The organism is Acinetobacter sp. NRRL B-65365, from assembly GCF_001605865.1.
GTDB classification, from domain to species: domain Bacteria; phylum Pseudomonadota; class Gammaproteobacteria; order Pseudomonadales; family Moraxellaceae; genus Acinetobacter; species Acinetobacter vivianii.
The window spans coordinates 1-57,671 of the sequence record NZ_LRPD01000024.1 but is presented as its reverse complement, the minus strand read 5'-3'; the positions used below and the strand labels follow the sequence as shown (position 1 = coordinate 57,671).

Sequence of the window (57,671 nt, the reverse complement as noted above, 5' to 3'; positions counted from 1 at the left end):
GCGCTTGAAGGTATTGCAGCAATTCAGTGTGGTGCATTCCATATCAGCACGGGTGGTGTTCCTTATTTCAATACCACACCTTTAGGTCGTGCAGTGACAGGTACCATGCTTGTTACCGCAATGAAAGAAGATGACGTCAACATTTGGGGTGACGGCTCGACTTATAAAGGTAACGATATTGAACGTTTCTATCGTTATGGTTTATTGACCAACCCTGCTCTCAAAATCTATAAGCCTTGGTTAGACCAACAGTTTATTGATGAGTTAGGCGGTCGTGCCGAAATGTCGCAATTCCTGATCGACAACGGCTTTGACTATAAAATGTCAAAAGAAAAAGCGTATTCAACTGACTCAAATATGTTGGGTGCGACGCACGAAGCAAAAGATTTAGAATACTTAAATGCTGGTATTAAAATCGTAGATCCGATCATGGGTGTTGCGTTCTGGAAAGAAGAAGTTGAAATTCAACCAGAAGAAGTGAGCATTACTTTTGAAGAAGGTATGCCAGTTGCATTAAATGGTCAACGTATCGAAGATCCAGTTGAATTCATTTTAGAAGCAAACCGTATCGGTGGTCGTCATGGTTTAGGTATGTCTGACCAAATCGAAAACCGTATCATCGAAGCGAAATCTCGCGGTATTTATGAAGCACCGGGTATGGCTTTGTTACATATCGCTTATGAGCGTTTAGTTACGGGTATTCATAACGAAGATACGATTGAACAATACCGCATTAACGGTTTACGTTTAGGTCGTTTACTTTACCAAGGTCGCTGGTTCGATTCACAGGCGCTCATGCTTCGTGAAACTTCACAACGTTGGGTTGCTAAGGCAATTACAGGTACTGTGACACTCGAATTACGTCGTGGTAATGATTACACCATCATGAACACTGAATCTCCTAACCTCACTTATGAAGCTGAGCGTTTAACGATGGAGAAAGGCGATTCGATGTTTACACCGATGGATCGTATCGGTCAGTTAACTATGCGTAACCTTGATATCACAGATACACGTGCAAAATTGGGTATCTACACAGAAACTGGTCTACTTTCTGTAGGACAAGGCTCTGCGATTCCACAGTTGGAAAACAAATCAAAATAAGCGTTTGATACACTGATATCAAATTCTGAAAAGGCTGAATATTTGATTCAGCCTTTTTTTATGGACATCAAAAAAATACACGTTTGCAATCATTCCATTTATAGAACAACACGTCGCATTAAAAGACTATTTATCCCTATTATGAATCGATAATATAAACATCAAGCAGAACATAATAATTTGGGAGATGAAAGATGAATGCTTATCTACATCGCAGTGAAAATCGTGGTCATGTCAAAGCTGGCTGGTTAGACACCTATCATAGCTTTTCATTTGGTAGCTGGTACAACCCGAAATACATGGGTGTCAGTGCCCTTCGCGTAATTAACGACGATACGGTTGCTGCACATAACGGTTTTGGTACTCACCCCCATGACAACATGGAAATCCTGACTTGTGTACTGGATGGTACCATTTCCCATAAAGACAGCATGGGCAATGAAGGCCAGATCAATGCCGGTGAATGGCAATTGATGAGTGCGGGTACAGGCGTGACCCACAGTGAAATGAACAAGCACGATAAAGCGGTGCATCTGTTACAGATCTGGATTCAACCGAATGTACAAGATGCTGAACCAACCTATCAGCAAATTCAGCTCAATCCAAAAGATCATCCAAACCAATGGCACTTGATTGCAGGTGATGAATCTGCACCGATGTCGATTCGTCAAAATGCTGAAGTAAAAACTGCAGTGATTGAAAAGAATCAACATCTAGAGATTACAGCAAAGAAAAAACTGAACTATGTGCACGTGATTTCAGGTGAAGTGATGATTGCAGATCATTTAGTAAAAGCTGGTGATGCCTTGATATTTGATGAAACAGCAATCATTACCGCACTACAAGACAGTCAGATGATTTGGTTTGATCTACCTTAAGCCCCAGTTTAACTCGTACTCCTCCCTCGGGGGTACGAGCTTTTTAATCACTACTTCCTCCACTGTCACAACTACCCGAATCTGAGCTACTACTGTCGCTTATACTACAGTGATCTATATGTCTGGAATCATTAGGTTGAGATGAATCATTGATATAAGGTGTTGGCGAATATGAATGGCTCGAGTCAGAAGAAGCTTGCCTAGCACACGTTTTCTTTACCAAGAAAATGAATAAAATCAAGCCAATGACAATAAATACAATAATAAATAGCAGCATTAGAAATCTTGAGTACCCTGCCAATCTTTAGAAACGGCTATATCTTGAGTCTATGTTTTAAAAAAGATAGACATTAAAAAAGCCCGATTAACGGGCTTTTCTACAACCTTGAACATTTTTAAAAACAATCTAAATTGTTTCGTTCGTTGTTAGCTGTGTATTCAGGTCATCATATCTTTTTGCATTTAGGCAAGATTTCTCTTAAATCCCAAATAGTATATGACTTCCTTATTGATTAAATTAGCACCAATCACGAACGGGGTCAAGCATTGTTCGCATGTTTAAAAAACTAGAGTCAGCAAACCTTGACCATGTTAAATAAAACTTTCTGGTGGCTGACTGCAAATCAAAATAATGTCGTCGAGAAAACGTAAAAATTATTTCTTTTTGCGTTCTTTATCTACCAGATATTCAACGACCTGAACCACTTTTTCATCACCGCCCTGCACAATATATTTGCCATTTACCACAACCGCTGGCACACCTGTGAGTTGGTATTTACGGGCCAATTGATTAGATTCGGCAATTTTTGCAGTGATTGCAAAAGAATCAAACATAGTATTAAATTTTTTCTCAGGCACACCATATTTTGTAAAGAACTTAGCAAAAGCATCCTTCTGCAAAACTTTTTGGTTGCCTGAAAAATTAGCATGGAATAACGGTAAATGTGTACGCTTACGTACCCCTAAGGCCTCACTCACATAATATGCACGTGCACCTTGTTCCCACATGGGAGTCATTGCTGCTGGCGTACGAAGAAAATACACATCATTTGGAATTTTCTTTAACCAGCTTTGCATATGTGGTTCTAATTTAAAACAATAGGTACACCCATACCAAAAGAATTCACGTACCTCGATTTTATCGGGCACGGACGTTTTTTCTGGATTTTGTACAACCGTATAATCTTTACCCGCAACAAAATCAGCAGCCATCGTATGTGTAGAAAAGACTGCAAAAATTACAGCTACACTCTTTAAAATAAAATTTTTCATTAATTTCGCTATCCTCACAGCGCTTTTTAGTGCGCTTGAGTCTTTATAAAAAAACACAATTCCAAGACGTTATCGTAGAATCTGTTCACATCCTTATAACAGGAGAATTAAGCTACGACATTAATATTTTACAGGGGAAATAGTTCACAACAGGCAAAATTTATAATTTTTTCATTAAAATCAAAAATTAAACTACAAAAACACAACAGCTTCACGGGGCTCTTATTAATGTCGCTATCCCTATTGACTCTTTTGTCGGTGTACCCAAGCTTGTTTTATAAACTATTCCCATTGTATTTCACCATTTTCAAAAATCTGTTTAGATTTTTTATCAATTTTATATTTGTATAATCCATAATCATATTTATCCAAAATATTAATTGTAATAGTATGGATTGGTTTTAAAAACGCCTCTGCTATATTCACATCCAATGCTATATTTATAGCACCATCTGAAGCGACTCCATCATACATAAAGCCATTAATATCAGAATGTTTTCTCTGAAAAATTCTTAATAAAGACTGAGTATGTATATAATTAGTCTCACTTGCATCAGGATCATTTAATAAATCAGACAGAAAACTATCTAGATATAGATAGCTTTGAAAAGCGACTTGATCTATTTCAAAAAGTGAGTGCAATGTTTTCTTTATATATGTACCAATTTCCTCACTATACTTTGACTTCCCTCTCCTAAAAACATTCTTCTTTTCACCAATTATGGCAAATCTCGGTGAAATCTGTTCGTTGGATTCATAAGCTATAATTTGAACTCTATCACCAACAACAGTACGGATTTCATCAAGAGCGCATAACATGTTCTGTGTCAAATAGTATACTGGATCTAAAGCAGCATTTAACCTATTGGCGCATGTTAATGAAGTTGGCGGTGCTCCCAATTCTCTCACATGGTCATAACTATTACTGGATTCTAGTTTTCTAGCTCTAAAAAATAATCCATCTCTCTTAATGCTTTGAAAATTAATAATACTATAATAGTTCACCAAAAATGTAAGCTTCTCTTCAACGGCTGCTTTATCAACTTTTTCTTGCCTAATTCCATCACACATTTTCTTTAGAAAATCTATATTTAGAAGATCATGGTTCATTTAAATTTTTCTCAATTACATATATCAGTTTTACAAATCAAAAATCTACATAAGCAATTTTATTTATGAGAGTTCAATGCCTACCTCACTCAAATTAAGCTTAACTGAATTTTAAGGCATCCGATATTTTATAATAGTTATATTCTATTAATAGCTAACTTATCAATTACAACGGTAATTACACATGAATTAAATTACTTGTAATTATAGATGGAACTTCCTACCATCCATTTACCCTATTGCTAATAAGGATTCCTTTAGTATTTTTTAGAATTTTCTTATCAGTGTAATAAATATATCCTTCCTCATCTTTATCTGAGGTAATAACGGGTTGACCGTATGCTGAGGTCTTCTTTTCAAGAGAGTTCTACTCTTTACTGGATAGCCTTCTTGCTGCTCTTAGAATATATCCAGATCATCTGTAACCTTTTAATTATTGAGATAGTTCAGCCTACGTATAACTAACTTATTACCACACTTATTCAAATCCTAAACTCAAGTAATTTTCGCGCTTATCCACATTAGAGCGTGAATTAGTTCCCCGAAAATACCCCAAAAACGCCCCCCAAACAAAAAACCGCCAATTAAGGCGGTTTTTTAAGTTGCTGATTTATCAGCTAATCTTGGTAGGTATATCCAGACTCGAACTGGAGACCTCTACGATGTCAACGTAGCGCTCTAACCAACTGAGCTATACACCTAGAATGAGAAGCATCATATTCATTTTTTTGACGCTTCACAAGTTTTTTTGCGACTGTTTTATTACAATCGCACAGTCTTTAAGCAACTGCTTAAACTCTTGGGTATTTACCTTATCCTTTTGCTCTAAAAATACGATTTTTTGATATAACACAGTCACTTGTTTAAATGAATCTTTCTCCTCAACCAACATAGAGAGTCGCAGCATCCAGCTTTGAAAGGTTTCAGCTGGATATTTATGCAAATGCTTGGGCAATTGTTTTTCAAATTGAATAATCATGCGTTGATACTGATCTTGTTGCCCTCTTTGTCTCCACCAGTACCATCCTGCATAGATGATTAAAATACTTCCAATCCCAACAACTAAAACAATCACATAGCCATAGCTTGAATCCAAACCTAATCGGGATAACCAATTTTTCTGTTTTTCTGCATCATAGCCAACCACTTTGCTTTGCCATTGGTAACTTAAATAATCACTCCAGATGCGTACATTTTTCAAAAATTTAAATTGCTGCACACGCCAAGCCTGCGTTTGCCCATCTCCCCATACAGCCTGATCTTGCGCCAGATAATCTTGCATCCCCGTATCAATTCGTTGCGGTGCAATCATTGCAGTTGGATCGATCCTTTGCCATTTTCCATTCAGATAAACCTCGCTCCATGCATGCGCATCCAGCTGGCGTACTTCCCAACTTTGTCCGTCTGGCGCCAATTGTCCACCTTGATAGCCAGTCACCACCCGTGCAGGAATTCCGGCATAACGCATTAGCATGACAAAGCTAGATGCATAATGTTCACAAAACCCTTTGCGACTAGAAAACAGGAATTGATCAATCCGATCTCCACTCAAAGTGCCTGGCGTCAACGTATAGGTAAAGCCATTTTTCCTATACCACGACAGCACTGATTGTAAGTATTTTTCAGGCTGTCTCTGGTTCTGCTCAAATAATTGCTGCGCCAGTTGCTGTGCTTTTTTGTCTTTACCCGCATCAAATCGAGTATTCAGTTCAAGTTGACGCGGTGACAGAAAAACGGGCTCTGCTACTGTTCGCCCCAACCAAAGCATCTGTATAGGTTGATTGCGTTTAATTAGTTTAGAAGGACGAATACTATCATCTTGATACAGCTGTAAATAACGCTCTTGCGGAATCGAATATTCCAGTCCCATGATCCAGTTGGCTTGCTCATCCGCAGGTAAATATTGATAGCTGACACGGCGCGATGAGACCGGGATACGCTTTAAGTGCTGATTGTAAAAACTACTACTCCATGTGGTTCCATCATATTCGTCTAAAACCAACGCTCGCCAGTACAATTCTGATCGACTAGGCAAATCATACATCGGTGCGATGATACGAAAAGCCAAGGCAGACGATTGAGATAATTGAGCAATATCCCCCGGTGACATCCGATCACTGATGCCTGTGGTCGCGTGGTTCTGTTGAATAGGAATCGCCCAAAGCGGCGGTAAACGTGGGAAGAAAATAAACAGCAGAATAAAAAATGGCGTGGCAATCCCGACAAATTTTAGGATTTGCCTCATATCTTGTTTTAACTGATTGCTGGTCTGATTCTTCTGTTTAAATAAATCAGTTTGAATCCGATACAAGCCCATCAGGCACATCACAAATGCCACAAAGACAATCACGGCCATCCAGAATGCTTGACTATATAACAGTAAACTTGCACTGACAAATAAGGCAAAGTTAAAGACAATCAGCAGATCACGAGTGTTTTTAGATTCAAGACTTTTGGCAAATAAACAAGTTGTTAAAAATGCAACCCCAGCCTCTACGCCTAGCAAGCTTTGATACTGAATATAAATCAGCCCAATCGATAATAAGGTAAATGCTACTAAAAGCAGTTTAGGTAATGGTGTGATTTTTTGCTTGTGATAGCGCCATACCAAAGTCAACCAAACGATGCCCCACAATCCACTTAATGAAGCAGGAATAAAACTGACTTGACCCATCAGGATCAATCCTAAAGCAGCTAAAATACAAAAATAGATGGCTTTGGTCATGTTTAAGCCTGCGCAAGTAAAAGTCTGGCTTTCATCAATTGGATTTGGCCTTGCCCACTTTCCAGTCTGGCATGCGGCAAAATCACAGCATAGTCATCCCCTAATTGTTCACACTGTTCAATCAGCCCCATCATAAAACTTAATTTTTCCTCATGGCCTAATGCAGGTATTTGTTGATAGTCAATTTCTACATGTTGATGGTTGGCCTGCGCTTCAAACATTTTGATAAAGAAACTCTGCCCACGTGCAACCTGCTTCCATGCCACATTCTGATAAGAGTCTCCATGCTGGAAAGTTCTTAATTCTTTAAATTCATCCAGACTATCCTGCGCCGAAGTCGGCTGACTTTTATGTTCTTTTTGCCAATCATAGGCTTTCGGTGCAATCCAAACTTTTTGTTTTGGATATAAATACGTCCATGCACGGACTAATCCCAAAGGATAGGTCGCATAAATTTTCAACGCATCCAGTTCATATCTGCCTCGTTGTTCAGGCAGAACAGCAAGTTCTAGGCTATGCTGAGTTTGGTCCAGATACAGAAAATGTTCTTGTCCTTGCCAATCTAAACGCAAATATCGAACCGTCTGGACAGATTGTTTGAATAAAACTTTTAGGATTAGCGGCTGACCCACTTGCCCAACCTCTGCGGCGACCAGTTCAATCTCCAAGCCATGCAGTTGCTTAAAAGTCAGATAAAAGCTGATACAGAGAATGGCGCTGATTAAAAAGCAAAACCCGAGAATCAGGTTATTTGCATAATTAATCCCAGCAATAAATGTAATGACAATTAGAACCAGATATAAGAAACCTTGCTTATAAATAAACACCAGCACATCTTTCTGCAATAAGACCTTACTGCCTTCAACCTGAAAGCGCTTCGCAATCCATTGTTGTAGCTGCTGCTTTACTCCTTTTTGCATATGCCGATCTCAACTATAAGACATCGACTGATTGTAAAATCTGTCCAACTTCAACGTCACTCAGACTTAAACGATGTGCCACCACAGCGACAAATACAGTTTGTATATCATCTGTCATTACAAAGCTACGACCCTCAACCAATGCATAAGCTTGTGCCGCAACCTTCAACGCCAATACTCCACGTGTTGACAGCCCATGACGTAGCTTCCGTGTTTCAGCAGCCAAGTCCAAAATATAATTGAGTACGGCCTCGCTCAGAAAAACCTGCTTTGCCAGCTCACGTAAATGCAAAATATCAGCTTGATTAAATACAGCCTCCAGTTGATGGATCAAAACCTGACGTGAACGCTGTTGTAATAACAACTTTTCCGCTTGTCGAGAAGGATATCCCAACGACAAACGCATCAAAAAACGGTCGAGTTGAGATTCTGGTAAAGCATAAGTACCACTTTGAAACAATGGGTTTTGCGTGGCTAAGACCCAGAATGGTTGTGGCAATTCATAATGCACACCATCTACGGTAACAGCCCCTTCCTCCATTGCTTCTAATAAGGCACTTTGAGTTTTGGGACTACAGCGGTTAATTTCATCCGCCAACAAAATCTGGGTAAAAATCGGCCCTTGCTTAAACTCAAATAGATGTTCTTTTTGATTAAAAATATTGATCCCAATCACATCACTCGCCAACATATCGTTGGTGAATTGAATCCGCTGGAAATGCAACCCAGCCAGACGCGCCAAAGCACTGGCTAAAGTGGTTTTACCTAAGCCAGGTAAATCTTCAAACAACACATGACCACCCGCCAACAAGCAAGTCAGCGCCAATTTGGTTTGTTGTGGTTTGTCTAAAATCAGTTGGTTTACTTCAAATAAGAATTGCTCAATCTTCTGGGCAAAGCTTTGAATATCTTGTTCTAATGCCTGATTCTGTTTTGTTTTCTCTTGAGCCGATGACTTTTCCATGCCCCACATTATTCTATCCCCAAAAATAAAACAGTGTATGTTCAACATACACTGTTTTGGTTTTTTTTCAAAGAAATCAAATAATTTCTAGCAAGGACACTTCTTCATATTGCCACCCGCAGAAGGATAACGTGCATCGATACAATGACGATAAAAAGTCTTTGCATCCATTGGCGTTAAATCTGGATGATGCGCCTTCATATGCTGCACATAGGTTTCATAATCAGGCACACCGACCATCAGACGGAAACTCTGCTGCAAACGTTGCCATAAAACAGCAATACGCGACCAATTCTTCGGTGACAAAAGTAAGTGTTTTTGCGACATGATGGTGAATTTAATAATCTTCACAATCACCGCGCTACCTTGCCGAGCAATTTTAAAATCCATCACTACTCTCCTTTGATGCTATTCGCAGTCATCGGGGTTTCTGAATAAACGGCTGGTGCTTCATTCGCGGTTGGTGTTGGGCTTGCCAAAGCACGGCGTATAATGCCAATTGATGCAATCACCATTACAATCGCAACAATCATAAAGAAACCGCAAAGTGCTGCATTGATTTGATTCGACATCACAATGGTCTGCATTTCCGCAACTGTTTTAGCTGGTGCAAGGATTTCACCACGTGCAATTGCATCAGAAAAACGATTCGCTTGTGCAAGGAAACCAATTTTCGGATTTTCGTGGAAAATCTTTTGCCAGCCCGCTGTCATCGAGGTAATGAACAAGAAAATCGTTGGGACAATCGTCACCCAAACATATTTCTCTTTCTTCATTTTGAATAAAATGACGGTTCCCAAAATCAGTGCCATCGAAGCAAGAATCTGGTTACCAATACCAAAGAGCGGCCACAACGAGTTAATCCCGCCGAGTGGATCAACCACACCTTGATAAACGAAGAAACCCCAACCTGCGACCGCGACAAAGGTCCCGACCATATTTCCAAAGAATGAACTTGATTGCTTGATCGCTGGAACCACGATACCCACTGTATCTTGCACCATGAAACGACATGCACGTGTTCCTGCATCGACAGCAGTCAAAATGAATAAGGCTTCAAACAGAATCGCAAAGTGATACCAGAACGCCATCATAGAGCGGTTATTGAAAATCTCGGAAATGATATGCGCCATACCAATTGCAAATGTAGGTGCGCCACCTGTACGAGACAGAATTGAACTCTCACCCACTTCCTGAGCCAGTAAGGTCAACATTTCTGGACTAACCACAAAGCCAAGATTACGCACCGCTTCCGCTGCAGTCTCGACTGAAGTGCCTAAAACTGCTGCAGGTGCATTAATTGCGAAATAAATACCCGGATCAAGTACCGTTGCACAGATCATTGCCATGATACCGACAAATGATTCCATCAACATACCGCCATAGCCGATCATACGAATATTGACTTCATTATCGACCAGTTTAGGGGTTGTGCCTGATGCAACCAGCGCATGGAAGCCTGAAATCGCACCACAAGCAATGGTAATAAATAGAAATGGAAATAAACTACCTGCAAATACAGGGCCTGTACCATCCACAAAATGCGTGACTGCTGGCATTTTCAGATCAGGCATCGCAAAGATAATCCCAATCGCCAAGCCTGCAATCACACCAATTTTCAAGAAAGTTGATAAATAATCACGCGGTGCTAACAACAACCAAACAGGTAAAACTGAAGCAATAAAACCATAAATAATCAGTGCCCATGTCAATTGCGTTCCACTGAGGGTAAATAACTGTCCCCAATATGGATCTTTCGCCACGTCACCACCGTAGACAATTGCCGCCATCATCAGCACAAAGCCAATAATTGATACCTCGGCAATTTTCCCCGGGCGGAGATAGCGCATGTAGATACCCATGAATAAAGCAATTGGAATCGTCGCTGCAATACTGAACACACCCCATGGGCTATGTGCCAAGGCTTTAACCACCACCAGTGCCAGTACTGCAAGGATAATGATCATTACGCCAAGCGTACCCAGCATCACAATGACACCAGCAAAAGTACCAAGCTCTTGTTTTGCCATCTCACCTAAAGAGCGGCCATCGCGTCGTGTGGAGATAAATAAAACCAGAAAATCTTGTACCGCACCGGCAATCACTACACCGACCAAGAGCCAGATGGTACCGGGTAAATAACCCATTTGTGCTGCAAGAATTGGCCCGACTAAAGGCCCCGCTCCAGCAATCGCAGCAAAATGATGACCGAATAAAACGAATTTATTGGTCGGTACATAGTCCAGACCATCGGCAAGGCGATGAGCTGGCGTTAACCGTTTAGGATTTAATTCAAAAACTTTGTTTGCAATAAATAAACTGTAGAACCGATATGCAATGCTATATACACAGACCGCAGCAAGAACCAACCAGACTGCATTGACATGCTCACCACGACTAACCGCCAATATCCCAAATGAAATTGCCCCAACAATGGCAACCAAACTCCATAGGAGTTTTGAGGAAAGTGTTGACTTCGCTTGTGTTGTCTCCATTCAAAACCTCTCAAATACATAACGCGTGGTTATTTAGATTTCCCTTTCTATATTTTCTGTAGAAGAAATATCTTTGTAAGTTTACCTTCTAGCTTCAATTATTTATCTAATACTTTGGCATAAAAAAAGGGATGATTGTTCATCATCCCCTTCGATAATTGTATATCTTGCGTAGCTCAGCTACGCCTTCACAATTATGCACGCTCTAGGTAGTCACCAGTACGGGTATCTACACGAACGCTTTCTTCTTGCTGTACGAATAATGGAACACGTACCACAGCACCTGTTTCAAGTTTCGCAGGCTTACCGCCACCGCCAGAAGTATCACCACGTACACCTGGATCAGTTTCAACGATTTTAAGTACAACGAAGTTCGGTGGGCTTACGGTTAAAGGTACGCCATTGAACAACATAATTGTACATTTTTCATTTGAATCGTCTTTTAACCATTTCGCAGCATCACCCATTGCTGTTTTATCAGCAGCGATTTGCTCAAAAGATACAGGATCCATGAAGTTCCACATTTCACCATCGTTGTAGAGGTAGTCCATTTCCACTTCTACAATATCAGCTGCTTCTAAAGAGTCACCTGATTTGAATGTTTTTTCTAATACTTTACCAGAGCGAAGGTTACGTAATTTCACACGGTTAAATGCTTGACCCTTACCTGGTTTTACATATTCATTTTCCATGATTGAACATGGGTTGCCATCAAGCATAACCTTAAGGCCTGCTTTAAAATCATTTGTAGAATAATAGGCCATGAAAGGCGCACTCCAAACTTAAAACTCAAATCTATTAATGCTAGACTACACGCACAGGTGTGACACTAACACTATTTTTAACGTATGGCATGATAAACTATTTACATCAAGAGCAAAACTGGCAATCGCAACTCAGTGACCTAATTACTGATCCTTTAGAGCTGTTAAATCTGCTTGAGTTATCTACCGATCAGCTATTATCAGGGGCAATCCTCGCCTCTGAAAAGTTTAAATTGCGCGTCCCGCGTGCATTCGTCGGAAAAATGAGCATTGGCGATCCACTCGATCCCCTGTTACTTCAAGTCTTGCCCCATCATCTGGAACTGGAAGAACATCCCGAGTTCGTGACCGATCCTCTGGGTGAAGAAGCTGCCAATCAAATGGCGGGAGTTCTGCATAAATACCAGTCGCGTTTTTTACTCACCTTGACTGGTGCCTGTGCAATTCACTGTCGTTATTGTTTCCGTCGACATTTTCCTTATCAGGAAAACCTGCCTAAAAATGACGACTGGATCAATATCAAAGCCTATATTGAACAAAATCCACAGATCAATGAAGTCATTTTAAGTGGTGGCGATCCACTGACTTTAAGTAACCGAAAACTTGCTTTGTGGCTAGAACGTCTAGCATCTCTCCCTCAGATCAAGATATTGAGAATTCATTCACGCGTTCCGATTGTGATCCCGAACCGTATTGATGAAGAGCTGATTTCTATATTAAAAAACAGTAGGCTACGCATTGTAGTAGTGGTACACTCAAATCACGCAGCTGAACTCGATGATTTCACCTGCTCAAAGTTATTACAGTTATCACTCCACCATATTACCGCGCTAAATCAGGCGGTTTTACTGAAAGGTGTGAATGATTCTGCAGAAACTTTAAATGCATTGAGTTTCCGTTTATTTGAAGCACGAGTAATGCCCTATTACCTTCATGTTTTGGATAAAGTCAAAGGTGCTCAGCATTTTGATTTAAGATCTTCAGAGATAGATCATATATACACTGATGTATTAGCAAGTTTACCAGGCTATCTGGTACCAAAACTTGTCAGGGAAATTGCGGGCGAAAAAAATAAAACACCGCTTTTTGGGGTTCAAACGTTCTGAGATTGATAACACAATGATGAATAATGCTTTTTCGGATATTTTTCAAATTCCAACTGTCTTGAGACGAGACAAACTCAGCTTTTGCGATACCAATTCGAAAAGTCTAAATGAATGGATTTCCAATTTATCCATCATGCAGTTGGGTGATACCTCTAAAGCATTATTTGCAGCCTTACTTGAACTGAGCGAACTTGAATGTCCTGAAACCTTACGTTTTGATTTGGTTCAGGTACTGCACCCAACCATTGAAAATGTTTTGGGAAGTCTGGAAAAGAACTTTTTCAATCAGGGCGTGATCAGTTCAGATCGTAATGAACATATTATTGAACTAGCCATGTTACTACGCTGTTATTTTGCAGCGATTTATATCAATATTGTCCGCCGTAGTAACGATCAGCTCGATCAACAGAAATTCTCTATCTTTGCGCTAAATCAAAAGAAAAATCTGCAAACGGCACGTACCCTCGCAACTTTTCAGTCCTTGCAACAACTGACGCAACTGCTCTATCAACAACATATGTTGTATAGCGAACCTGTGGCTGGACAATGGCTGATTGCGCATCAACTCTATGATGCAGCAGTGACACATAAATATCAGCATACCAATCTGGATCAGGTACAAGGCAAACCGAATGCATTGAGCAACATCTCACAAGCCTATGCACAATTGATTTTGATGGATATTTTTAATACCAATCAAATTCGCCAATCCGAAATTCAAGCGTTATTCCAGTGTAGTTTTGACTGGGCAAAAATGGTTCAGATCCTGACCAAAGAAACAGACCTGACCAAATATGTAGTCGACACCACCAAAGACCACCCACCTATTTATAATAAAAAACAAAGCTCTGGCTTTAATCCCAATATTTTTATTAGTACGCATAGCTTACTGGATCACGTCACGGCAACCCTGCATAAAAATGCAGAGTATGTTTCCAAGAATGAGAAGATCTATTTAACCCCTGCATTAAAATTCCATGTGCAAACCATTCTGGGCACGACAGCAGAACGTCGACATGAGCGTTATGAATATTCGGCTCAATTGCATATCTGTTTTGGCTTACTTACTGCTCACTTTTACCTGTCTAAAGCCAAGAATTTTTCAGAAACACTGCTGTTAGATCACAGTTACGGTCTGCAAAATGAATCAAAATTTATGTCTGCTTGGGATAAAAAAGGCTCAACGGACAATCAGGAATCGGCAATTCAACGTTTAAGCCGTGAAAGTAAAGCCGTTTACCAAGCCGATATCCTAGATATCAGTGTAAACGGTTATCGTATTAAATGGTCTGGGGAGGCGCCAAAGAACTTAAGAACAGGTGAATATATTTTAGTTAAAGAAACATCGCATGGGCATTGGCGTGGCGGTGTCATTCGTTGGCTCAAACAATCGACCGAGAAAAGCCTGGAACTCGGCTTAGAAGTGCTGGCACAGGAGATCTTCCCTTGTGCGGTACGTGTTCAGGCAGATCGCCACATCAGCAATTATCATCCTACACTTTTATTAAAAAACCAGAATTTGGATGAAACCAAAACAACTTTAATTTTACCAGGTTCACAAATTTTTCGAGAACACCAAGCTGTTCATTTAAGATTGGGGAAAGAGGAAGTAAAAGTGTACTTATTAAACGCACAATTAATAACCCAAAGTTTTGTTCAATTTGATTTTGAACTGCTGAATGATGAGGAACAACCGATTCTTCAGCGATATATGGCACAAAAGAATATGGACACCATTGATCAAGATTTATGGGAAGCTTTAAAGTGAGAAATTCTTTACTCTCTAAAAAATTAAAACGCACTGAAACACGTTTATTGATTATTGATGACAACCAGCTTCGTTATAATCAGATTTCAGCTTTATTTACGGCTCAAGATCATCAAATCAAAGCGACCTTGCTCGATGATCTCAAAACCTTCGAGAAACAACTTAATTTGCCTTGGGATATCGTTATTTTTGGTCGGGCCTACGACTTAAAAATCGAACAGACCCTCTCCCTGATTCAAGCCTCATCGCAACCAAGTTTGCCAGTTCTGTTACTCGAACCTGAGGACTATAAAGCCGATCAATATCAGGCTTATATCCATAAAGGCATTTATGATATCTTGAATCTAAAATCCCCAGAAAAATTCTATATCAGTATTATTCGTGCGCTTTCTTACAGCCGCTTAGTACAAGCAGAACATCGCTTGCTCAATGAGCTAGAAGCTGCACAAACGCAAGCGCAATCACTGGTTGCAGAAAGTCATAAAGCGGTTGCCATTTTGCAGGAAGGTATTCACATGAATGTGAATGCTGAATATGCAAATCTATTTGGTTTTGCCAATGCAGAAGAATTAGTTGGCTTACCAATTCTGGATGTATTGCAGCCAGAAGATTTAAGCCAGTTTAAACTGCGCTTTAAAAAGATTTCTCAAGGACAGTTTGAACAAGGCCGTTTTGAACTTCGCACACAAAATTCAACGGTGAAGCAAAATCCCCTTCATCTGGAATTCTTACCTTCAGGCAATGAAGATGAAATCCAGCTCAATATTGAATGTGGCACTTCATCTCAAGCGGCAGCAACGCCTTCAACAGCCGCACCAGTCGAGAAAGCATCAAGTCTAACCAGCGCCTTACAACATATTAACCGTCAGTTGACCAATCATCCTGCAAATGCCAATGCGCTGGTTTTATTCAGCTTAAGCAATTGCCCGAGTGAGGTTTTCCAAACCGATTGGCGTGGGACGCGTGCGTATTTTGCCAACATCCCTCACTTCATTAAAGAACAAGTAAACGTCCCTGTATGTCAGGTTGAACACGGTTTGTATGTCTCATTATTTCAAGCAGAATCAAAGAGCGTGCTCAATTCGCTTCTGATTGGTTTGAATAGCTTACAAAAACCACAACTTGTGGTGACCGATCATTACACCTTCCCACTACATTTAAAATTAGGCTATTGTGAAATTACCCAGCCAATTGCAGATGAAGTTCGTTTTGAACAGGTTTTAACCAAGGCTTTCCTGGTTCCTCTACCTGTGTTTAATAGCCCGAAAATTGATGCAGATATTGGCCTGACCACAGAACATATTCCTGTTGCTGTACAATTAACTCTGCTACAAGAGCTGAAAAAGAAACTTGATGCTGGCGATATCCATCTGAAATATCAGCAGCTCTATGACAAGCAGGATCAGCACACACATACTTATGAAGTATCTGGCGGGTTTATCTATAATAATCAGTGGCAGGATTTAAGTGATCTTGGCGACTTGAAAGATGATCCTGAGCTCTCTATTCAACTCGATCGCTGGATTCTTGTGGAGGCGTGCAAGCAGTTACACAACTTTATTACCCAATATCCAAAAGCGAAATTGATTGTAAATCTCAATCATCATGTCTTGCTGAATGATAAAAAGCTACCAGAACTCGTGGCGAAGCTGTTAACCATTATTGGCAGTAAACAAGCTCATCCTTTAATTTTGCAGTTCTCTGAACAATCACTGCAACAAAACCTGTCACAGGCACAACCGCAGATCGCTTTATTACGTCAGCACGGTGCCGAGATTTCAATCCGCGGTTTTGGTGATTCTCTCTACAGCGATTCTATGTTGCAGCAAATCGATGTTCAGTATCTGAGCTTGCATAGCAAACTCACCCAAATGCTAAGCGCTGAAAAAGAGATGGCGACACTACAAGAGAAGATTTTGCACTTTATTGGGCAAAAACCTGTCGAAATCTTTTTAACTGAACTCAATGATATGAACCTGTTTGCCAATGCATGGAATGTTGAAGCACGCTTTTTGCAAGGTAACTATTTCCAGAAAAAACTGGATCGTCTTACTGACGTACAGGATCAATAACGCCTTCTTAGGATTGAGGAACTGCTGCGAGTGTTCCTCAATCCAATAATCCACAGGCATAAAAAAACGGGCATATAGCCCGTTTTTTCTTTCTTGATATTAACGTTTGATAGAACGTGACATACCAGAGAAACGTTGTTTGAATTTGTCGATACGGCCGCCTGTATCCACATTCTTTTGTTTACCAGTATAGAATGGGTGGCAAGCTGAACATACGTCAAGGTAAATTGTTTCTTTACCAAGCGCAGATTTAGTTTCGATAACGTTACCACATGAACAAGTAGCAACTAATGTTTCGTATTTAGGGTGAATATCGGCGCGCATGGTCGATGCTCCTATTTAGTAAGAAAGGCTTAAGCTGTTATCGCAATTGATCACTCTCAACATGAGGAAAGCAAAGTGTTCTCACACTTGCAGATCAACACCACAACAGACCATTTCTTTTGACTCACCGAGACTCTAACGGTCAGAGCAAAGCCAACAAGTGGCGAGCATTATACGCCAATAAATTAAATTTTGCGAACTATTCTTGATTCGATTTTGACCAATGATTCGCAATAATGCCACAGACCATGAGCTGGATTTGATGAAAAATCATAATCGGCAGCACAATCATTCCCAAAGGCTGTCCAATAAACAGGATCTGCGCCATCGGGACACCACTCGCCAAGGTTTTCTTGGAGCCACAAAAGAAAATCGTAACCTGATCCGCTCGTGTAAAGCCTAACCATTTTGGCACATATAAAGCCAGCAACATCACGATGGTTAACAGTACCGAACATGCCAAGATTAAATAGAACAATGTCAGGCCATTCACCTGTTGCCATAGACCTGCAATCACGGCGCTACTAAACGCACCATAGACTACCATCAGAATCGATCCCTGATCGAAAGCCTTGACCAGACTTGGCATTTTAACCATATAAGGAAAAATATAAGGACGTAGCAACTGACCTAATACAAAAGGTACCAGTAGCAACAAAGTAATTTGCAGAATCGATTCGGTCGGATCAAAACCATGCTGACTTTGGCCTAAAATAAAATAGCTGACCAAAATCGGGGTAATCATCATGCCGACAATATTAGAGAAAGACGCACTACACACTGCCCCAGCCACATTGCCTTTGGCCATAGAGGTAAATGCAATTGACGACTGCACTGTTGATGGCAAGAAGCACATGAACAGGAAGCCCCAATAGAGTTGCTGGCCTAATAATGGCTCTAACACAGGCTTTGCCAATAACCCAATTGCTGGAAAAACCAAGAAAGTAAAAGCAAACACTAAAGCATGCATTTTCCAGTGCAGCATGCCTTCAACCACAGCTTCACGTGAAAGTTTTGCCCCGTGCAAGAAAAAAAGTACGGCAATTGCAACAGTCGTAAGAATATTAAAATAATGTGCAACCTGACCTGAAACTGGAAAAAAAGTTGCCAGTATCACCATCACAACCAATAAAATTGTAAAGCGGTCCAATGCCAATAATTTCAACATAACTATCCCTATCCACGCTAATAATGAAAAAGCCCAATATGGCGAATAATTCAACCATTTGATCAAATTACTCATCATACTGGGCTATTTAAATAAAGCTAGCGTTTTAGGCCAAAAATCTTGAACTTTAAAGCCAAGATTAGTTGTTATAGGCATCCTGATCTTGTTGAATCAATTCGACTTTATAGCCGTCTGGATCTTCTACAAAAGCAATAACCGTCACACCACCTTTCATTGGACCAGCCTCACGTACGACTTTACCGCCACGAGCCTTGATTTCTTCACATGCTTTATAAGCATCGTCTACACCAATCGCAATGTGACCATAAGCATTGCCCAAGTCATAGCTAGAAGTATCCCAGTTATGCGTGAGCTCAAGTACGGTATTGTCTTTTTCATCACCGTAACCCACAAATGCTAACGTAAAACGCCCTTCTTCATAGTCACGTTGGCGTAGCAATTTCATACCAAGTACCTCAGTGTAGAACTTTAAAGACTGTTCTAAATTACCTACTCGTAGCATCGTATGTAACATGCGCATAGTTATTCACCTTTCTGCTGTGTTGTCTGGTTTTCATGATCACGTAAAAGTTTCGCGACCCAAACCACAAGAACTAAAATTGGGATACCAATTAAAGTCGTCATTAAAAAGAAATTCGGATAGCCGATATTGCTGACAATTGTTCCCGAATACCCACCCAACAATTTAGGCGTGAGCGTCATGAGAGAACTGAAAATCGCATATTGAACAGCTGTAAATGATACGCTGGTTAAACTAGATAAGAAGGCGATAAATGCCGCACCTGCCAAACCAGAGGCTAAATTATCGATAATAATCGCTAAATACAACCATAAAGAACTATAGCTCTTAATCACCTTACCTGAGAGTTCAACAGTTCCAGCCTGACCCGGATCAATCACCGCCACAGGCTGAATATCAATATCTAGCGCCTCGGTATGTGAAGCAGTATCGATACGATATTGTCGTGTTGCCAGTAATTCATGACCAGTATTATTTTTCAGATTTGCCAAAGCAGTAATAGTTTTGCTGCTAGATGCTTGCAACAACTTGCCGTCCACCGCACCCGTAAATAAACCATTGGAATCAACTTTCGCGACAAATTCCTGACCATCGAGTTTTAAAACAACAGGACGTTCAATATTTAAATCTTCAGCTTTGATTCCTGCCAACTGCCCTTTAATCACCAGACTTTGTTTTAACTCTTTTGGCGTTAACTGGTCGTCATTACTAATCGGCAACAACTGGATTTGTGGCTGTTGCGAAGTAATTAAATAAGGCACTGCAAGTTGAATGTTTGAATCAGCTTGATTCTGATACTGGGTACTCACTTGAACTGAATTCGCTTTCGCCAAGACCTCATTCGGTACTTGCAACTTCCAATAGCCCACCTCATCGGTGTGTACCTGATAGCGTTGCTCACCCACCTGCACTTGTACCTGATCCAGTGGTTGACCAGATTTCACCAGACCAATGAAAATCAAATTGGTTGAACTTGCCAGCACCGCACCCACAAACATCAGTTTCATAATGTTCATACGTTGCGCCAGCAAACCACCAAGGAAACCACCAATCAGGCTAAATAAAACGCCATAGATCTTCACGGCTTCCGCAATCTGTTCTTTACTAAAGTTTAGATCCTGATAGAACACATTGGAAATAACCCCTGCAATGATGTCCGAGATACGGAAAAAACCGATAAGCAATAACAGCACCAATGCAAGCTTGACACCATAACGCTTAAAGAAGTCCAGAATAGGCGCAACCCAGGTTTCTTTCGCCATTTGCTGATTCACAATACCGATTTTGACCAGTCCAAAACCAATCAATAGCGCTGCTGCTGTAGCGGTTAAAAAGCGCAGGGCTTCCAGACCAAATAATGCGGCTGTGTCTTTAATGTCTGCTGATTTAGAAATTGCCTCTGTTACATTACCTGAATAGATATAACTCACCACGAATGTAGCGACTGCAATAAAAAACACAAAGACTAGGCGATAGTAATCAGTGGTTTTGTAGTGCTTGTGGATACGATTGACCTGAGGCTCACGTACACAAAGCGTGGTAATAATACCGATGACCATGACTGCGGCCATGGTTAAATAAGTATATTTCCAAGCCTCATAAATATAATTCCCTTTCGCAGTTCCGAGATAAGCCGCCAAGAACAAAGCACCTGCACCCGCAACAATCATCCCGATACGGTAACCAGCATTGTAAGTTGAGGCTAATACCGTCTGCATTTCAGTTTCAGCGAGCTCAATACGATAAGCATCAATCACAATATCTTGCGTTGCCGCCGAGAAGCCCAGTAACACAGCGCCCACAGCCATCTGGATCAAATAACTTTGTCCAAGTGCCGGATCAGAAAATGCCATGATACAAATCGCACAGATAATCAAACTTTGTGCAATCAGCAACCAGGCACGACGGCGACCCAAGCTTTTGGTTAGAAATGGAACTGGCAACTCATCAATCAGCGGTGCCCAGACAAATTTAAAGGAATATCCCAATGCAGCCCAACTAAAAAAGGTGACTGCACTCTTCTCAATGCCCGCCTCACCTAGCCATAAAGACAAGCTAGAAAAAATCAATAAAATTGGTATCCCCGCAGAGAAACCAAGAAATAACATAATCAGGGCACGGCGATCTAAAAATGCTTTAAATGCCGAAGCCCACCCAGTGGCTTGCGTTGTCATTGTTTATTATTTTCCAATAATCTATAAATGTGCTTATTCAATCGTTTCTTGCTCTTGCTTGCAAGTTGCTTTATGCAATCATTCTTTTGTTTTGTCGATAAAAAACACAAGTTCGCTTGATCTTTAGGTCCAAAACTGTATACCTTTAATTACTCAACTTACGTTTATTTGTTGGATAGCAACAGTGACCCAAAAACTTGATCAAATGACTGCAACAACTTTATCTTTAACACCAACAAACACGATTACAGCGAAGATCAATTCATTTCCAAGCGCTTTTGAGCAGACGGACATACAACCAACACTGATTAAAACAGCACTACGTGCAGACCAACTCACACATATTCCAGATTTAGCGGAAATACCAAGTTCAACCAAACGAATCAAGCCGCTTAATAACTTCTTAGGACAAGATCGCGCACGCGCTTCGGTTGAGGCGGGTATTGCCCTGCCTTATTCTGGCTATAATATTTTTGCTGTGGGGACAGCTGGACTAGGTAAGCGCACCATGATCAAGCGTTTACTACAACAACACGCCAAAACCATGCCAACCCCAGACGACTGGGTATATCTCAATAATTTTAAAAATCCGCGTCAACCGATTGCTTTGCGCTTTCCAGCAGGACAAGGCGTTAAATTCCAGAATGCCTTACAGCAAACATGGCAAATTATTCTTAAACAATTAGAACGTCGCTTTAGTGCCGAAAGTTATCACAACCGCATTGAACGTATTCGTCAGGCTACAGGCGATGTCCAACAACAGGCACTGGTCGAACTCACCAAAGAAGGTGAAGAACTCGATTTAAAACTGATTTCGCGTAATGACAAACATGTCTTTATTCCGATGCAACTCAAAGATAATGAATATCATGAGTTGACGCAGAGCGACCTCAATACGCTCAATAGCAAAGAGCGCGCTGAAATCACCTCAAATATTCGCTATATGGAGAAGAAACTTGAGCGCCTCGGATTACATCTCGGTGATCTGGAAGATGATGCACGCGATCAGGTTTCAAGTCTAAATCGAGATATCGCAACGCAAGTGGTCACGCCTCGGGTAGAATCGATTTTAAATAAAAATAAAGACGTTACAGGTCTGGATTTATATTTAAAACATTATGCAGAAGACATTATTGACAATGTTGAGCTCATTCTTGAACAAGAAGAGGATGACTTTACCCCAGCTTTATTCAACCGTGTTCCATCACGCTATCAAGCCAATGTCATTGTATCAAATAAACCGAACAGCGGTGCGCCAGTCATTTTTGAAGACTTCCCAACACACTACAACCTGTTAGGCCATGTTGAGCAACTGACCCATAACGGCACCATTACCACTGATTTTACCTTGATTCGTCCAGGTTCATTACATCAGGCCAATGGTGGTTTTTTAATGCTGGAAGCTGAGCAACTGCTTGAGCAACCTTATGCATGGCAGGGTTTAAAACGCGCATTAAAATCTGGTCAGCTTAAACTGTCTTCACTAGAGCACATGTTGACCCTAACAGGTAGTATTTCGATAGAACCTGCTTCAGTTCCCCTTGATATTAAAGTAGTTTTATTGGCAGAACCTGAAATTTATTATGAAATTTTAGAGGTTGAGCCAGAGCTCGGTAGTGTTTTTAAAATTCGCGCTGACTTTACAGATACATTACAACGTAATGACAGTAATGAGCAGGCATATATGCAGCTGATTGCGGATTATGTACAAGCCGACAAGCTATTGCCTTTTGATCGCTCTGCACTTGCAGCGTTACTGACGGATTCAAGTCGTCAGGCTGAAGACCAAAGCTCACTCTCTTTGCATGCCTCTACGTTAGGTGACTTAATTCGCGAAGCACATCACCATGCATTTAAAGCTGGCGACAAGATTGTGACCGATGAGCATGTCAATCAGGCATTGCATCACCGCCAATATCGCTTAGGCTATTTACGTGAACTCTACTGGCAGGATCTGTCTCGTGGGACACAATTGATTGAAACCTCTGGACATCGTCTAGGACAAATCAATGCCCTCTCGGTGATTCATTATGCTGATGTCGAGTTTGGTTTGCCTTCTCGTCTCACTGCATCTGTTTATCAGGGTGGCGGTGATATTCTGGATATTGAGCGCAGTGTCGAACTGGGCGGCTCTCTACATGCCAAAGGTGTGTTATTGATGTCGAGCTTCCTGAAAGCACATTTTGGTCGCGAACAAATCCTGCACTTCTCTGCCGCATTAGCCTTTGAACAAAGCTATGGTCAGGTCGATGGTGATAGTGCGACAGTTGCAGAATTGTCTGCACTGATCTCCGCAATCTGCCAGATCCCGATTGATCAATCTTGGGCAATCACAGGTTCGATGAACCAGTTAGGTCAAGTTCAGCCGATTGGTGGGGTCAATGCCAAAATTGAAGGCTTCTATGATGCCTGCAAATTGCAAGGTCTAACTGGCAAACAAGGCGTGATTATTCCGCGTCAAAACATGCAACACCTGATGCTACGTCAGGATGTCAGTGAGGCAGTCAAAGCTGGTCTCTTCCATGTTCACGCGATTGACACCATTGACCAAGCTTTAGAAATTTTGATGGCGCGCCCAGTCGGCACGCTGGATAAAAAAGGTCGCTACAGCAAAAACTCGATTTATGCTGCAGTGATGGAACAACTTGAGTACTGGCAAGCAATCGAAGACGGCGAAGCGGTTGAAGAGGACGAACCAAAGAAAAAGAAAAAGCGTAAAAAAGCCAAAAAAGATGAGGTGGAAGCAAAAGCTAAAGCAAGTGAAGAAAACACTGTAGAAGCTAAAACGCTAAAATCGATGATTAAAAAGAAAAGCAAATAAAGAAAAAGGCCATGTTCTTCGGAACATGGCCTTTTTACTTAGGCAACACCCTGCAAGGAGCGTCCACCGGGTAACTGGGCAAAATATTGCTTCAAGGCATCAATACAACGATGAACCTTCATTGGGTATTGTTCACGCTTCGAGGTTAAAGCATGCAAGGTATAAGCTGGTAGTTGCCAATCTGGTAGAACCTCAACCAAAGATCCATTGATCAGCTCTTTTTGAATATCCATATAGAGAATACGCGCCAAACCATGCCCTTGCTGACATAACGCCTTGGCAACGAATACATTATTAGTACCTAAACGAGTTTTCATATCCACATTGACTACATCCCCACTAATACCGTGGCGGAAAGTAAAATGCTGATAGTTTTGCATTAAAGTAATTGGAAGCAGCTCATGATGACGTAAGTCTTCAGGGCGGGTAATCGGTTGTGCCTGATTCAGATAACTTGGAGATGCAACCAGAACCTGATCTACACGTGCTAAAGGCACAGCAGACAATTGCTGATCTTCCATCTTCAAACTCATTCGAATCGCAATATCAATACGCTCTTCGATCAGGTCAATATAACGATGGTCTGCTTCAAAATGAATCGCCAGCCCTTTATGCGCCGACATCCAGTGAGACAGTGCAGGAATGACGTGTAATGCACCCAATTCAGGTGTGGTGGCAATACGCAGATCCCCAACCAGATCATCACGTAATTCATTAATACGGATTTTTCCCCGTTCAGCTGCAGCCAGCATTTCCTGACAACTGAGGAAAAATGCCTGTCCAGCTTCGGTAAGACTGAGTTTTCGGGTTGAACGATGAAGTAGGGTCACATCCATTTCTTGTTCTAAAGAACGGATTTGTTGGCTAACCGCACTGGTTGTAATTCCGAGTTCCCTTGCTGCACCACTAAAAGAACTTTTTTCTACAACGCAAGCAAAGACCCCCATTGCACGCAATTGATCTAGCATAGACTTCCCTCTCAACTTAATTTATTAATATGCTTATTGTTCTAATGAAAGCAATCAAATTAAGTATACAAGGAAGTCTATTTTTAGACTAGGGGGATTATTAATAAATTATTGAAAGTTTATTAATAATCTTTAGTTAATTTGGTAAAACTGTGCTTGGGTTCACAGGTTTGCCATCTAGGCGAACTTGGAATTCCAACATGACTTGCGATGCTCCAGAAGACCCCATTTCTGCAATTTTCTGTCCAGCTGTCACATTATCGCCACTTTTCACCAGCATTTTGCTGTTGTGTGCATAAGCTGTGATATAGCCATCAATATGTTTCACCAATACCAGATTGCCATATTCTTTTAGGCCGTCAGCCGCATAGACCACTTGCCCATTTGCAGCAGCAAAAATTGGATCGCCAACATTACCGCCATAGCGTGTACCTTTTACATTACTCGCCAGATTGAAGGTTTGAATCACAGCACCATTCGCTGGTTTAACCCAACGCAGGCTTGATGCGACAGTCGAAGATGACGGATTCACTGGAACTGCCGGCACGACAGGACGAGGTACAACCGGTTGTGGTTTTGGCGCTACAGGTTGCTGAGTTGGTAAATTAATGCTTTGACGCTGGATTGGAGCTGTTTGCGCCATCGCTTGCGTTGATGTGGTGCGCTGAGCAACTGAACCTTTTAAACGCAATGATTGATTGACATAAATACGATAAGGCGGTGCGATATCATTTAGTGCAGCAACATTAAGATAGTTCAAACCATAACGATTTGAGATCCCGCTTAAAGTATCACCTGAACGCACCGTGTAATAGTTTGGTGCTGGCATCGTATGACGTGCTCCACCATTGACTTGCGGTTTTGATGCACACCCTGTCATAACTGCCACTGTCGCAACCGCCATAGACAAAACGATTGTTTTAATCATTTTCTGTGATAGAAAAACCGAGACATGGTTTAAGTGCATCTTCGCCCTCATCGAAAAAACCTCAATTTATTTGCGCTAAGAGTATCAAAAAAGTGAGAAAAAACGAGTTCTCACTTTCTTTATTCACAAAGTTATAACATTCACACCATTATCCATTTACATGAGCATGTAAATTTTCCAGCACCGTGTAGTTGGTTGCATCCATCTGGATTGGGGTAATACTGACATAACCATTTGACACAGCAAAGAAGTCTGACTGAATAAAATCCGAGACAGGCTGCGGATCTGTCACCGCTTCACCAGCCAATCCAATCCAGTACACCTGACGTCCACGCGGGTCAACATGGCTGCTGATCGGTTTCGATTGTGCCCTGCGCCCTTGATAAGTTACTTGAGCACCTTGAATCTGCTCAACATCTGGAATATTAATATTAAAAATATGGCGCGGCGGTAAAATCGGTAAACCTTTGGCAATAAAGTCATGTACCCATTGTGCTGCTTTTGCATAATGTTCTGGATGCTCGTATGCACGTACATTCGCGCCTGCAAGAGATACTGCAATCGCAGGATGTTTCATTAAACGCCCTTCAAAAGCTGCACCAACAGTCCCTGAATATAAAACATCATCGCCCAGATTCGCTCCACTATTGATTCCGCTAACCACCAGATCAAATTCAAAATCAAATAAGCCATTCATGGACAAATAAACACAATCTGCTGGTGTGCCATTTACCGCCCAGACATCTTCAGATATTTGAACAGGACGTAAAGGACGGTCCAGCGTTAATGCACTTGAATAACCACTACGTTCACTTTCAGGCGCAACCACAACCACACGACCTAAAGGTTTTAATGCTTGAGCCAAAGCTTGTAGGCCAGGTGCGAACACACCGTCATCGTTTGCAATTAAAATATTCACATGAATCTTCTTAAATCTGTATTAATCTGTTTCTCTCATCCAGTACCTTTATTTCACAGCATCTTTGCTCTATTTTAGTCGGTATTGGTACGTACTAATCTGCCAATAAAACGGGTATAGTTACGGGTAACGAAAAACACTGGACGGGTAATCTAATGCTTTCTGACACAAAAATAAAATCGCTCAAACCTACTGAGAAAATGTATAGAGTGCTGGATGCAGAACGACTATACATTGAAGTACGCCCTTCTGGAAAGAAGGTATGGCGATTGAAATACACTTTAAATGGGAAAGAAGGAACTATCAGTCTCGGTGAATACCCCGTGGTGTCTCTAGCAGAGGCACGAAAGAAAAAGGATGAAAATAAGATTCTCCTCAAAGATGGTGTAAATCCTGCGTTGGATAAAAAGAATAAGAAGATGGAGAAACAGACAGCCGCTGAAAACACTTTTAAGGCTATTGCTGAGGAATATATTGTAGAAGGCATGAAATACCGATCTGAAGAATATATTGATCAGTTTAAGCGATATATGAAAAAAGATATTTACAAGGTCATTGGGCATAAGCCAATTAAAGAAGTCACTTCAGCAGATGTTTTGTACATTATGCGCAGCAGTATGGCCCGAGTTAAAAAGTACTCGCATTGCGGAACTGGCGAGTCAGTTGCAAGCTTGAATCGCAGATTTATTAGTTTAGTCGTCTGTTATGCAATCGTGACATTAAGAGCCGACAACGACCCAACCTATGCAGTTCGTAATGCTATTGAGCAGCCAGAAACAGAACATGCCCGACCTTTAGAAAAAGAGGAAAAAATAAGACTTAGAACACGCATAGATTATTATGGTGGAACTAGCACAGTGCGAAATGCCGTGCTTACATTGGCATATACTATGTTACGTGCTTCTGAAATTAGACGCATGAAGTGGGAATTCATAGACTTTGATGAAAGGACTATCTCTTTCCCTAAAGCATCCAGAAGGCGCTTACAAGAACGTAGTAATAAGAAGAACCATCTGCACGTTGTACCAATGTCTGATCAAGTCTACAAACTTATCACGGAACAGTATGAAATAAATCCAGATCAGCCTTATGTCTTTGCCTCACCAAGTAAAGATGGAGCGATGTTATCGCGAACCACACTTAATAGAGCACTGGTTTATGTTGGATTAGCAGAAGTAACAACCCACGACTTTAGAGCGACTGCATCTACCCTGCTTAATGAGAAAGGATATAAGCCAGATTGGATCAACAAACAGCTTGCTCATCAAGATCCTGATAAAACCCGCGCCACCTACAATCATGCAAAATATCTAGAAAGCCGCAGAAAAATGCTTCAAGATTGGGCTGATATTGTAGATAGTTGGAAGTTGGTATGAGATACATCTACTTAAAGAAGGACAATAAGTATCTGCACATTGTTCAGAATGAACATGATGATTATCAGGACTTTTCAGACATAAGTGGCATGTACACACAGCACTTTGTATTGAAGACGGAGAAAGAAGGTGCTATTAAATTTCTACAGCAGCATGAAGTTGATTATTTTCTTATTAAGGCGGGAAGAAAGTTGAAGGGATTTAAACAGGTGATAGAGTGATGCTTGCTAATGTTGTACACATTGCAAGCAAACCGAAATACTGACATTTGTTTTAATGGTGTGGGCTGTGCAACTTGTAAGCATTGGCAAGCTTAATATCATAACTATTCTTAGCATAAGCAGCACCATTGTAACCTCTCGCAAAAGATTTCCAGTCTTTGTTATTTAATGCATTTACAAGGCCATTTGTTTTGATATATCGAATCATTGCGTCAAGCTGAGACGCTTCATCTTTATACATAGCATTGATAAAGCTTTGGATCGATGGATAGCCAAGGTTAAACCAGTGATAACCCATCACTTGTCCGATGCCCCAAGAGCAAGATTCAAGTGCTGAGAATCTATCAAATTTAGCAGCATCCTCAAGTTTCTTATGCTGTTGTGAATAAAGACCATATCCACCAGCTGATGTATTACATAAATCTGGGCGCTTCCGCATCATCTCATCAGCAATCGAGCGTTTTTTGTGAAGAATTAATCTCTGACGCATCACATGACGTTCAAAGAGAATTACTGGTGTGCCATCTGCATTAAAGCCATTACCTTTGCACTCAACATCAATAACCGCTTGCAGTGCGGCAGGCTCAACACCGATTACAGTAGCTTGAGTGGCTACCTGTTCCTTGGTTAGTTTTTTATTCATGTCTCACCACCTTTGCCACTTATGATTGCAACAAAAGCCGACTTAATTTCAGCAATCACCTGTGACATTGACTTGCCTTTTAACAGAGCAATGGATTGATAAGCGATACCGATGAAAAGCAATCCAAAGACTGCAAACATCAACATGATGAAGCCTTGGAACATTGTGGTTGAAGCACTGTAGCCATAGTGCTCTATGAATGCTGAACCGCCATAAAGACTGACAGTCACACTACACACAAACTTCGTGATAACCCCAACTGAAACTTGAATTTTCCCCTTATCATCAATATCCCCACTCAAAACAAGTGCAAGAATTGCCCCGATTACTGCTGGAAAGATCTTTAAGACCCATGGAATTGCGTTCTCTTGCATAACAACCTCAATTATTTAATATCAATAAAAAACCCTGAACTTATTAGAGTTCAGGGTTTGTGTTGGTTGATTGGGTATTAGCGACAATATTTGTATAGCAACTTATAAAATACAGTATCAGCTATCATAGCGTAGCCTACAGCATTAGGATGCACATGATCATCAACAGCCTCTAACTGGGTTGTTGATCTCGCACTTATCTTGTGCCAAGTAGGGTCAAATTTTGTTGGATCTGTCTCAGGATCAGTTGTAGTTTTCTCATAGCCGATCTCACTACAAAATGTGCTACTAATTTGCAAGAAATCGACATTAGTTTTTGTCGCAATCATTGCTTTGTAAGAATCATTAAATTGCTTAATTGATTCAAATACTTCACGCTTTGATACGAAACGCGTACCTGTATATGTCTTAAACATAAAATCAGGCGCTTGGTTTAGGCCTAGACAAATGATATCTGTATTAGCATGTGTGGAACGGATCTTATCTATCAATAGACCAAGATCGATAGCAGATTGTTTTGCCGTACTGTTATAGACATCATTCCAGCCAAGTTGAATGATAATAGTCAAATTTGAGCCTGTAGAATTAACACCCGTGAATCCGTTTTGAGACAAGTAATAGTTCAAATCAAATTGAGATGTTGATGGGTTCCAAAATGCATTTATTACAGGGTTGGTTTCGCCAACTGAAGCATTATTCAAGTAATGAAACGCACGCCAGCCACCCCGCCCTTCATGCTTAACAATTTGATCTCCAATAGTGCCTATGAATTGAAGGTTTGTCATTGATAAGGGGGCTGGACTTAATTCATTAGAAAGTAACCGGTACCCAACTCCACTCAAACGACGACTACATTCGTTTGGCCATGCACCTTCAATTTTTGCCTTTTCATAGCCTTTGGTTGTTGAATCTCCGATTGCTAGAACATAGCGTATTGCACTTGGATTAATAGGAGTGTCTGTAACTAACACAGGAAAAGAAGCTAGCGTTTTTTTCCAGTTTAAATCCTCTGTTGTTTGAATCTGAACCGGTATGCTCGCCGACGTGGTGGGCTTAATTTTACATACACGTGCATTTGATCCTGAGATGTTCCACGCGACATTATCAGCATTACCTACAATGCCATCAGAATATAAATAAATCGGCTCATTTTTCAGCGCATAAACAGCATCTGGAACAATAGTTGAATACTGTTTTGGTCTAGACTCAGGTATATAAAATCCAGAAAAGGCATGTGCATACGCTATCGCTGAAGAGGCGCGAATATATGAAATATTAGGGTCAGATATAAGAAGGTTGTAACTAGACTCTACTGATGATGAATATAGAGACTGTAAGAAAGCACCTTGTTTATCGAACGCAGATATACTGGCAACAAGTGATGCATTACCCCTGCCAGTATAAACAAACTTCTGCCCTTGCTTGACCGAGATTAAAGGCGATGTCTCCCATGTATCTGATTGAACAAAACCCCCAGTTAAAGTAATGTATCCTTTAGCGACATCACTGGTTTTGAAGAAATCCACAATAAATGGATTGCTTACATAAACATTAATTGTAGTTGTTGAAACTGATGCAAGCTGAATACTTAGGCGCACATAACGTGCATTAGCATATTGGTCAGTCGGCTTAATTTCGAAACTTGCCGCAGTATCTGTATAAATCCCTAGAAAGGTTTTGTTTGAATCATAAAATGCTACAGCAGCTGCTGTTGAAGATGAGCCAATCAGCGCGCCTATTCTTTTTAGTAATGCGCCAACATCAACATTAATAAAATCAGTCGACTTCCAATTGGCATTAGAGATAACAGAACCATCGGTTTTTGAAATATAACCATTACTCAATGTTCCTGCTGCAAAATTTTTATATGTACCAAAAACCGCAGATTGTGTTTCTAAATTAGCAATAAGAATCTTATTGTCTGATTCAGAAGCTTTTTGATCTGTATAAGCCTTAGATTGGGTAATTGGATCATATGGGGATTTTGTAAATACTGAGCCATTCCACTGCCAATCCCCTCGCTTAGATAAGTCTGGATCACTTGTTACTGTCACTTTTGAGTTGGTAGGAATTGTGGCTTTATCAGCGTCCATTTCTGTGTAAGTTAGATAAGCCTTGTTACCCACACCTACTGCATTAATTTTCCCATCCAGAACGGCCTCAGAATTCATAGCGCGCCCCACCTCAGAGGTAATATTCTGTTGCAAAGTTTGCTCAGCAGCAATTGCTCTATTTTTTTCCGCTATTATAGATCCACTACCCTCTGCTAGCTGCTGATAGATAATTTCTAAATGTGTTTGAACACTTTTCTTATCAAGGGCAAAAACAATTCCAGCCGTTACACCGTCAAAAATATTTGGAGTCGTTCCTGCATATAAAGTGTCTATATATCCCTTTAAACCTGCGAACACCTGGGCATCACGCATTTTTGCCAGTTCATCAAAATTAGCATCGTGTGTACGTCGCCACTCAATTTCTTGTTTTAAACGTGAGGCCAGTTCTGCATCAATCATATTCTGCTCTTGCAGAATATGAATGATCTTATCAAAGTCATAGTTAACTGCTTCAGGGCGAAAAGAGTTGTCGTAGGTTTTATAATCTGTATCTCGGTTTAAAACCGTATCTCGATACAACTCAATCTGATCACCATCTTTGGGTGGTTGCGCGAAAACAACTTTCTTTCCAACCAGATCAACTGTGTAAACGCTTCCTTGTGGGATTTCCTTATTCAAGGTAACCACAAGATACCCGACATCATGCAAATCAAAAGTGATAGGAAATTCGGTTGTGATTCCATTGGCGTAATAACCAACGTAGGGTATCTGTTCTGGTACTGACATTGAGCCACTCCTAACTAAAATCCATAGTGGCCTCAAATACGCCACTGTCTGGTCTCCAATTAGGGGACTCATTTGATTCTATTTCGTTGTGTATCCTTCCAACTCGCTCTGGCGCTGAAACAATTGCACCTGATAAAGAATCAAGATAATCATCTGGCTGGCTTGATATAGCAGGATTCCATTCACGCATTTGTTTTACTTGTGGCGTATCTTCGGTCTCGCCACCGTCCTTCTCTACCCATAAAACTGAAACGTGCGCCCACAACATGCCTGACAATAATGGAGATTCAATTCCTTCAAGAATCCGTTTATTCTTATTTTCTGTGCTGTGCTTTTCTTCTACCACACATCTAATACGGCGTTTCTTCAAAGCAGCTTTAAGTGATGCTGGTGCAAAACCACCGATACCGTTTGTCTCAATCACAACCTTAGGTAGCTTAAACTCCTCGATAATGTCACAAAGCTGCCACACTTGACCGCCTATGATCTCGCCGCCTTCATTGGTTACGGTTACAGGGCCTGTTAATGGTATTGCTCTATGCCAGTACTTATTCCCGTACTCGTCATGGAAAACAAGTGATGTCGATGAGATGTCGGATTTAAGTTTGCCCGAAGATGGATCCCAGCGGAATGAAGCGCCAACCAAACGGCGATCACCAAGGGTTAAAACATATTCCTTGTTTGCTCGTTTAAGCACAGGTTCACAGTCATAAGGGATAATCTTGTCTGGATCTAAGCGAACATCACCAACAGGCTTAGCATGCATCTGGTATTGTGAATCCCACTCGTTAAGTGTTTTACATTCTTCGCGACGAGCCTCCATTTCTTCTTTTGTAAAGCGCTCCGCCCAGATCCCTTCGGAATAGAAATCCGTAATGTAGTGATCTTCAAGCAATGTTACTTGCCAATGCTCTCCCACTTTTTTGCATTGATAGTGCACGCCTTTTTCAAGGTATTTAGAGCCAGTACCAATACCGCAAAACGAATGAATCGGCTCAAAATCTAAATTAACAATCTGCCCAGCAACGCCATTTTCAACACGGCGCTCATGCTCAAACATTTTTAAAATAAATTTTTCTACTTTCTTTTGTTTTTTGATTTTTTCATACAATGAGTCATATGTATGAGGCGTGCCGATCCATAGCTTTTTCGCACCGGGTATTGCAATGTGCGTTTGTTCGCTAAGTTTCTTAGGTAGCTTCTCTCGTTGTTCTGGATTTGAGGTTGTTTGGGGTGTCTCCACGTCATCATTTTGAATGAAGTGCGCACGGTGACCGGTCACACCTGACAAGATACCTTTGGCAAGCATTGTCCCATAACGCACATCTTCCGTACCATTAACAAACCAACGTTCAATTTCACCCTGTTTGATTGCTACAGCAAGGTTATCTGCACAAAGTGGATGGCGAAGCAAAACATCACGTGTACCCTTACTACACTTATAGGCATCTGCATCGGTTGTGCCTTGATGGAGTATTTGAGTGCTAGGCCAGCAATAGATCACCCAAGCATTAAATACATCCAGAATCGTTGACTTAGAATGACCACGCGGCATCATGAGCAATGCCGTGCGCCCATTCAAATAAAATTTCTCTAGGAAGATGCAAACTTGTACGTGAAAGCCCGGTACTTTCCAGCCTTGCAGTTCTGCCCAAAGAATAAAAAACGCTAAAAAGCTTATCTTTGGTTTAGTCATTAACTGTATTTAGCTGCCAGTTTTGCGGCTTCTGCTTCGGCCTTTTTAATTAAATTCTGTTCGTGTTTTTCTTGGGTTTCAGGTGTGGCACTAATCGGCAAAACCTTACCTTCTTTGATTGCGATAACGCGTTCAAGCGCCCCCATTACCGCAGCTTGATCTTTCACAATCTTGTACATGAACCCTTTATCACCACGGGCTTGCTTTGACTCCAAACCAATATCCATAGCGATTAAAGCGGTATTTATCATATCGTCCGCTATGTCTTCAGATAGTTGTTTAATTCGTTCCGCCTGATCATCACGCATAAAAAAGCCCTCGCATAATTTTTAATAATGCGAGGGCTTAGGTGTTGGTGGGTTGGGTGAAAATAATAATTATTTATAGGTAATCAGAACAGCTATCCGAATAGAAATTCTTCAATTCTTGTTTGATTTTTTCGACCATAGAAGGTGTAGGATTTATATCTAAATTTGCCCTTTCAAGAGTTTTCTGTAGAATCATACCTTTAATAATTTCTTTATCCTTGATATAGCGCGGCTTGTAGAAATCAAGAATATCAGGCTCTTTATGCTCTAATGAGAATCTTGAAATTGACTCCACATATTTATCCATGAAAAGCAAGCCCTTTTCATAAAGTTTTTTTGCCTGCAAAGGCTTGTCTAGGTAGTCAGCCACATCAGCACAATAAACCATCCGAACCCCTTCTAAAGCATTGCTTTCATCGTGGCTTGGAACTGAGAACATGTTAGATGTGTTTTCATCGCTAAATATTGCCTCTCTATCAAGCATCATACTTTCAGCAATACAATATGTAGGAAGAATTAATAACAAAATCAGTAAACTTCTCACTGAATAACCCTCTCAAAATCTGGCGCCTGAATATCAGCAATATCATCACCCCACCACCGGGAGCGCCCTTGTTCTCGTTGTGCTTTTCTTAAAAGCTTCTGTCTATAACCTGGTGCAATACTATCTTGTATTTCATCAAAGAACATTCTATTTACAGCAGCCTTTGTATACCAGAGGTTTTGTGCTGGGATTTTTGACTTTGCAAGCTTAAACGCCTCATTAGCTGCATTGGTATCTTTTCCTTCGTACCATTGGTTTAGATTACCAAGAGTCAGTCCAAGTACTGTTTTTGCATCACCCCCAGCTGGACCCGCAATAAAGTCGGACACACCTCTACCACTCGGATCTACGCCAGCCGCAACAATATCACCAAGTACTGACAAGCCCCCCCCTTGAACTACAGATCGACTAAAAAACTGTGTTGTTTTTTGTGGATCATCACTATCCCACATGGTTTGTGGATCATTACCATTAGCCAGCTCCTTTAACTGAACGACCAAAGCACCCAGTAAAGTAGTCATAAAAAATAGAGACATCCCATATTCAGCCTTCCCCTTCAATCCATTCTGAGCAAGTGTGCGACTACCTTGGCGCATCAAAAATGCGGATGGGAACGTTTTGAATTGAAGTGTACAACGAAGAATCTCACCCATTGCTGTGCCACGTTTTAAACCACCAGTCATCCAAGTACGCTCACGCAATCCACCTTCGATAACTGCCATACCTTGTTCGTCAAGTAAATGTGTCTGTAGCTGGGTTGCGACTTCTTCACGAACGCGCTTTGGATCTCCAAACTGTGAAAGTTTTGAATCTGGTATTTCATAAATCGAACGGGCTGACATGAGTTTATTGCCCTTTCGGTCTAGGACAGGATCTGCAAGGCGCATCACTTCCCATGCACGCTCGCTTAGTCCAGTTTTAGTCAGTAACTCCTTATCAATGTCAGTAAGATCACTCCAAGCCCTAGAGCGCGTCATATCGCCATATTTAGCCATGAGCATTTTTGAGAATCCAACTTTAGAGGCAGCAGTCAATGCATTCAAAAAAGAGACACGCATAACTTGAGATGCTACGCCATTGGATATTTTTGCAAGCTTTTCCGATTTTCCGTAAACAGACGTTAATCCATCATCCGCCCATCGGTTGATAGTTCCTAGCATCTCTTCCGTTGCGAGGCCAAGACTATGCGCCAGCTCACGATCAGCTTTATTTGCTGGGTTGAGTTGCGTGATTAATTCACCAAAGGTTTTTCGATACGCGATGTTATGCACTGAAGCTGTTTTGGCAATCATTGCCTGATCTGTTACGGATGATAGCGTTGTCCCACCAAGCATGGATGCAACATTCATAGATCTATATGCAAGCCCTAAATTTGCCAGCACTTGCGATTGAGGGGCATTACCACCTGTAAGCTCATCAAACATAACTTGAGCTCGTTTAAGAGTTGCATCAGCTTTTTCAGAATTTTTTTTCCTTTCCAAGTCAGTTCCACCACTCATTGAATCCTTTGCTTTGGCAGCATCCATAAGAACTTTCATTGCCGTTTTAGGATTGCTACCAAGAGCCTCCACAAGTGCAATATCTTTAGACATTGATGAAACGTGTGCCTCAATCAAGTCTACAAACTGCATGCCGCCATATTTGCTCTGGTAGTCCATCCAAGCATCCGCATCTTTAAAATGCAGCACACGGCTTTCACTATGCTTGCTCGTAACTTTTGATGTGCCTCGAGGGGTTGCTTTACCGACCTGAATTTTATTTGCACCATCCATAATGATCGAATCAAAGGCATAGCTGAGCAATTCTTTAAGCTCGTCCATGCTGTAAATGCTTCCATCTTCATGTACATATTTACTATGGTCGATATTTTGGATTGCATCATCCATCCATTGCTCTTTACCAGCGACAGCAAGTTTTTCAGAATTATGTGTCTGTGGCATCCCCCAATCATCTAGCTTTCCAATATCGCCGCCGTTTCGATTGAATCGGTCACGCATATTTTCAAAGACATCACCCATTTTATCGGAGATGTGCTTTGCCAAAGCATCACCAGAGCTTTGCCCAAAGCGCTCTTGAATAATGTTTTTAACAAGATTCTGGTCGGTGAACACACCAATACCGCCCTTAATGTTTGTGTAAAAATCGACAAGATCACCACGATAAATTGAAGCGATTGCACGTGCCTTAGAGTCAATAGACTGAATCCCAGACATATCACCATGCGCAGCAACCATGCGATCAACAACCTCACTTGCTGGCAATGTGGGATGATCCAGCGCGGCAATGTTTTTACTTTGTGTAATGGCATCATTCACAGCAATTTGTTTTTTACGCTGTAGCTGAGACTGAATATCTAAAGCGACCTGTTGCGAGGCTTCTTTTAGTTTTTCTGTATCGCTCAGGTTGTGCCAGCGCTGGCGGTCTTTACGTGCAATGTTCTTCTTTGCATCAATGACACGCTGTTCAATGTTCTGGATCTCTTGCTGGTTTAAGGTTGTCTTGCCTAATGCTTGTGCTACAGCTTGAATGCATTGTTGTTTCATCGATTATTCTCCGTACTGCAAAGCACAATTAATTGCTGTTTGGGTTGCTAGATTTTCAATTTCTGCACTTTTTGCATCAGCTTCTAATTCCGATGCTAATTGGTGTAAGGGTATTTGCGTTTCAGTTTCCACCCCATCTTCAGTGATACGCTTTACCGCAATCATCTGATTGGGGTTGTCATTCAAGATGTTCAGAAAGGCAATATCATCTGGTGTATCCCCAAACAAAGAGCCTTGCCGTGGATCTCCCAAAGCTTCAACCTCATCAACTTTAGATTTGATGAAGTCACTGATTGCTTTAGAGCTTCTATTGTTCTGATCAAATACTTGTAAAAATTCACGCGCACTAGGTGATAGGCCATCATCAATCAACTGACCTTGATTTAAATAATCATCAACCTTTAAGTCATTCGCTTTTAGATCACTTAGCTTTTGTGCAGCCTGTGCCAGATCCGTTGCAATCGTATTTGGATAGCGACCACCTTGTTTGACTAAATCGCTTAATTGAGCCAGTTGAGGCGCAGAACGCAACAAAGCATTTAATACAACCTTACCCTCTTCTCCAATGTTCTCTGATAGGCGCGCTACCAGATTTGAATCACCATATGCCTGACTTGCTAAAGCTGTTTCGATACGGGTTTTACCCTGCTGTGATAATCGTCCATCACTGGTTATCGCATTTGATCTCTCAGACTGTGGAAGTTGATCCACGAAAGAGCGCACGTAGTCCATGCTTCCCTCGAGGTTGATATTTCCATCTGAATTAAGGCGCAACATACTTGCATCGGGCAGGCGATTAACGTCACTTTTGGCACGTTCAGAAGCGCTGAATTGTGCTACATCGCTTTCATTTGCAAGCCTTGCAAAGCTTGCACGATCAACATCACTAATACGTGTACGCACCAAAACAGGATTGTTAATACCTGAGATATCAAAACCTCGAGTGTTTGCATAATCACTGACAAACTTGCGATACGCCTCTGCCTTACCATCCGCATATGCTTTTGATATTGCCATGGTGCGCCCATTACCCGATTCAACAACATTGTCCAATCCTATGATCGGTGCGCCGTCAGAAAGCTTATATGACTCGCCCAGCAATTCAGGCTTAAGATCATCTGCCATTCTTTCAATCTGCTGACGTGATGCTTCACGGGTACGATCACGGGGCTGTAGCTCTGCTGGATAACGTGGGTTTACAGCAAACAAAGCATCATTTGATGCAATAAGGTCATTCAGGTCTTTAACCTCATAAGCAACATCATAGCTTGTACCATCCATGCCATAAGCTGTGCTTCGACTCTCCCCACCAAAACGAGCGCTTACGGTATTCCATTTTTTACGCCACTTATCAATTGCCTGTTCAACAGTCATGCCTGACATGCCGTTATTCTTTACAATTTTATTTGCATTCTCAGGATCATATTTGCGGACTACATCTATCAGCTTTGCACTTGGGTCAGCTTTTAAAACATTAACTGCACCAGCTGGCCCCAGTAAATGCCCAAGATATTGTTCATGGGCAATAGGCTCTCGCCCTAGTTTTTGTTTAATGTAGTTGTTGGCATGTTTAATATGTTTCAGGCCTACGCGGATCTGCTCCTCTACATTGCGCCTATCACCTCCGCCTAGATTCCCCCATGTTTTATCAAGCACTTGAAATAAACCAAAAGCAGATGATAATCGCTTTCCATCCTTACCTATAGGTGGCTGGGCAGTATGATTAAAATTGCTTTCAAGTTGAGAAATAGTGAGCGCAACAGTGGGGTCTACGCCGTCCTGATTTGCTTTGCGTGCAATCAATTTTGCATTGGCTGGTAATGCACTAGATTCAATATCAAACGGTTTTCTCTTTTCATCCCCCTTCACATCTTTAACGACATTTACTGGGCGACCTGTTCTAATTTGATCTGTAGCATCGTCAAGATTAATTAAATGGTTATTTTCCTGAATCGGGTTTGCAGGCTTTACAGGTGCAACAGAGTCATCCATCTGCATTCGGTTAACTTCAAGTGTACTCTCAACAACTGTAGACTTGGCTTCTGGATTTTGGTTTAAGCTATCCAGTTCAGCCTTAACACTTTTATCGAGATAACGAGCATAACCACGGCTTGCACCAAAAAATAAGCCATTCAAAAGCAGATCCGTACCTACGCTTTGGTATGTGATTTCGTATTCTTTGGCTTGTTTTTTGTAGCCAGCGTTTTCAAGAATCTCACCACTTGCAAATTGACCACCAGTAGATAGCGCTGTTGCGCCACCAACCGACAAGGCCGCATCAGCCAGTACTCCACCTGTGCCTCTTAAACCGTAAGACAAAGGCAAAGCAGCAGAAGCACCAGCAACCACACCATCAACAGAAGCAACCTTTAATGCTGTCTCACTATCAACACCTTTTCTAACAAGATCCTTGTATTTGTAATTTGTTTCAGACCCACCCGTAACCCCTATTGCGCCAGCTAATCCACCCAATGCACTACCCGTGATTGCACGTGTTGCAAAGTCGCCTAAGCCAAAACCAATTTGCCCGACTGTTCCGGTATTCTCTTTATCTTCTAGGTTGCTTATACCCTCAAGAACTATGTTGTCGCGTGCTACTTCTCGTTTAGCCTTAAACTCTTCGTAAGGCTCGATGAAGTTGTTTGTTGAGACATCTTTGAAACTGTAAGCCAAGCGATCTGTAACAGCATCCACAGGCGCGGCAACCACATCGGCTACTTTAGCAAAACCAGCTCCAGCACCGCGAAACGGCGAAGAAGCAGCACCATCAAATAAGCCTACTTCCTTAGGTTGTTGTGGTTTCGCGCCAAGACCTTTGTTTTGCAGTTCCTCTACGGACTGTTGCTCATCATCTGAAAAAGTATCTAACCAGCTCATTATTTAGTTACTCCACTCATTTTGATACGCCAAACAGCTTTATTAACAACCAATGGTTGTCCGCGCTCGTTAATTAAATCGTATTGTAGTTCACCTGTACTGCTCGACTTCCCTTGTCTTAAGCGAAGATTTTTAAGTTCGGCAGCACTTATCCCCGTCTGTTGAGCAATCACGTTATAGCCTTGATCTAAGCGTGACGAAAATGCATCATCTGTCATTCCGTAGGGCTTGGTCACTTTCCATGACTGGTATTTACCACCCATGTAATTTCTGAATCCGCCGTCTTGATCGTAGATGCCGCCAGTAGTAAAACCTAAAGCAAATTCAGCAATTTCCTTGTTTGGCAATTCATCCGCTTTAGAATGCGCCTCACCCCGTGAAACCATCGTGTCCGCATACACAGCTTTGAAAACTTCATATGCATCATTGGCGGTGGTTCCCGACACTGTCTGCCCTACATAATCATTAAAGGATGCGCGTAAGTCAGCTTCTTTAGGCATTGTGAATTGCTTATTTTTTAATAGCTGTGTACCTGAAATGATTGATGTGGAAAGCTCACGGCCTTCGGTTGATTTAAAATTGTTTAACCTTGCTGTTCCAGCGGCAACATAATTCAGTGATCCGCTACCTAGTTGCTTTAGTGTTTCTTGCCAAATCTGCTTACCGCCAGTAATCCCTTTAGTTTGCCCAATCAAGTTGCTGATTAAGTTTAACTTCTGGTCAACACTTGATTTATCAAACTCGTCGATTGCCTGTGGTAGTTGATCCGTAGAGATTGGCTTAATAGCAACGTTAGGATCATTCTTTTTCATTGCAAGTTGATACGTGCCTACTGTGACCAGATTTTTAGCCAAGCCTTGAGGATTTGTTTTAATAGCTGTTGGATTGATGTCTGGTAACTGAATACCATTTTCAGCCAAAATTTGACTTGGGTTGTCTTTGGCTAATTTGATCTTTTCGTCATAGATGGACTGGTAAACATTCATCACTTTTTCTTCGCGCACAGGATCCGAAGAAGATGAATTTTTTAATAACGCCTTTTGATCGTTAAGCATCTTAAGCTGCTCAGTTGTGCTTAGCTTTGAGAACTTCTGGAAGTTGCTTGAATGACCCATGTAAAAGTCAAAATCAGCCTGATTATCTGTACCATTAACAGCCGTTCTAACGTTATCTACATAGGATGCATCTAAGTTTCGACCAGTCAAAACAGACTGTTTAAACTCATTAAAAACTTTATTTGATTCAGTAAGACGCTTATTCTCTTCAATCTGTTGGCGGTTCTGAAGGGTATGGATCTTACTTGAGATAGAGGCTTTATAGTCCTGCACTTGACCGCCGTTTAAGTATCCGTATGCACCCTTATCTAGATCGGTATTTAAAGTACTTAGCTCATCGACACTACCAGAATTAACAGCAGATAAAATACGCCCATCAAGGTCAATTTTATTCGACTCTTCGCGAAGTTTTTGCATGCGCTGTGACTTCTCTGCTTCGGAGATAGGCGCATTATCAAGATATGTTTTAAAGTATGATTCACGCTCTTGTGTGGGCAATCGCGTAGCTATGCCAAAAGCACGATCAACTAATTCAACGCCTTTCTGTTCATCAGCTCTCAGTTGTAATGGGAAAAACGAACTACGCTGATTATTTACAGATTGTGCCCAATAGTTTTTTAATTGTGGCTTGGCGTGTTGTGGCAAGTTTTCTTCCAACTGTGCATACCGATCATTTGACCATGCTGAAAGATCGTTATTGGCTTGTTCAGCCGATAAAACACCATTACCAACCTGATTCTTTAAATCGGTTACTTTGTTGCTAAAGTCTGTAGTCAGCACATCATCAAGCTGTAGCTTAGCGCTGTTTTCTTCTTGTGCGCGCTCTTTCTGCCATACTTGTTGCTGTCTACCCATGATTGCAGAAAACACACCCATAGCAGCATTATCTGGACGGTATCCACCCGGATTAGCTGCGTCACCTACTCTTTGAGTTGTTCCAGTTATTACGCCTTGGCTAACAGGTATCTTCATTATTTCCATCCCTTTTTAGCTAAGCCTTTTAACGGCCCTAAATCACTGAACGTGCGGTCAAGAGAATCGCTTGCCTCTGCGCGCATCTGGCTTGCTGCATAGTTTGCTTGTGACTTAGTGATATAAGCGTTTGCAGCGGAATCGCCAGCAATCTGATCTTGAATTGCGGCAGCGCTTCCTACATCTACATTTAAGCCATTTTCAGCAGCCGCAGCACGCGCACTGCTTTGCATCTTCTGGCCTTGATTTAAAATGCTTTGTGCATCAACACGCCCTTGCGCCTCTGTTGTTTCAGCTTGGTTGCGTAGAGTTGTGGCGTTATTGATTGTATTTTTTGCGCCATCAACCTTTTCCTTAATTGCCTGAATAAGTGCCATCCACCACATACTTAGACCTCCTTCGAAAAATTAAGGCCTGTACAGGTAAAGCCGTAGCTTTCATACAGTTTGGATACATCACTGGATTTGATTCCAGTAGTTGTGCCTGAGTGAATTGCATCGACCTTCTGCTCTTGTGACCAGACAACAAACTCTTTGATCAGTTCACTGCCAGCACTTGAGTTTCGACATTCTGGGAGGACGTATAAACAAAGCTCATAAGCAACCTTCTTTCCGCTAAACCATTCAATGCCAGTTGTCGCTACCATTGTGCCGATAGGTTTTTGATCTTCATCAACAGCCACAAATACAGACTTACCTTCAATAATTAAAGTGCCCAAAAATGAGCGTGTAGATGTTTCATTGAATTGATTGAAATTAGGTGCTTCATGAACAATGCGCTTGCCAAAATCAACAAGCGCATCAAGATCATTTAATGTTGCTTTTCTGACAAGCATAACTATCTCTCATTGATTGAAATCCGTGATGAGATAGCTTGCACATAGAAAGGTAATGGTTTGTCGTGTGTTATTTGAAGGGTAAAGTCATAGACAGTTTCCCAGCCTTTTAGGGTTATTTCGGCATAACCAGTGAAAGGTTTATTCTGGAAAACAGATTGATCAAAGTTTTTATACTGAAGCGGCTGTGGTGGCTGATCACAGTTAATCACCTCGCCACCTAAGCTCTCATACAGAAAAACAAAAACGCTATTCAACTGTAGCTTATCGTGTAGAACGGTCGCTGGCGCTTGAGCAAGATTTGGTGGATAAAGAGCAGCTCTACAAACAAAATGGTTTCCTAAGTGAACCAGTTGATTTAGTGAACTGTTTAATTTTACAACAAGACCATTCACTGTAACGTCAGTGTAAAAGCGCCCATCATTATTGCTGAAGCTTGCTATCGGATTGCTAAGTAGACCTATATTCGGCACCAATGCAGTATTACCGTTGAAATCCTTGTCAATCTCACAATCACTAAATGAATTTTCGGACAGTTCTTCGAGAACAGTAACGCCGTTCCTAACAACAAGCATAAAGCATTGATCATCACCAAGATTGGTCGGTATTGAGCACATTGAAATAACATTGCCCCCAAAGTCATGATGTGACCACGCCGCCATAGCTTGAGCCTTGTTATATGTCAAAGCAGCAACTGTACCGTTATTAAGGACGCACCAAACAATCGAATCAGGTGTCTGCTGGTAAGTAATTTCAGCAAAGCCGCCTTGGTCTTTGGCAATATGAGGCGCAATCGCTGTTAGATCGTCAGAGACAAGTCCATCAGTTGTGTAGTCATATGACATAGCTCTTAGGCGCGCACCACCGCGCTGAACGTATAAAACCTCATTCCCCACACGACAAGGGCGTACATCTGGGTGACAACCGTAGGCTGTTTGCTCTTCGATCTGTGCTGTACTTGGTGTAAACGCACCAGTTGACGAAACAATAAATTCAGCCCCACCTGTCAGCACTGCCACGCCACCACGCTGCACAAGGAATAAAATATTGTCTGACTGAGCCGATGAGGATGCCATGCTGATTGCATCTGAATCATCAGAGGTTGTAAGAAAATTACCATCATCGGCAATTGCGGAGAACCAGATTAAATTAGGCGATGTATCTGTATTGGCAAAGACAAGGCGCTGTTTGAAAAATGATACAGCGCGCGGATACCCTTTCTCATCTGAGAATGCACCAGCGGAAATATGCCATGACTTGGCAATAGCCTGAATGTCACTTGTGAGCTTCACCATCACAATGCCACGTGCTACCGAGGGATTATCAATTGATGTGATTTGAACCTGACCACCGTTCAGGGTAACGATTGAATCAATATCCTCAGATGTGAAGATGTTCGCTGCCGATCCTGTTACCTCTTCCCAGTATAAAGATCCAACTTCATCTGGCTGCTTGCCTTTTGATTCTGTCAGCGCTTTATATGTCTTTGAAGCAAAGATTACACGGTCATCCGTAATGTAAGTTGTTTCGGCGTCCCACGTAGGATATGAGGCGGCAGACAACGTAACAGTCATCCCCACTTCTACACCAGACGGCGTAAGTGCAACATTGGGATAACGCCCTTCATCATCCAATGGCGCGATATTAAAAACGAATGCACCAAATTGCCATGTATCAAAAACCTTTGATGTGACTAGCCGATGAACTGGTGTATCACCTTGAACAAAGAACATTCGGTAACGAGTGTGCGCAACTTGCACCTCCTCCACCTTTTGCGCCGTGTCATAAGGTGTATTAAATTCCTTTTCAATAAGATGTGTGCGTGGGTTATAGATCCACATTTTCCCAATACCAAGCATGATTAGAAATGGATTTTTTGACTTAGGGATGAATGGAATTAATCTTAATGCCTGTGTGTCTAGGCGAAACTTTGTGCCTGGTCTTTTTTTGAATCCACCCTCAATAAGTGGAATCACATTAAACAGTTCTTTTGCGCCGTTGCTGTACTGCTGAATGTCTGTGCGCGTACCAAGTAACGGGCTTAACTCACCAGCGCTAAAGTTGTTTTTGATCGTGAATTGTTTCATTAGTAGCGTGCTCCCAATAAAACAGAATCCTCCATTTGTAGCGATTCACTCTGTGTTTCTTGCGCACTTATGCCACGCGCTTCTTCTAATCGCTTGGTTAAGAGTGATAATGCTGTCTGGCCTGCCGCATCGCTTCCAGTAATCGGCTTGCATAGACGTGATGCAAGTTGCAGCTCCATGCACTCAACAAGCATTGAATCCCATGTGTCTTCGTTGTTGTTGTCAAAGATGTAAATCAAATTGATTACATCTGCATCCGCTAGAATTGATCGACCTTCCACTTCAAATCGCTTACAACCAGCATCGAATAAGCGGATAAAATCACTTGGCAATGGGAATGCGTGGCGGTAACCAAAAGTAGGATGTGTGCTTAATGGCGCTAAACGTGTGCGCTTCTTCGCGCATGACCAAGGGTATTGTCGCAATAAAGCCTTGCGTTGTGACTCGTAAAAGTTACGGCAATATTCAGCCTCTTTTGTTCCATCATCAAAGGACTGGATTGACCGCGCGCCAATCATACCCAGAGCTGCATTACAGATACTTATCTTTGTAACGTTCATAAAAAAACCTCAACCATTTTTCGCTATCGTGGTTGAGGTTTGGTGTTGCTTGGTTGGGTATTAAACTACAAAGTCGATACCGACAACTTTTTGCTCGTTGGCGCGACCAGCACCATAAGAAGCGATACCACCAATTTGCTTAACGTTCTTCTTGTCAGCACGTACAGCAATATCGAAGTTACTAATCGGCACACGGGCAAAATGAACAGCACCTTGCGCGAAAGCAAACGTTGTTTGAGTTGTCACCTCATTTGGCGCTGTTCCTGTAGTAACAGATTTAAGATCTTCATACGGAAGCCATAAGAAGCCAGCCCATTTTTTCGCTACGTCACCATCCTGAATGGCTTGAATGGTTTCGCGATCCCATTTTGTAAGCTCATCATCAATTAAGATTTGCTCCAAAATTTCGGCGTTATACATCATGTACAACGTTTCATTGTCCGCATGATTCGCACGGAATAACTTACGTGCACGGACAATTTTTGCTTTGTTCATTGGCGCACCAGAAGCACCAATTAGCTGAGCTGCTGGCAATGGTGTTGGTGTGTAAGTTTCTCCATCGGCGGTTTTGCGATTAATTGCGGCACCAAAAGCATTGTAAATAACACGATCACGTTGACGCATTTCAGCTGCCAAGCATGCCTGCATGTAATCACTGGTCGGATTTGCTGCAAGCTTTGGCTCATCGCGTGGCTCGATTGGGACGAACAAATCATAATCCGCCATGAGCGCTAAACGTGTACCAGCTTCTGGAACAGACCAAACCGTATCGCCAAAACGATCACCTGATGGTTGCATCTCTACTGTTCCAAGATCGTTAATTGTGAAAGATGAACCTTGGACAGATCCACGATCTTTCACACCAACCTGAAGAACAGATTTCTTTTGTTGACATTGAACTTCGAATGCATCATGAAACTGACGTTTAAACGCCGCCGTGATCATTCCCCCGTTTGTCGCCATATCTTGAGGCATATTTTAGTGCTCCCTTAATCCCGATGATTTTTCGCGTAAAAATCGTTGACTTTTGAAGCGACAGTCCTGTGATCGGGATGATCAGCATTGCTATACGCTTCGCTTGCGAGTAATTGTTGGATGGACTCACTACTGTTTGGTTGTGTGTTTGACGGTGGGGTGTCTTCATGAAGTTGAGAGCCGAAGTAAGCAGCCAACTTAATAAACTGTTCGTTTGACCCAATACGTGGATCTTCAAGTTGCTCTTGTGTGATTCCTGCTGCCAATGCTGCTTTTTTTGCATACCCTACGTTTTCAGTAAACTTATCGCCCCATTCTTTTTGAAGATTGGCTGTTGTTGCGCCTGAATGGGTTTCAAATAGCCGCTCAATCTGACCAGAAATCTTGTCGATCTGCGTCCCTATTAAAAACTCCATTTGCTTTGGATTAATGCCAAGCTCATGAGCTGCTTTTAAGAAATCGCCGTTTTCTGTTTTGAAGTTTTCAAAATCAAATCCATCGCGCTCAACCTTGTAATCATCAGCATTAAACGGCGCTGGCGTATCTGGTGGCGGTTGGTCTGCTGGCGGTGTTGTTGCTGGCACATCACTACCACCGCCCAAAGTTGTGTTATCCGCTGGTGGAGTTGCAGGCGGTGTATCTGTTGGAGTTGGGTTTTCTTGGTTATCAATAGACATAAAAAAGCCTCCTTTGTATGGAGGCTAGTTTTCTGTGTTGGTCATTCTATTTGGTTGTGCGTTTCAGGCTCTAATGCTCTAGATAGTTGAATGCATATAAAATCTAGTACTGATTTTCGTCCAGCTCTATAGCACTGTTCCCGATCTGCTTCCATTCCACCGCTGACATAAGTTGCGCCACCAAAGCGCTCAGCCAAGTCATTTAAGATGCTTCTCCCAATATGAGAGGCCTCGAATAGTGCGTGATAGTCCAGTGGTGTGGGCTTGTTTTTAAGACGCTTGGAAATCCTAAACACGCCCATTTCTCCATCATCATCAGAGCCATTCTTTTGAGATTGTCGCAACGTCCAGTTTTCAGACTTCAGAATCTCATTCAAATCATTCTGCTGACATAGCTTTGAATAAGTTCGCCACCAGCCAATACAGATAGCAATAATCACAGCAATTAAAATTGGTGCTAAATAAATCATGATGGTCGTTGCTCCTCTATCATTGACTGACCCACACCTTTAGCTACCTCTTTACCTAGATTGTCGGTAAAGCTTGCCTCTTGTGCCTGCTGCATTTGGCCTTGTTGTGCTTGTGCTTTCACCTGACGCACTTGATTAATTTGTTTTTTGGTACGTAAAACTTCGGCTGGAACCCCTAAACTTGAAGCTGTCACTTGCGCAATAGCATCAGGATCAATGTTGTCCAGCATTTCTGGATATGTTTGCGCATAGGTCTGTAGAGCTGTCATCAATCGTTCAATTGCACTTACATCTTCCAATTGCTGTGAACGTGCCAATGGTGAAACAAACTTGAATGAAAGATTGCTGCCTTGCAGTTCTTCTGGTGGATCACCAAGCACACCAGCACGGTAAGCCAGACCGAAACAACGCTCTAACAACGGGATCAAAAATTCAGCTTGCCAGCGCCCATACAACGGCCCTAACTGCTGACGAATTAAGTCAACACGCACATGAACTTCGGTAGCCGTCATTGCAGGCCCATCGGCTGGCTGCAATTGATCTGCCATCAAAGCTTTGCGGATATTCGTTTGAAGGTAAGTAACCATGTATTCAGCGACTTGGAAATTTGTCCCATCGTCCAAACGTTTAATATCATCAACATTATCAACAGCAATGATCTTGCGTGGCCCTAAACGTAAAGTACGCACGTTCATAACGCCGCCGTCTTTAGCTGCCCACATACCACCTATCGACAGTTCACCAGACTGAATAACCAATTCTTGTAACTTGTTGAGCTGCTTAGCATCTGGCAATGCAATAGACATCTGTCCGTTTCCGTATACAGAACCCGGTATCTTTCTATAACGTGGACATGCACATGGGAACTCGTTATAGCCTGAATCACGCAAAATGGTTTTTGAATCACATTCAATATGAACAGATTCAAAAGGCATTTTCTTCGGATGTTGCGGTCTATCATCCTTCGGCTCAACATAACCATCGCGTGGCTGAATTACCCACAAGATTTTAAACTTACGATCTGGCTCATCTTTCGATGCTTTTAGCACACTCTCGCTAACACTTTTCTCGCCATATTCAGCAACGATAGCCGCTGCACTCATTTCATATTCACGATAAATGGTGTCTACAACCTGATCCTGACGTGTTGATGCAATGTAGCATTCACCAATAGGCCAAGCTTGAAATGTAAATCCACCGCCCTCTTTTCTGTCAATGTCCGTGTAAAGCACAGCCCAGCCAGCAACAACGCCGTCCAGCACACTATCGTGCGCCTCGTTATCAAAGTTTGAGCCGTGAATGTTACGCCAGATAAACTTGCAAGCTTGATCAAGCCACTTCTCACCTTCAGTGATTTCAGAAAGATCATCGATACCATCTGGCACGGCGCGAAACCACAATGAGTTTGCAGGCGTGGTGCCTGAAATAAGTGATGCTACGAGCTGTTGGATAGACCAGCTCGCAGTTGAATCTAATAAATCGGCTCGCTCAGTTTTGCGCGTACTATCCACAGTCTCGCCGCTGAAAGATTGCTGGCGCTCAGGTGCTCCATATTTGTAGCACTCACGCCAATGTTGCTCATGCACAGCTCGACAAGATTTAAGTTGACCAAGCCGCTTAACCAATTGTGCCGCTTTATCCACATCAACCCCCTAACGTTGTCTTGTTTTGAGTTGTTGTGTTTTCCTGAGATGACAGAACAGTTGCAGCTTTGCGCTTGTTGCGAGCCGCAATAGCTTCATTGCTAGCCTGTGCGCTCTCATCATTTGCCTTCTTCTGTTCTGCCTCAGCGTCAAACGGCTTGGTTGTGTTCTGGCCTGTATCGAAGCCAAAAAGCTTCGCAGTGTTTCGAATAAATCCACCGTCACACATGATTTATTCCTCCACCAAAATATGGCCTTTGCCTTCCACATATTTAAAACGTTGTTTTTTCGGCTTGGCTTTGACTTGTGTGCTAGGTGAACCGTTTAATAACTGCTCTTCAATTCGGCGAACCGTTTCAAGGATTTCAGGGAGAATTAAAGCTGGATCTAGAACACCACCACCCAAAGACGGCTCATCACTTTGCTCTACTGTCTCGGCTGGATTTTCAGGATCAAGATTATCTGTCTTGGGTGATTCTGTTTCGGCAGCCGCTTCCGTTGCTACTTGCTCAACTTCTTGCGGCTGTTCTACTGGATCGGCTGCTTTGCCTGGTGTTTGTACTTGACGACGTGTAGTCATTAAAAAAGCCCTCACTGGTTTGTAAGGGCTAGTTTGTGATTCTGGTTGTTCTGTTTGGTTGTGTGATTAAAACTCTAATCCTCTTTTAGATATTTGGTTTTTAATATTGAAATTTCATTTGCCCTGTGAAGTGAAGCAAATAATGCTTCATAAATATCATTCAACTTCCCCCTGTACTTTTTATAATCAAATTTATCTACTTTATTTAGGTTTTTAGAAAATTCATTCATTAGGCTTTGCAAGCTCTCAGTTTCTGAGATCTTTTTTTCTAACATGTCTAGTATTAATAGCATGTCTTGCTTTTCTTCTTCGCTTAAATTTTCAGTTGGTGTATTTTCAGCCGCGTTCTTTAATTCAAGTAAATCATTTATTTGATTGTGAAGAGTATTAATAATTTGCAGTAGCATACTCATTACTTCTATTTTTAGCTCATAATTTCTTTGCTCATATGATTCGTTTTCTTGAGCATTTGTTATCTTAATCTGATCTAACACCCTCAAGTATCCTTTGTAGGCAAGCCAAAAAGCAACAATTGCTATAACTGTTTGTACCTGACTCTTCCCAAGAAGCTCCCAAACAAACTCCACCCAACTATATAATTCTTGAACCATTTTTATCTCCTTTGACGTATTATGCCAAAGTTTTGAGCCTCTTTGAATGTGGTCATTGGTCAAACCTCTCTTGGTGAAAATATGAGAGCTAATGCAAATACCATTGCATAGATGCCGCTAAAGCAAGACATCACCTGATCACCAGTCATTAATGCACCAAAACTAGATAGCACGTAAAAACATAGGAAAAAGACATGCAATTTGATCATCCTTCCCCCTTGAGCGCTTGCTCTAACCTCTTAACCGTGCCCCAACCAATAACACCTGACAAATGCAGCTTTTCAATTTCACTAACCACTGCATCCACCCGCTTTTGCAGCTCATCCACCTCGGTCTGGCGGTGATTCCAAGCCTTTTCAGCCTCATGCTTTAAATACGTGTAATTGGCATAATCCCCCGCCATAGAATGAGGCTGCTTACCATGTCTTTTTTCAAACCAAATAACAAATTCACTTCTCATCACTTCACCTGCTCTTCAAACTTCTTGCAATTTGGAGATGTGTCACAGTCGCGGAGGTCTTCTAAGGAGTTGGTGATATCTCGACCTTGATCAATGCCAACAGATTTCGGAATGGTTGTCATAAATCCATCAGGAAATCGGAATGAACTGTTCCATTCGTTTTCATCCCATATTGACCAGACGCCATATTCATTCTCTTTGTAATAAACACCAGCCTGCCAATGAGTTGCCCCTTTCGGAGCGTGTTTCATAATTTCTTCAATCATTGTGCTGTTCTCCATCAATGCGGTGGCCTACTGCGATTTCTTCGGGTGTGGCAATTGTCAAGTTGCTGATGTGTTCGCAGATTTGACACTTTGAAACTGACGTGTCTTTTCCATGCGAGATTAAGAACTCCTCATCACCAACCAAATGATTAATAAAATAGACTTTCCCATTAAAGTGACGGATAACCTTATCCCCGACCTTAAACATGCTCACCTCCATCTCTAAAACCAGCTTGCTGCTCGTCTTGAGTTGCATGTCGCCACCACTGAGCCAAGCACTCTCGACGAACACCATCGATTAGAAGTGTGATGTACAAGACACCACTCTTTAGTTTTGGTTTAAGATCAATTTTTAGGACGCGTTTTTCTAAGCCCCATGTTGAAACTACGTGGTCGCCTTTTTTAAATTCTTTAGCTTTCATGCTTCTTCTCCCGAATAGATTGACTCGTAGTCTCCGATGGCTTGTTTTAATGCATCCGACATCTCTTGACCTAGGCATCTAACTTGATATTCAAGCAGCCTAATACCACCATAAGAATCAATGAGATCAACGCTCTCAACTAAGTGCTTGAGGTCTGAAACCAAGCAAGATGCATATTTAGGCGCTAACACAAAATCTTGCATTTGCTCAGACCAGTACTTAAAGACTTCTGGCATGTAGCAATCTTGGTATTTGTTTAATACTTCCTTTGCCTTCTCAACACCGTGGTCTTTTATGAATTGGATTGCGTTCATCACCAGTCACCCCCGCTTAGCACTGAACATAAAGCATTGCTATATACTGCTGCTAATTCTTGTTGTGCTATTCCTGCGTCCCTATGGGAACTGCCCAAAAGTAATGCTAAGCCATCACTAGGGCTGTAATACTGAGCATCTGGAAACGTTTTGCGCACATCATCAAGAAGCTTTGATAATGCTGTGTTTAGGCGCTTAAAGCGCTTCTCAAAATTAGGATCAATGGAGTTAAGCAATTCGTTTGCATCCATGTCGCCCTCAGCAAGGATGTTTAATACTTCTTCTTCGGTATAGATCGCGTTCATTGGCTTTGCTCCCACTTCTCAAAATGAAAGATAATTTTTGATGTCGTCTCTTGAACTTGACCAAACATTAAAGCTAGACGGTAATTGGCAACGTAATCACGTAGTTTTCGATTTGAATCTTCTAGCTGCTTACGCCAAAACTCCAAAGTGAATGAGTGCTTATTCTTGTTGCAGATTGCACATGCAGGCATGAGATTTTCAATCACATCATGTTCAGGGTTCATGCAGGTGCCATCGCCATTTCTACGAATTGGGATTAAGTGATCAGCTTGCCATTTCTCTCCAAGCAACTCACCACAATAAGAGCACATGCCACCAAACTTCATTTTTATGTCTGCTCTTTGAGCTTTGGTTAATTTCATCGCCCTTCCCCGTCACGGGTGGTCATGTTTGCGCGTCTATTTCGGCCCTTCTCTGCTAAGCCAAGATAAAGACCATGCGCCTTTGTTGTTTGTGCTGTTACGATGCCAGCGCCATATTCAGCGTTTAATCGCAAAATATCTTCATAAGACATTTCAGCTTCAAGTTGCTCTGTCACATCGTCCAGAATTGAATCGAAAATCGAAGTGCTTAACTTGCGCTCACCCAGCGTTTTATTAGCCATGGTTCGCTCATGAATCGCTTTCACGTCATAGCGGTAGGTTAGGTGCTCGCCAACACGTGGAACGCGCTCTAAACCTGTTTGATCTTTCCACAATGCAATAAGGTGTTCGCCATTCTCAAAGAAAGGACGTGTACCTGTTGCCCATGCTGAAACCGTTGATGCGCATTTGAGATCTAATACATGCGCTATGCGTAAGTGCGACCACTTCAGGTTGCGTAAATCCAAGATCATTCTTGGAAAGTCTGGTTTCTTATAAGTCATTTTTTCTTTAAGAAAATCCTTAGCTTGCTTTCTGGCCTCGACAAAACACGTGCGCGCGCGCGAAGAGTTAGACCAAACTAAATAATCAATATGCATATTCACCCTCTTACCTCACTCACGGTTAGTTTTAATAATCCGCCTTTGATGATGCTTCCGCGCTTAACAACGAGCTCATCAAACTGTTCGTCATCAACACAAAATTCACATTTCACCAAGCTGTCGATTGTTGCTTTCAAGTAGTTATCGATGTCACGGCGCTGTTTGTTTTGAAAATGAAAAGTCACCTCAAGTTTTAAACGTGCTGTTGTTTGAAGTGCTGGAACAACTACACGAACGAGATCATGAAAATCATGTGCTTTGTTCGATAACCGATAGCCTCGTCCTGATCTTTCCCAGTAGTGATTTACTGACGGCGGTATCATTCCAATTTCACAATTCAAAAGCTGTTTTAGATCACTTTCGTAAAACGCTCTTATTTCACCCGTATGCGCTTCTTTTAATACCTCTGCTACATTGGTATGGTTTTTCTCTTTTCGTTCAATCACGGCTGTTTTATCCACGTTCTGGCGTTTGTTTTGATGTTGTTTAAGCTGCTGCTCACTCCATCTCATGATTTTTAACCTCCCAGCTCTTGTAATTTGTTTAAAAAACTTCGATCAACTTTTCCAACGTATGGCATCCATTTTTTGAAATGCTCGTTGTAGTGAAACCAGGTGCTGTTTTCTTTTTTCCAAAACGTACCGTCTGTTTCGATGTGGGTGCTGGTGACTGGTCTCATGCCATGCCCTCCAGATTTCCAACGAATCCAACGTCACGAAGGTATGAAGCCCAATGTTTTAGGTTTTCAGGATCACGAAGTTTTGTAGCGATACGGGATTCAAAAGTTTTCTGCGATTCACCAGTGTTTGCGTAGGTGCAAGCAAAATCGCTCAATGCACAGAGTTTTTTGCTGAACATGTCGATTTGAGAATCAGAAAGATTTTTACTGCCCGATGGTTTTGATTGGCGTACACGTCTGGTTTTTGGTTTAGACAAACTTTGGATTCGATAAATCCAGTAATTCATCCAGCCTTGTGCCGTTGTTGGCTCTCGACCTGTTGACCACTGAGCGAAGTTTTTTAATTCCTCGACAATCGATTCATCGGTGAGTTCTGGATTTTGTTTTTTAGCCTGATCTGCAAAATCAGTTTTGATCATGTACACGTTCGCCAGCTCTCGAAGTGTGTAACGGGCATTGTCCTCAACGTGGTATTGAATCGAATTGCTAAACATTTCCGATTCAGATTTATCCACAAGAGATTTATTTTTTTTATTTTCTTTAGGTGTTTCTTTAGAGTTTTCTTTTGTAGTGTCCCGTTTCGTGGTACTAGTCCCGTCCTTTTTAACGGTACTAGTCTCATCCCGTTTCGTGGTACTAGTCCCGTTTCGTGGGACTAGTCCCGTTTCGTGGTACTGGTTAGGAGTGAAAAAATAGACATTCCAACAACCTTTTTTGCGATCCACTTTTATGATTTTGCAGTCTTCTAGCTCCTTGATTACCGCCATAACAGTGTCACGTTTTTTGATCCCGCAAATGCTCTGAAACTGCGTAATAGAGATGTTGTCCGAGTCTCTATCAAAACCTACAGTCTGACGAACAATAAACATTAGGCATTTAAAAGCCTTATCGCTTAATTGAGCCATAACTAGATCGTCAATAAGCATGTTGGGTAAGCGCGTATACCCTCTCTCTATTTTCGACATAGTTGCATGCTCTTTTTTTGGAAATTGAACCACTTCCCCTTGTTGTGTGGGCGGCGGTATGTGTGCTAAATTTGGCATTCGTAATATCCGTTTATTAATTAATGTGAACGGCAAGAAGGTCTATCTGTTCCAGCAGATGGACTTTTTTTGTGCCTGTTGTTTTTCTTGGGGTGACATCAATAATCGGTTGGGGTGCTGCCAGCTCGAAATTTGAATCTCTTGTATCTGTGGTAAGACATGCGAACGATGAGAGAGAATTTATGTACTCTCTTACTTCAGTAATTTTTTGATTCATGCAAACACGACTTAATTTAGATATGTCGGTCTTTTCGGCCTTAGCAATCTCCTCAAACGCCCGCTTTTCTTCATACGTGCATTTAAATGTAATGCTCTCGGTTAATTTCTCGGACATAACTCCACCTATGAAACCGAGATTTCAGAAAATGAAAGCTTCAAGCTCGGTCTAAGATCGAGAGCCTTAAATTTTCCATTTGTTTTCTTCTGGATGAGCAGTGCTATCTCTACCGATATTTGCTTAGTAGAAAGCATGTGGTTCACTGTGGGTTGCGTGATGCCTAGGGCTTCAGCTGTTTTGCGCTGACTTCCGTAGTGTTCTACAACCTCTTTAATTGGATTAGATGACATAACCATCCCCTATATAGATTATCTATAATTTATAGAATATTCTATAGACAGTCAATAATTATATATAGACATATCTATATAGGTTATTTTTTGTCGATTTGAGGTGATAGAAATGTTTATATATTATTGAGAAAAATTCTCATGAATGAGTTTATTGGAATGCCAACACAAGCTGAACGACTGAAAGAATCTAGACTTAAGGCGGGACTTTCACAAAAGCAGCTCGCTGATGCTGTAGGTATGAAGCAGCCCTCTTATAGCTATCTTGAAAAAAATCCTAATAGTGGATCTTCGCATCTCCCTGAAATCGCAAAAGTACTTAATGTCGATCCATATTGGTTAAGAACTGGTAAGTTGCTTGAAGATACCGACAAAAGTCTAAGTCAGATAATTGATACTTCTCCAAACGTTACTGTAAGCTCTGAAGAACAAGAAAATGAAAGAATTTGGATTGACTTAGTGAACATACGGTTTGCCTGTGGGGATGGGGAATCGATTGAATTTCATTTTGATGAAGTTCTTGAGAAACGTGATTTCCCTCCACAATTTTTTAAAAAATATGGTGTAAAGCCTGAAAATGTGAAGCTCGCCTTAGCTTCTGGTGAGTCACAAGAACCATATGTTTGTGCAGGTGATGTTTTTGCTATTGATCTGGCAGATACAGAGATTAGAGATAATGAGTTCTATGCTATCTATTTTGAAGGCGAAGCTATGTTGAAACAGATATTTAAAGAGGAAGGCGGAAAGCTTGTTCTTCATAGCCTCAACCCAAAATATAGAGATAAGGTTATAACTGATGCGAATGGCGCAAGCTTTAGAGTGATTGGTCGACAGTTCTATAGAGCTGGCTAAATAAATATAGAATAAATACCCGCTTCGGCGGGTTTTTTAATGCCTTCAAGAATTTTTTTACATTTTTTTAATCTATATTTTCAAATATTTAATAGAAACAAATAGATCAATATAGACAATATATAGATAAATCTATTGATTACTTTTATAGAATATTCTATATTTACCTCGTAAACAAAAAAAGCACACCGACTCTCTTACCTTCCGATGTGCTTCAAACAACGAGGCAATTATGAAACATAAATCTATCCAGAGTCAAACGACTCGCCCATGTTGCACCGAGCCTACTGCAAAGGATATGCAAATTCCGTTGTGGGATCACTTTGTGGCAAATCTCATCGATACACTAAAACTTTTTGCTTTTCTGGGCACAGGCCTAGTGCTTTGGTATGCCCTCACATTCTTTATTCATAGCATGTTCTGGGGGAATTAATCATGGCTAGAACTAAAAATAACACTGCACTTGTATTGAGAACATGCAAATCAGATTTAACTAGCCGAGGCGGTTTCCAATGGGCTGATGTAGGTGGAACAACTGTTGCAGCAGATTGGGTTGAAAACAAAGAATGTGGCAATGGATTACACGGTTGGTTATTTGGCTCGGGCGACCACTCATGTTCTAACTATCTAGATGCAGATAGCAAATGGATGGTGTTAGAAGTTGACCTTAAAAGCATTGTTATGCTCGGTGAAAAATGCAAATTCCCAAAAGCAAGAACTGTATTTGTAGGCGATAAAAAGTCAGCAACAGATTACTTAATTGCTAACGAGCCTAGAGCTAAGAACGTCTCCGTTATTGGTGCTTCACTCGAAGTTGGTGATAGCGGCTCAGTGCTGGTTGGTGCTTTAGGCACAGCAACTGCTGGCAACTGGGGCACAGCAACTGCTGGC

At 41.5% G+C, this 57,671-nt stretch carries 58 protein-coding genes and 1 tRNA gene (1 of these 59 running past the window's edge); 10 read left to right on the top strand and 49 right to left on the bottom strand.

Going from position 1 to position 57,671, the window contains the following annotated elements:
- Positions 1–1,104, top strand: partial view of an argininosuccinate synthase gene (gene argG / locus AWW72_RS10550; protein WP_004770443.1) — the 3' portion only. Its footprint begins 240 nt before the window's first position; the window shows 1,104 of its 1,344 coding nt (coding positions 241–1,344); its start codon lies beyond the left edge, outside the window; the stop codon is at positions 1,102–1,104.
- 194 nt (positions 1,105–1,298) lie between these two features.
- On the top strand, positions 1,299–1,982 hold the full coding sequence (locus AWW72_RS10545; protein WP_062847296.1) for a pirin family protein: 684 nt from the start codon (positions 1,299–1,301) through the stop codon (positions 1,980–1,982).
- 654 nt (positions 1,983–2,636) lie between these two features.
- On the opposite strand, the gene AWW72_RS10540 is transcribed toward AWW72_RS10545, so the two are convergent.
- The 9 genes from AWW72_RS10540 to efp all read right to left on the bottom strand — a co-directional run bounded on the left by AWW72_RS10540 (position 2,637) and on the right by efp (position 12,232).
- Positions 2,637–3,254, bottom strand: a complete 618-nt coding sequence (locus AWW72_RS10540) for a thiol:disulfide interchange protein DsbA/DsbL (protein WP_047428585.1) — start codon at positions 3,252–3,254, stop codon at positions 2,637–2,639.
- Positions 3,255–3,536: 282 nt separating this feature from the next.
- The gene (locus AWW72_RS10535) at positions 3,537–4,364 is read right to left on the bottom strand and encodes a hypothetical protein (protein WP_062847295.1); all 828 of its coding nucleotides are present in this window, start codon (positions 4,362–4,364) and stop codon (positions 3,537–3,539) included.
- Between the two features lie 624 nt (positions 4,365–4,988).
- A tRNA-Val gene (locus AWW72_RS10530) sits at positions 4,989–5,065 on the bottom strand.
- Between the two features lie 35 nt (positions 5,066–5,100).
- Entirely contained in the window at positions 5,101–7,089 is a 1,989-nt protein-coding gene (locus AWW72_RS10525) for a transglutaminase TgpA family protein (RefSeq protein ID WP_062847294.1), read from the bottom strand.
- Between the two features lie 2 nt (positions 7,090–7,091).
- Entirely contained in the window at positions 7,092–8,009 is a 918-nt protein-coding gene (locus tag AWW72_RS10520) for a DUF58 domain-containing protein (RefSeq protein ID WP_062847293.1), read from the bottom strand.
- A 13-nt stretch (positions 8,010–8,022) separates the two neighbouring features.
- Positions 8,023–8,982: an AAA family ATPase gene (locus tag AWW72_RS10515; protein WP_062847292.1), complete on the bottom strand. Its 960-nt coding sequence runs from the start codon at positions 8,980–8,982 to the stop codon at positions 8,023–8,025.
- Between the two features lie 78 nt (positions 8,983–9,060).
- Complete coding sequence (locus AWW72_RS10510) at positions 9,061–9,366, bottom strand: YbdD/YjiX family protein (RefSeq protein WP_171067253.1); 306 nt, start codon at positions 9,364–9,366, stop codon at positions 9,061–9,063.
- Positions 9,366–11,468 carry a carbon starvation CstA family protein gene (locus tag AWW72_RS10505; protein ID WP_062847291.1) on the bottom strand — a complete coding sequence of 701 codons (2,103 nt, stop codon included), beginning with the start codon at positions 11,466–11,468 and terminating at the stop codon, positions 9,366–9,368. The genes AWW72_RS10510 and AWW72_RS10505 overlap by 1 nt, the downstream gene beginning before the upstream one ends.
- A 194-nt stretch (positions 11,469–11,662) precedes the next feature.
- On the bottom strand, positions 11,663–12,232 hold the full coding sequence (gene efp / locus AWW72_RS10500; protein ID WP_004652839.1) for an elongation factor P: 570 nt from the start codon (positions 12,230–12,232) through the stop codon (positions 11,663–11,665).
- A gap of 89 nt (positions 12,233–12,321) precedes the next feature.
- Between efp and epmB the strand changes: the two genes are divergently transcribed.
- From epmB to AWW72_RS10485, 3 genes are read left to right on the top strand one after another with little or no spacing between them, the layout of a single operon-like run.
- Positions 12,322–13,338 carry an EF-P beta-lysylation protein EpmB gene (epmB, locus tag AWW72_RS10495; RefSeq protein WP_062847290.1) on the top strand — a complete coding sequence of 339 codons (1,017 nt, stop codon included), beginning with the start codon at positions 12,322–12,324 and terminating at the stop codon, positions 13,336–13,338.
- Between the two features lie 13 nt (positions 13,339–13,351).
- Complete coding sequence (locus AWW72_RS10490; protein WP_004770456.1) at positions 13,352–15,106, top strand: cyclic-di-GMP receptor FimW-related protein; 1,755 nt, start codon at positions 13,352–13,354, stop codon at positions 15,104–15,106.
- Complete coding sequence (locus AWW72_RS10485; protein ID WP_062847289.1) at positions 15,088–17,178, top strand: EAL domain-containing protein; 2,091 nt, start codon at positions 15,088–15,090, stop codon at positions 17,176–17,178. The genes AWW72_RS10490 and AWW72_RS10485 overlap by 19 nt, the downstream gene beginning before the upstream one ends.
- Positions 17,179–17,277: 99 nt before the next feature.
- Here the strand turns inward: AWW72_RS10485 and rpmE are convergent, their stop codons facing one another.
- The 4 genes from rpmE to AWW72_RS10465 form a co-directional block, all read right to left on the bottom strand.
- Entirely contained in the window at positions 17,278–17,502 is a 225-nt protein-coding gene (rpmE, locus tag AWW72_RS10480) for a 50S ribosomal protein L31 (RefSeq protein WP_004770458.1), read from the bottom strand.
- 199 nt (positions 17,503–17,701) lie between these two features.
- Positions 17,702–18,676: a bile acid:sodium symporter family protein gene (locus tag AWW72_RS10475; RefSeq protein WP_171068038.1), complete on the bottom strand. Its 975-nt coding sequence runs from the start codon at positions 18,674–18,676 to the stop codon at positions 17,702–17,704.
- Positions 18,677–18,809: 133 nt separating this feature from the next.
- Positions 18,810–19,211 (bottom strand): lactoylglutathione lyase, encoded by a 402-nt coding sequence (gene gloA, locus AWW72_RS10470; RefSeq protein ID WP_004770462.1) that lies wholly within the window; start codon positions 19,209–19,211, stop codon positions 18,810–18,812.
- Between the two features lie 2 nt (positions 19,212–19,213).
- On the bottom strand, positions 19,214–21,385 hold the full coding sequence (locus AWW72_RS10465; RefSeq protein ID WP_062847288.1) for an AmpG family muropeptide MFS transporter: 2,172 nt from the start codon (positions 21,383–21,385) through the stop codon (positions 19,214–19,216).
- A gap of 184 nt (positions 21,386–21,569) precedes the next feature.
- On the opposite strand from AWW72_RS10465, the gene AWW72_RS10460 reads away from it, so the two are divergent.
- The gene (locus AWW72_RS10460; protein WP_062847287.1) at positions 21,570–24,206 is read left to right on the top strand and encodes a Lon protease family protein; all 2,637 of its coding nucleotides are present in this window, start codon (positions 21,570–21,572) and stop codon (positions 24,204–24,206) included.
- Between the two features lie 38 nt (positions 24,207–24,244).
- Here AWW72_RS10460 and AWW72_RS10455 read toward each other — a convergent pair whose 3' ends face one another.
- The 3 genes from AWW72_RS10455 to surE form a co-directional block, all read right to left on the bottom strand.
- Positions 24,245–25,174, bottom strand: coding sequence for a LysR family transcriptional regulator (locus AWW72_RS10455; RefSeq protein ID WP_004770466.1), 930 nt, complete (start codon positions 25,172–25,174; stop codon positions 24,245–24,247).
- A 136-nt stretch (positions 25,175–25,310) separates the two neighbouring features.
- Positions 25,311–26,141, bottom strand: coding sequence for a peptidoglycan DD-metalloendopeptidase family protein (locus AWW72_RS10450; protein WP_062847286.1), 831 nt, complete (start codon positions 26,139–26,141; stop codon positions 25,311–25,313).
- A gap of 109 nt (positions 26,142–26,250) precedes the next feature.
- Positions 26,251–27,021: a 5'/3'-nucleotidase SurE gene (gene surE, locus AWW72_RS10445; RefSeq protein ID WP_004770469.1), complete on the bottom strand. Its 771-nt coding sequence runs from the start codon at positions 27,019–27,021 to the stop codon at positions 26,251–26,253.
- 155 nt (positions 27,022–27,176) lie between these two features.
- Between surE and AWW72_RS10440 the strand changes: the two genes are divergently transcribed.
- Positions 27,177–28,397 carry a tyrosine-type recombinase/integrase gene (locus AWW72_RS10440; protein ID WP_062847285.1) on the top strand — a complete coding sequence of 407 codons (1,221 nt, stop codon included), beginning with the start codon at positions 27,177–27,179 and terminating at the stop codon, positions 28,395–28,397.
- A 273-nt stretch (positions 28,398–28,670) separates the two neighbouring features.
- On the opposite strand, the gene AWW72_RS10430 is transcribed toward AWW72_RS10440, so the two are convergent.
- From AWW72_RS10430 to AWW72_RS10275, 33 genes are all read right to left on the bottom strand, one after another.
- A complete protein-coding gene (locus tag AWW72_RS10430; RefSeq protein WP_062847283.1) occupies positions 28,671–29,261 on the bottom strand; it encodes an N-acetylmuramidase family protein in 591 nt (196 codons plus the stop codon).
- Positions 29,258–29,635 carry a hypothetical protein gene (locus tag AWW72_RS10425; RefSeq protein ID WP_062847282.1) on the bottom strand — a complete coding sequence of 126 codons (378 nt, stop codon included), beginning with the start codon at positions 29,633–29,635 and terminating at the stop codon, positions 29,258–29,260. The genes AWW72_RS10430 and AWW72_RS10425 overlap by 4 nt, the downstream gene beginning before the upstream one ends.
- 77 nt (positions 29,636–29,712) lie before the next feature.
- Positions 29,713–32,475 carry an SGNH/GDSL hydrolase family protein gene (locus AWW72_RS10420; RefSeq protein WP_062847281.1) on the bottom strand — a complete coding sequence of 921 codons (2,763 nt, stop codon included), beginning with the start codon at positions 32,473–32,475 and terminating at the stop codon, positions 29,713–29,715.
- Between the two features lie 10 nt (positions 32,476–32,485).
- On the bottom strand, positions 32,486–34,171 hold the full coding sequence (gene terL, locus AWW72_RS10415; RefSeq protein WP_062847280.1) for a phage terminase large subunit: 1,686 nt from the start codon (positions 34,169–34,171) through the stop codon (positions 32,486–32,488).
- Entirely contained in the window at positions 34,171–34,479 is a 309-nt protein-coding gene (locus tag AWW72_RS10410; RefSeq protein ID WP_062847279.1) for a hypothetical protein, read from the bottom strand. Before AWW72_RS10410 ends, terL begins: the two co-directional genes overlap by 1 nt.
- Before the next feature lie 73 nt (positions 34,480–34,552).
- Positions 34,553–35,023 carry a hypothetical protein gene (locus AWW72_RS10405; RefSeq protein ID WP_062847278.1) on the bottom strand — a complete coding sequence of 157 codons (471 nt, stop codon included), beginning with the start codon at positions 35,021–35,023 and terminating at the stop codon, positions 34,553–34,555.
- Complete coding sequence (locus AWW72_RS10400; RefSeq protein ID WP_062847277.1) at positions 35,020–37,566, bottom strand: hypothetical protein; 2,547 nt, start codon at positions 37,564–37,566, stop codon at positions 35,020–35,022. The genes AWW72_RS10405 and AWW72_RS10400 overlap by 4 nt, the downstream gene beginning before the upstream one ends.
- Positions 37,567–37,569: 3 nt before the next feature.
- Complete coding sequence (locus tag AWW72_RS10395) at positions 37,570–40,443, bottom strand: transglycosylase SLT domain-containing protein (RefSeq protein WP_062847276.1); 2,874 nt, start codon at positions 40,441–40,443, stop codon at positions 37,570–37,572.
- Positions 40,443–42,470 carry a hypothetical protein gene (locus AWW72_RS10390; RefSeq protein WP_062847275.1) on the bottom strand — a complete coding sequence of 676 codons (2,028 nt, stop codon included), beginning with the start codon at positions 42,468–42,470 and terminating at the stop codon, positions 40,443–40,445. The genes AWW72_RS10395 and AWW72_RS10390 overlap by 1 nt, the downstream gene beginning before the upstream one ends.
- Positions 42,470–42,856, bottom strand: coding sequence for a hypothetical protein (locus AWW72_RS10385; RefSeq protein WP_062847274.1), 387 nt, complete (start codon positions 42,854–42,856; stop codon positions 42,470–42,472). The genes AWW72_RS10390 and AWW72_RS10385 overlap by 1 nt, the downstream gene beginning before the upstream one ends.
- 2 nt (positions 42,857–42,858) lie before the next feature.
- Positions 42,859–43,305, bottom strand: coding sequence for a GNAT family N-acetyltransferase (locus AWW72_RS10380; RefSeq protein WP_062847273.1), 447 nt, complete (start codon positions 43,303–43,305; stop codon positions 42,859–42,861).
- Positions 43,306–43,307: 2 nt separating this feature from the next.
- Positions 43,308–45,392, bottom strand: a complete 2,085-nt coding sequence (locus AWW72_RS10375; RefSeq protein ID WP_062847272.1) for a phage nozzle protein — start codon at positions 45,390–45,392, stop codon at positions 43,308–43,310.
- Positions 45,392–45,952 carry a phage connector family protein gene (locus AWW72_RS10370; RefSeq protein ID WP_062847271.1) on the bottom strand — a complete coding sequence of 187 codons (561 nt, stop codon included), beginning with the start codon at positions 45,950–45,952 and terminating at the stop codon, positions 45,392–45,394. Before AWW72_RS10370 ends, AWW72_RS10375 begins: the two co-directional genes overlap by 1 nt.
- A 60-nt stretch (positions 45,953–46,012) precedes the next feature.
- Entirely contained in the window at positions 46,013–46,927 is a 915-nt protein-coding gene (locus AWW72_RS10365) for a phage capsid protein (RefSeq protein WP_062847270.1), read from the bottom strand.
- A 14-nt stretch (positions 46,928–46,941) separates the two neighbouring features.
- Positions 46,942–47,604 carry a hypothetical protein gene (locus tag AWW72_RS10360; RefSeq protein WP_062847269.1) on the bottom strand — a complete coding sequence of 221 codons (663 nt, stop codon included), beginning with the start codon at positions 47,602–47,604 and terminating at the stop codon, positions 46,942–46,944.
- Positions 47,605–47,645: 41 nt separating this feature from the next.
- Positions 47,646–48,074: a Bbp19 family protein gene (locus AWW72_RS10355; protein ID WP_062847268.1), complete on the bottom strand. Its 429-nt coding sequence runs from the start codon at positions 48,072–48,074 to the stop codon at positions 47,646–47,648.
- The gene (locus AWW72_RS10350; RefSeq protein WP_062847267.1) at positions 48,071–49,717 is read right to left on the bottom strand and encodes a portal protein; all 1,647 of its coding nucleotides are present in this window, start codon (positions 49,715–49,717) and stop codon (positions 48,071–48,073) included. The genes AWW72_RS10355 and AWW72_RS10350 overlap by 4 nt, the downstream gene beginning before the upstream one ends.
- 1 nt (position 49,718) lies before the next feature.
- On the bottom strand, positions 49,719–49,946 hold the full coding sequence (locus tag AWW72_RS10345; RefSeq protein WP_062847266.1) for a hypothetical protein: 228 nt from the start codon (positions 49,944–49,946) through the stop codon (positions 49,719–49,721).
- Positions 49,947–49,949: 3 nt separating this feature from the next.
- On the bottom strand, positions 49,950–50,297 hold the full coding sequence (locus AWW72_RS10340) for a hypothetical protein (RefSeq protein ID WP_062847265.1): 348 nt from the start codon (positions 50,295–50,297) through the stop codon (positions 49,950–49,952).
- 74 nt (positions 50,298–50,371) lie between these two features.
- Positions 50,372–50,908 (bottom strand): hypothetical protein, encoded by a 537-nt coding sequence (locus AWW72_RS10335; protein ID WP_062847264.1) that lies wholly within the window; start codon positions 50,906–50,908, stop codon positions 50,372–50,374.
- Between the two features lie 205 nt (positions 50,909–51,113).
- A complete protein-coding gene (locus AWW72_RS10330; RefSeq protein WP_062847263.1) occupies positions 51,114–51,368 on the bottom strand; it encodes a hypothetical protein in 255 nt (84 codons plus the stop codon).
- Positions 51,368–51,634, bottom strand: coding sequence for a hypothetical protein (locus AWW72_RS10325; protein ID WP_062847262.1), 267 nt, complete (start codon positions 51,632–51,634; stop codon positions 51,368–51,370). Before AWW72_RS10325 ends, AWW72_RS10330 begins: the two co-directional genes overlap by 1 nt.
- Positions 51,627–51,842: a hypothetical protein gene (locus tag AWW72_RS19155; RefSeq protein ID WP_062847261.1), complete on the bottom strand. Its 216-nt coding sequence runs from the start codon at positions 51,840–51,842 to the stop codon at positions 51,627–51,629. Before AWW72_RS19155 ends, AWW72_RS10325 begins: the two co-directional genes overlap by 8 nt.
- Complete coding sequence (locus AWW72_RS19310; RefSeq protein ID WP_062847260.1) at positions 51,835–52,056, bottom strand: hypothetical protein; 222 nt, start codon at positions 52,054–52,056, stop codon at positions 51,835–51,837. Before AWW72_RS19310 ends, AWW72_RS19155 begins: the two co-directional genes overlap by 8 nt.
- On the bottom strand, positions 52,053–52,370 hold the full coding sequence (locus tag AWW72_RS10310; RefSeq protein WP_062847259.1) for a hypothetical protein: 318 nt from the start codon (positions 52,368–52,370) through the stop codon (positions 52,053–52,055). Before AWW72_RS10310 ends, AWW72_RS19310 begins: the two co-directional genes overlap by 4 nt.
- A complete protein-coding gene (locus tag AWW72_RS10305; protein ID WP_062847258.1) occupies positions 52,370–52,675 on the bottom strand; it encodes a hypothetical protein in 306 nt (101 codons plus the stop codon). The genes AWW72_RS10310 and AWW72_RS10305 overlap by 1 nt, the downstream gene beginning before the upstream one ends.
- The gene (locus AWW72_RS10300; protein ID WP_062847257.1) at positions 52,672–53,037 is read right to left on the bottom strand and encodes an HNH endonuclease; all 366 of its coding nucleotides are present in this window, start codon (positions 53,035–53,037) and stop codon (positions 52,672–52,674) included. Before AWW72_RS10300 ends, AWW72_RS10305 begins: the two co-directional genes overlap by 4 nt.
- On the bottom strand, positions 53,034–53,540 hold the full coding sequence (locus AWW72_RS10295; RefSeq protein ID WP_249409163.1) for a hypothetical protein: 507 nt from the start codon (positions 53,538–53,540) through the stop codon (positions 53,034–53,036). The genes AWW72_RS10300 and AWW72_RS10295 overlap by 4 nt, the downstream gene beginning before the upstream one ends.
- A gap of 98 nt (positions 53,541–53,638) precedes the next feature.
- Complete coding sequence (locus AWW72_RS10290) at positions 53,639–54,151, bottom strand: RusA family crossover junction endodeoxyribonuclease (RefSeq protein ID WP_062847255.1); 513 nt, start codon at positions 54,149–54,151, stop codon at positions 53,639–53,641.
- 5 nt (positions 54,152–54,156) lie between these two features.
- On the bottom strand, positions 54,157–54,318 hold the full coding sequence (locus AWW72_RS19455) for a hypothetical protein (RefSeq protein ID WP_171254711.1): 162 nt from the start codon (positions 54,316–54,318) through the stop codon (positions 54,157–54,159).
- A complete protein-coding gene (locus AWW72_RS10285) occupies positions 54,315–55,361 on the bottom strand; it encodes a replication protein (RefSeq protein ID WP_062847254.1) in 1,047 nt (348 codons plus the stop codon). Before AWW72_RS10285 ends, AWW72_RS19455 begins: the two co-directional genes overlap by 4 nt.
- Positions 55,362–55,377: 16 nt before the next feature.
- The gene (locus AWW72_RS10280) at positions 55,378–55,695 is read right to left on the bottom strand and encodes a hypothetical protein (RefSeq protein ID WP_062847253.1); all 318 of its coding nucleotides are present in this window, start codon (positions 55,693–55,695) and stop codon (positions 55,378–55,380) included.
- 8 nt (positions 55,696–55,703) lie between these two features.
- Complete coding sequence (locus tag AWW72_RS10275; RefSeq protein WP_062847252.1) at positions 55,704–55,928, bottom strand: transcriptional regulator; 225 nt, start codon at positions 55,926–55,928, stop codon at positions 55,704–55,706.
- A gap of 141 nt (positions 55,929–56,069) precedes the next feature.
- Here AWW72_RS10275 and AWW72_RS10270 point away from each other — a divergent pair, with 141 nt between their 5' ends.
- The 3 genes from AWW72_RS10270 to AWW72_RS10260 form a co-directional block, all read left to right on the top strand.
- On the top strand, positions 56,070–56,780 hold the full coding sequence (locus AWW72_RS10270; protein ID WP_062847251.1) for an XRE family transcriptional regulator: 711 nt from the start codon (positions 56,070–56,072) through the stop codon (positions 56,778–56,780).
- Positions 56,781–57,012: 232 nt separating this feature from the next.
- Positions 57,013–57,213 carry a hypothetical protein gene (locus tag AWW72_RS10265; RefSeq protein WP_062847250.1) on the top strand — a complete coding sequence of 67 codons (201 nt, stop codon included), beginning with the start codon at positions 57,013–57,015 and terminating at the stop codon, positions 57,211–57,213.
- A gap of 2 nt (positions 57,214–57,215) precedes the next feature.
- On the top strand, positions 57,216–57,671 hold a 456-nt coding region (locus AWW72_RS10260), incomplete at its 3' end, for a DUF7666 domain-containing protein (protein WP_249409162.1).

Bases quoted from the DNA above. Each gene is read 5' to 3' on its own strand.
- AWW72_RS10490 (WP_004770456.1), top strand. From the start codon at position 13,352: ATGATGAATAATGCTTTTTCGGATATTTTTCAAATTCCAACTGTCTTG.
- AWW72_RS10330 (WP_062847263.1), bottom strand. From the start codon at position 51,368: ATGAGAAGTGAATTTGTTATTTGGTTTGAAAAAAGACATGGTAAGCAG.
- AWW72_RS10430 (WP_062847283.1), bottom strand. From the start codon at position 29,261: ATGAATAAAAAACTAACCAAGGAACAGGTAGCCACTCAAGCTACTGTA.
- AWW72_RS10305 (WP_062847258.1), bottom strand. From the start codon at position 52,675: ATGAACGCGATCTATACCGAAGAAGAAGTATTAAACATCCTTGCTGAG.
- AWW72_RS10540 (WP_047428585.1), bottom strand. From the start codon at position 3,254: ATGAAAAATTTTATTTTAAAGAGTGTAGCTGTAATTTTTGCAGTCTTT.
- epmB (WP_062847290.1), top strand. From the start codon at position 12,322: ATGATAAACTATTTACATCAAGAGCAAAACTGGCAATCGCAACTCAGT.
- AWW72_RS10440 (WP_062847285.1), top strand. From the start codon at position 27,177: ATGCTTTCTGACACAAAAATAAAATCGCTCAAACCTACTGAGAAAATG.
- AWW72_RS10280 (WP_062847253.1), bottom strand. From the start codon at position 55,695: ATGTCCGAGAAATTAACCGAGAGCATTACATTTAAATGCACGTATGAA.
- rpmE (WP_004770458.1), bottom strand. From the start codon at position 17,502: ATGCGCGCCGATATTCACCCTAAATACGAAACATTAGTTGCTACTTGT.
- gloA (WP_004770462.1), bottom strand. From the start codon at position 19,211: ATGCGCATGTTACATACGATGCTACGAGTAGGTAATTTAGAACAGTCT.
- AWW72_RS10380 (WP_062847273.1), bottom strand. From the start codon at position 43,305: ATGCTTGTCAGAAAAGCAACATTAAATGATCTTGATGCGCTTGTTGAT.
- AWW72_RS10265 (WP_062847250.1), top strand. From the start codon at position 57,013: ATGAAACATAAATCTATCCAGAGTCAAACGACTCGCCCATGTTGCACC.
- AWW72_RS10275 (WP_062847252.1), bottom strand. From the start codon at position 55,928: ATGTCATCTAATCCAATTAAAGAGGTTGTAGAACACTACGGAAGTCAG.
- AWW72_RS10290 (WP_062847255.1), bottom strand. From the start codon at position 54,151: ATGAGATGGAGTGAGCAGCAGCTTAAACAACATCAAAACAAACGCCAG.
- AWW72_RS10400 (WP_062847277.1), bottom strand. From the start codon at position 37,566: ATGAAACAACAATGCATTCAAGCTGTAGCACAAGCATTAGGCAAGACA.
- AWW72_RS10340 (WP_062847265.1), bottom strand. From the start codon at position 50,297: ATGACTACACGTCGTCAAGTACAAACACCAGGCAAAGCAGCCGATCCA.
- AWW72_RS10335 (WP_062847264.1), bottom strand. From the start codon at position 50,908: ATGGTTCAAGAATTATATAGTTGGGTGGAGTTTGTTTGGGAGCTTCTT.
- AWW72_RS10465 (WP_062847288.1), bottom strand. From the start codon at position 21,385: ATGACAACGCAAGCCACTGGGTGGGCTTCGGCATTTAAAGCATTTTTA.
- AWW72_RS10410 (WP_062847279.1), bottom strand. From the start codon at position 34,479: ATGCGTGATGATCAGGCGGAACGAATTAAACAACTATCTGAAGACATA.
- AWW72_RS10425 (WP_062847282.1), bottom strand. From the start codon at position 29,635: ATGCAAGAGAACGCAATTCCATGGGTCTTAAAGATCTTTCCAGCAGTA.
- AWW72_RS10270 (WP_062847251.1), top strand. From the start codon at position 56,070: ATGAATGAGTTTATTGGAATGCCAACACAAGCTGAACGACTGAAAGAA.
- AWW72_RS10420 (WP_062847281.1), bottom strand. From the start codon at position 32,475: ATGTCAGTACCAGAACAGATACCCTACGTTGGTTATTACGCCAATGGA.
- terL (WP_062847280.1), bottom strand. From the start codon at position 34,171: ATGACTAAACCAAAGATAAGCTTTTTAGCGTTTTTTATTCTTTGGGCA.
- AWW72_RS10545 (WP_062847296.1), top strand. From the start codon at position 1,299: ATGAATGCTTATCTACATCGCAGTGAAAATCGTGGTCATGTCAAAGCT.
- AWW72_RS19310 (WP_062847260.1), bottom strand. From the start codon at position 52,056: ATGAAAGCTAAAGAATTTAAAAAAGGCGACCACGTAGTTTCAACATGG.
- AWW72_RS10325 (WP_062847262.1), bottom strand. From the start codon at position 51,634: ATGATTGAAGAAATTATGAAACACGCTCCGAAAGGGGCAACTCATTGG.
- AWW72_RS19155 (WP_062847261.1), bottom strand. From the start codon at position 51,842: ATGTTTAAGGTCGGGGATAAGGTTATCCGTCACTTTAATGGGAAAGTC.
- AWW72_RS10505 (WP_062847291.1), bottom strand. From the start codon at position 11,468: ATGGAGACAACACAAGCGAAGTCAACACTTTCCTCAAAACTCCTATGG.
- AWW72_RS10370 (WP_062847271.1), bottom strand. From the start codon at position 45,952: ATGAACGTTACAAAGATAAGTATCTGTAATGCAGCTCTGGGTATGATT.
- AWW72_RS19455 (WP_171254711.1), bottom strand. From the start codon at position 54,318: ATGAGACCAGTCACCAGCACCCACATCGAAACAGACGGTACGTTTTGG.
- AWW72_RS10295 (WP_249409163.1), bottom strand. From the start codon at position 53,540: ATGACTTATAAGAAACCAGACTTTCCAAGAATGATCTTGGATTTACGC.
- AWW72_RS10535 (WP_062847295.1), bottom strand. From the start codon at position 4,364: ATGAACCATGATCTTCTAAATATAGATTTTCTAAAGAAAATGTGTGAT.
- efp (WP_004652839.1), bottom strand. From the start codon at position 12,232: ATGGCCTATTATTCTACAAATGATTTTAAAGCAGGCCTTAAGGTTATG.
- AWW72_RS10515 (WP_062847292.1), bottom strand. From the start codon at position 8,982: ATGTGGGGCATGGAAAAGTCATCGGCTCAAGAGAAAACAAAACAGAAT.
- AWW72_RS10485 (WP_062847289.1), top strand. From the start codon at position 15,088: ATGGGAAGCTTTAAAGTGAGAAATTCTTTACTCTCTAAAAAATTAAAA.
- AWW72_RS10450 (WP_062847286.1), bottom strand. From the start codon at position 26,141: ATGCACTTAAACCATGTCTCGGTTTTTCTATCACAGAAAATGATTAAA.
- AWW72_RS10385 (WP_062847274.1), bottom strand. From the start codon at position 42,856: ATGTGGTGGATGGCACTTATTCAGGCAATTAAGGAAAAGGTTGATGGC.
- AWW72_RS10310 (WP_062847259.1), bottom strand. From the start codon at position 52,370: ATGAACGCAATCCAATTCATAAAAGACCACGGTGTTGAGAAGGCAAAG.
- AWW72_RS10390 (WP_062847275.1), bottom strand. From the start codon at position 42,470: ATGAAGATACCTGTTAGCCAAGGCGTAATAACTGGAACAACTCAAAGA.
- AWW72_RS10345 (WP_062847266.1), bottom strand. From the start codon at position 49,946: ATGTGTGACGGTGGATTTATTCGAAACACTGCGAAGCTTTTTGGCTTC.
- AWW72_RS10520 (WP_062847293.1), bottom strand. From the start codon at position 8,009: ATGCAAAAAGGAGTAAAGCAGCAGCTACAACAATGGATTGCGAAGCGC.
- AWW72_RS10355 (WP_062847268.1), bottom strand. From the start codon at position 48,074: ATGATTTATTTAGCACCAATTTTAATTGCTGTGATTATTGCTATCTGT.
- AWW72_RS10360 (WP_062847269.1), bottom strand. From the start codon at position 47,604: ATGTCTATTGATAACCAAGAAAACCCAACTCCAACAGATACACCGCCT.
- AWW72_RS10395 (WP_062847276.1), bottom strand. From the start codon at position 40,443: ATGAGCTGGTTAGATACTTTTTCAGATGATGAGCAACAGTCCGTAGAG.
- AWW72_RS10285 (WP_062847254.1), bottom strand. From the start codon at position 55,361: ATGCCAAATTTAGCACACATACCGCCGCCCACACAACAAGGGGAAGTG.
- AWW72_RS10365 (WP_062847270.1), bottom strand. From the start codon at position 46,927: ATGCCTCAAGATATGGCGACAAACGGGGGAATGATCACGGCGGCGTTT.
- AWW72_RS10300 (WP_062847257.1), bottom strand. From the start codon at position 53,037: ATGAAATTAACCAAAGCTCAAAGAGCAGACATAAAAATGAAGTTTGGT.
- AWW72_RS10525 (WP_062847294.1), bottom strand. From the start codon at position 7,089: ATGACCAAAGCCATCTATTTTTGTATTTTAGCTGCTTTAGGATTGATC.
- AWW72_RS10375 (WP_062847272.1), bottom strand. From the start codon at position 45,392: ATGAAACAATTCACGATCAAAAACAACTTTAGCGCTGGTGAGTTAAGC.
- AWW72_RS10455 (WP_004770466.1), bottom strand. From the start codon at position 25,174: ATGCTAGATCAATTGCGTGCAATGGGGGTCTTTGCTTGCGTTGTAGAA.